Raw genomic sequence first — 57671 nt, 5'->3', positions numbered from 1 at the left:
CCTTCGCTGTTTTTTCTTGTGCCAGCTTTGATAGTTTCACCTGACTTAGGATCTACTAAAGCCACATTACTGGCATGAATAGGAGCTTCTTTTTTGGTTATACCACCTTGTGGATTTTGAGCACTAGGCTTTGTATGTTTGGTAACCAGATTTAAACCCTCAACTGTTACTCTTTGTTTTTCTATGTTAACAGCTGTAATGCGGCCTGTCTTACCGCGCTCGTCACCGGCTAGAACTTTAACTGTATCGCCAGTTTTAACATGAAGCTTTTTCTTATTCATCTTGATCTGAATTAGTGATTATAGAACTTCAGGCGCTAACGAAACAATTTTCATGAATTGTTTTTCACGAAGTTCACGTGCAACCGGTCCGAAAATACGCGTTCCTCGAGGCTCATTATTTGCATTAAGAAGAACAGCAGCGTTATCATCAAAACGGATGTATGACCCGTCTTTTCTTCTAACTTCTTTCTTTGTTCTTACAACAACAGCCTTAGAAACAGTTCCCTTTTTGATATTTCCTGAAGAAAGGGCAGACTTAACAGTTACTACAATTCTATCGCCAATAGAAGCATACTTTTTACCAGTACCACCAAGTACACGGATACAAAGCACTTCTTTAGCACCGCTGTTATCAGCTACAGTTAATCTTGATTCCTGCTGTATCATCTTACTTCGCCCTTTCTATTATTTCTACTAAACGCCAGTTTTTATTTTTGCTAAGCGGACGTGTTTCCTGAATACGCACCATATCTCCAATGTTGCATTCATTTTTTTCGTCGTGAGCCATGAATTTTGTGGACTTGTTAACGAACTTCCCGTACATAGGGTGCTTCATTTTACTTTCCACTAACACAGTGATAGATTTGTTCATTTTATTGCTAACAACCTTACCACTTCTTTCTTTTCTAAGATTTCTCTCTTCCATGATTTTTAATTAAGTATTAAGAGTTAGCTTCAATTTCACGGCGACGAATCTCAGTATTCAAACGAGCTATTGTTTTTCTCGTCTGGCGAATTTTCATCGGATTCTCCAAAGGAGATATAGCATGAGCAAACTGCAGGCTCTGCATACCTGACTGCTCACTTGAAAGCCTCTCTTTCAACTCTTCTAAAGACAAAGCCTTTATCTCTGAATTTTTCATATCCTATTTTTCAACGTAATCTCTACGTACTACAAATTTTGTTTTAACAGGAAGTTTCTGAGCTGCTAATCTAAGTGACTCTTTTGCTACTTCCAGTGGTACACCGTCAGATTCAAACATGATAGTACCAGGCTTTACAACTGCTACCCAATACTCAGGGGAACCTTTACCTTTACCCATACGAACTTCCGCAGGCTTTTTAGTAATAGGCTTATCAGGGAAGATACGGATCCAAACTTGACCCTCACGCTTCATAGCTCTTGTCATTGCGATACGAGCGGCCTCAATCTGGCGGCTTGTAATCCATGTGGCTTCAAGCGATTTGATTCCAAAAGACCCAAATGAAATGGTACTGCCTCTATGAGCCAGACCTTTCACACGGCCTTTTTGCATTTTTCTATATTTAGTCCTTTTAGGCTGTAACATTTTCTAAAACTTAATAATGTTATCAAACAATTATTGACGACGCTTGCGCTTAGGGGCTCCCTCTTTTTTATTGCGGTTGCCACCTCTTCTGTCATTACCGCCAGATGCACCAGGCCCCTTGCTTTCTAAACCAGCATTAGGAGTAAGATCTTTCTTGCCATAAACTTCGCCTTTAAAGATCCATACTTTGATACCTAGTTTACCATATACAGTCTGAGCTTCTGATAAAGCATAGTCTATATCGGCACGCAACGTATGAAGAGGAGTTCTACCTTCTTTGTAGTGCTCAGTTCTAGCCATCTCAGCACCACCAAGACGACCTGAAACCTGTACCTTGATACCTTCAGCACCTACACGAAGAGCAGAAGCGATAGCCTGCTTCATAGCACGACGGAAAGAGATACGAGCCTGTAACTGCTGCGCAATTGACTCACCAACAAGCTTAGCATCTAACTCAGGACGCTTGATCTCAAAAATATTGATCTGGACGTCTTTGTTAGTAAGCTTTTTAAGCTCTTCCTTGATTTTATCAACTTCCTGACCACCTTTACCAATAACAACTCCAGGACGGGCTGTATTGATAGTAATAGTAATACGCTTCAGCGTTCTTTCAATAATTATTCTAGAAATACCGCCTTTAGGGATACGTGCTAAAATATATTTTCTGATTTTCTCGTCTTCAACCAGTTTATCTGCGAAATCCTTACCGCCATACCAGTTAGAATCCCAACCTTTTATAACTCCTAGTCGAAAACCGATTGGATTTACTTTCTGTCCCATAATTCTTACTTGCTGGCTTTTTTAGATTTCGTTGATTGTTGCTCTAGTTGTTCCTCAGTAAGACTGTCAATTATAACAGTCACATGGTTCGATCTTTTTCTGATACGGTGCCCACGGCCCTGAGGAGCAGGACGAAGACGCTTCAGCATTTTACCTTCGTTAACAAAGATCTCTTTGATGTAAAGGTTTGCATCCTCAATTCTAGCGTCTTCATTTTTTTGCTGCCAGTTTGCTAAGGCAGAAAGAACAAGCTTTTCAATTTTAGCCGCGCCAGAATTAGCTTCAAACTTTAATAAACCCAAGGCTTTTGATACGCTCTTACCACGTACCAAACCAGCTACTAATCTCATTTTGCGAGGAGAAGTAGGCACATTATTTAATCTTGCTACTGCTTCCATCTTAACGCTTGCCTTTATCTTTTTTAGCAATATGACCTCTAAAGTTTCTGGTTGGAGCAAATTCACCTAACTTGTGTCCTACCATGTTTTCAGTAACATAAACCGGAATAAATTTATTCCCGTTATGTACTGCAAAAGTATGTCCAACGAAATCCGGAGATATCATGGATCTGCGTGACCATGTTTTGATAACTGACTTTTTGCCAGACTCGTTCAACACGTCAACTTTTTTCTCGAGCCTATAGTCAATATAAGGCCCTTTTTTTAATGATCTAGCCATTTACTTCTTCTTTCCTCTATTAACTATAAGCTTCTCAGAATACTTATTCTTGTTGCGGGTCTTAAGACCTTTTGCATATAAGCCTTTACGTGAACGTGGGTGACCTCCGGAAGACTTACCTTCACCACCACCCATAGGGTGATCAACCGGGTTCATAGCAACACCACGAACTCGAGGTCTCTTACCTAACCATCTGTTACGTCCTGCTTTACCCAGGTTAACGTTCATATGGTCTGAGTTAGAAACTGTACCTACAGTTGCATAGCAGTTTACAAGTACCATGCGAAGTTCGCCAGAAGGAAGCTTGATAGTTGCATATCTACCTTCACGTGCTACCAACTGAGCATAAGAACCAGCGCTACGAGCAAGAGCACCACCATTTCCTGGCTGTAGCTCAATGTTGTGAATAATAGTACCTAGAGGAATATCTGACAGAGGCAAGGAGTTTCCTACTTCCGGAGCAATACCAGGTCCAGAAACTACTTCTGTTCCTACTTGCAAGCCTGCAGGAGCAATGATATATGCTTTCTCGCCATCTGCATAAAACAACAAGGCGATACGAGCTGTTCTGTTTGGATCGTACTCAATAGTCTTCACGGTAGCAGGAACACCATGCTTCGTTCTCTTGAAGTCTATTACTCTGTACTTCTTCTTATGACCACCGCCTAAATAGCGCATAGTCATTTTTCCTGAATTGTTACGTCCACCAGATTTTTTGATAGGTGCCAACAAAGATTTCTCTGGAGTAGTAGCAGTGATTTCGTCAAAAGCTGGTGCTACCCGGAATCTTTGACCTGGTGTTATTGGTCTTAGTTTTTTTAAAGCCATTTTATATTAACTTATATACCGCTATAAAAGTCGATTTCTTCACCCTCTTTGAGAGTTACTATTGCTTTTTTGATCAAGGAAGTACGACCAGTAACTGCACCAGACTTAGTGTATTTACTTTTCACCTTTCCAACAGATCTCATGGTTGCCACAGACTTAACTGTAACACCATATAGTTTTTCAACTGCCTTTTTGATCTCTACTTTATTGGCTTTTTTATCAACCTCAAAAGTATATTTACCAACCTCATTCATGGCAGCGTACTTTTCTGTTACAAGCGGTCTTTTTAGAACGTTCATTATTTTGCGCTAAAGAGGTTTTCAAAAACATTTACAGATTCTTCTAAAAGAAGAAGTTTCTCGGTGTTCAGCAGATCATAAGTGTTTACATCGTTTACAGTTGCAACTTTAACACCTTTAATATTTCTGCTCGAAAGAACAACATTTTTATCTACTGAAGGCAAAACAATAAGGGTTTTGCCGTTAGACTGAAGGTTGCTTAAAATACCTTTAAACTCTTTTGTCTTTGGTGTATCAATAGTAAAAGACTCTACTAAAGAAACTCTGTTATCACGTGCTAACAAGGATAGAGCAGAAAGACGAGCAAGGCTCTTCAGTTTCTTATTCAGTTTAAAGCTATAGTTTCTTGGTTTAGGACCAAAAACTCTACCACCACCGATAAAAACAGGAGATTTAATACTTCCGGCACGAGCACCACCAGTACCTTTTTGTTTTTTGATCTTTTTAGTAGATCCAGCAACTTCATTGCGCTCTTTAGATTTATGAGTACCTTGCCTTTGGTTAGCCAGGTACTGCTTCACGTCAAGATACATTGCATGCTCATTTGGCTCTACACCAAACACAGCATCAGAAAGTGTTACCTTTCTGCCCGTATCTTCACCTTTGATATTCAATACAGAAAGCTCCATTTTATTTCTCAATTAACACGTAAGAATTTTTGGCACCTGGTACAGAGCCACTAACAACTAAAAGGTTTTTATCTGCGATAACGCGCAACACAGTTAAGTTCTCTATTTTAACTCTGTTACCACCAGTTCTACCCGCCATGCGCATACCTTTAAATACTCTTGAAGGCCATGATGCAGCACCTATTGAACCTGGGTGCCTTGCCCTGTTGTGCTGACCGTGTGTTTGGCCACCAACACCAGCGAAGTTATAGCGTTTAACTACACCCTGGAAACCTTTACCTTTGGATGTACCAACTACGTCAATAAATTCTCCTTCTATAAAAAGGTTAACATCAACAATGTCACCAAGAGCTGGCACTTCACCTTCAATGGTGAATTCTGCAACCTTTTTACTTGGAGCCGTATTAGCTTTCTTGTAATGTCCAGCTTCAGCCTTAGTTACTCTTTTAAGTTTCTTTTCGCCGTAGCCAAGCTGTACAGCTTCATAGCCATCAGTCTCGACTGTCTTCACCTGAGTAACTACACATGGGCCAGCTTGGATAATTGTAACTGGTGTGTATTTACCATCTGCTGTGAAGAGGCTTGTCATTCCGATTTTTTTACCGATAATTCCAGGCATTCAACTTGTTTTTAAAAAGATGGATACTATTTTTTCACCCCTCATTTTTCGTAAGGGAGTGCAAAGTTAAAAAATATATTTTCTATTAACAATAGTTCTTTAAAAAAATATTGTCATTCAGGTAGTTAACAAAAAAGGAGGACCTGGTATGGATCCTCCTTTTTTGTTAATCTCTATTGTTCATCAAACTTTTATCTCAACATCAACTCCACTCGGAAGTTCAAGCTTCATAAGAGCATCTACAGTTTTAGAGCTAGTAGAATAAATATCTACTAATCTTTTATAGGTACAAAGCTGAAACTGCTCACGAGACTTTTTGTTTACGTGTGGAGAACGTAGCACAGTAAATTTATCCTTTTCTGTAGGAAGAGGAATTGGACCGCTTACGATGGCACCAGTAGCTTTTACCGCTTTCACAATCTTTTCAGATGATTTATCTACAAGATTGTGATCGTAAGACTTAAGCTTTATTCTTATTTTCTGATTCATTATTTATACTAACTATTTAGCTACAGTTCCTTTTATTTTCGCAATGATGCCATCTGCTAAGTTCTGTGGTACCTGCTCATAATGAGAGAAAGTAAGAGAAGCAGTAGCTCTACCTGATGTGATAGTACGAAGGTCAGTTACATACCCGAACAATTCGGAAAGAGGAACACTAGCTCTGATAACAGAGGCCATTCCTTTTGTATCCATTCCTTTCATGATACCTCTTCTTCTGTTCAGGTCACCTGTTACAGGTCCAGTATATTCATCTGGCGTAACCACATCAACTGCCATGATTGGCTCTAGTAGCTTAGGAGCACATTGCTTACCAGCTTCTTTGAAACCTTGTCGGGCAGCAAGTTCGAAAGATAGTGAGTCTGAGTCAACGTCGTGGAATGAACCATGGAAAAGACGTACTTTCATGGAGTCAACAGGGAAACCAGCAAGAATACCGTTCTTCATTGACTCCTCAAAACCTTTTTGTACAGCAGGAATAAATTCTCTAGGAATTACACCACCAACAATAGCATTTTCAAACTCAAGCCCCTGCTTCCCATCCTCACGTGGCCCCATTGTAAACACGATATCGGCAAACTTACCACGACCACCAGACTGCTTCTTGAACACTTCTCTATGCTCAACAGATTTAGTGATAGTTTCTTTATAAGCCACCTGAGGAGCACCTTGATTTAACTCAACCTTAAACTCTCGTTTCATTCTGTCGATGATAATCTCCAGGTGTAGCTCTCCCATACCTCTTAAGATAGTCTGACCAGTTTCCTCGTCAGTGTTTACCTGAAGTGTTGGATCCTCCTCAACAAGTTTGGCAATTGCCATACCCATCTTATCAGAGTCAGCCTGAGTTTTAGGCTCAATAGCATAACCAATTACCGGCTCAGGGAACTCCATTGACTCCAGAACGATCTTAGCACTCTGATCACACAGCGTATCACCTGTTTTGATGTCTTTGAAACCTACTACCGCAGCGATGTCACCAGCAGCCAGTCTTTCGATCTGATTCTGCTTGTTGGCATGCATTTGAAAAATTCTTGAAATACGTTCTTTGTTTCCAGAACGTGTATTGAAGATATACGAGCCTGACTCAAGTACTCCTGAGTAAGCACGCACGAAGCAAAGACGACCTACATAAGGGTCAGTAGCGATTTTGAACGCAAGACCAGCAAAAGGCTCTTCTTCACTTGGTTTACGTCCTACTTCTTCACCTGTATCAGGATTTATACCTTTGATTTTTTCTCTATCAAGCGGAGAAGGGCAAAGTGCCATTACATAATCCAACATTGTCTGTACTCCTTTGTTTTTGAAAGAAGAACCACAAAGCATTGGAACTATGGCCATATCAATAGTGGCAGCACGAAGTGCAGCGATAATCTCATCTTCAGAAATTGACTCCGGATCTTCGAAGTATTTCTCCATCAATGTCTCATCGTACTCTGCAACTGCTTCCAGAAGTTTTTCTCTGTACTCAGCTGCTTCTTCTACCATATCATCAGGAATAGGAACTTCAGTAAAGGTCATACCTTTGTCCTCTTCATTCCAGATGATACCACGGTTATTCACTAAGTCAACTACTCCTCTGAAGTTATCTTCTGAACCAATAGGTAACTGTAAAGCTACAGCGTTGCTACCTAACATTTCCTTTACCTGCTTACATACAGCAAGGAAATCAGCTCCAGAACGGTCCATTTTGTTAACGAAACCGATACGGGCTACTTTATAGTTATCTGCTAATCGCCAGTTAGTTTCAGATTGAGGCTCAACGCCATCAACTGCGCTAAAAAGGAATACCAGACCATCCAACACACGCAGTGAGCGGTTTACCTCTACCGTAAAGTCAACGTGACCTGGAGTATCGATAATGTTGATATGATAATTGTTGCCTCTGTACGGCCAGCTTACTGTTGTAGCAGCAGAAGTAATAGTAATACCTCTTTCTTGCTCCTGCTCCATCCAGTCCATTGTAGCGGCACCATCATGTACCTCTCCAATTTTGTGGCTTACACCAGCATAGTACAGAATTCGCTCAGTCGTTGTTGTTTTACCAGCATCGATGTGCGCAGCTATACCAATATTTCTTGTAAACTTTAAATCTCTTGTTGCCATGATTAGAATCTGAAATGTGAGAATGCTTTATTCGCTTCTGCCATTCTATGCGTATCATCTTTCTTCTTAACAGCAGCACCTTCACCCTTTGCAGCAGCGATGATTTCACCAGCTAATTTATCTTTCATGGTTTTCTCTCCTCTCTTGCGAGCAAAAGAAATCATCCATTTAATACCCAGAGATACTCTGCGATCCGGACGGACCTCAGTCGGCACTTGGAATGTAGCACCCCCTACCCTACGGCTTTTAACTTCGACGCTAGGCATAACATTGTTCAATGCCTTCTTCCAAGTCTCAAGACCGTTTTCTTTAGTTCTTTGCTCTACTAAATCTACAGCATCATAGAAGATACCATAAGCAACACTTTTCTTTCCGTCTTCCATCATATAGTTAACGAAACGTGTTACTAATGTCTCTTTGTATTTAGGATCAGGAAGGAGGATTCTACTTTTCGGCTTTGCTTTTCTCATTGTATTACTACGCTATTTATTATCTTTTCTTACCTTTTCCTGCAGCAGCTGGAGCCTGACCTGGTTTTGGTCTCTTAGCACCATACTTAGAACGGCTTTGCAGACGTCCGCTTACACCTGCAGTATCCAGTGCACCACGTACAATGTGGTAACGCACTCCTGGAAGATCTTTCACTCTACCTCCACGGATCAACACAATAGAGTGTTCCTGTAGGTTATGGCCTTCACCTGGGATATAGGCGTTTACTTCTTTACCATTTGTTAATCTTACCCTTGCAACTTTACGCATTGCAGAATTTGGCTTCTTAGGCGTAGTTGTATATACTCTCGTACACACTCCACGGCGCTGTGGGCAAGAATCTAAGGCAGGAGACTTTGATTTTGATGTCAGTTTCTCTCTTCCTTTTCTTACTAATTGCTGTATAGTAGGCATTTACAATCTGTTAATTATAGATTTCTTTCACTCTAAATTTTGAGTTTGCAAAGGTATAAAAATTGACTTGCAAATTCAAATTATTAATTCATTAATTATTAGCACCTTATGCTTCTCCTACTGTTCCACCAAAGTTCATCGGAAAGGAAGGAGTTTCTTGTGCCTGCTTTATTTCCCCAAAGCTATCCTCAAACTTGCGGATGTTATCCGCCAGAGCAGCCGCCAATCTTTTGGCGTGCTCTGGCGTAATAACTATCCTTGATTTTACTTTAGCTTTAGGAACGCCTGGCATCAATCTTATAAAATCAATTACAAATTCGCTGCTAGAATGTGCAATCATAGCAAGGTTTGCGTACTCCCCTTCTGCTACTTCTTCCGTTAGCTCAATGTTTATTTGATTTTGCTTTTGCAGATCCTCCGCCATGCCTTTAATTATTTACTTTGTAACTCTTGTTGTCTTGATCTGCTGCTGGTCTTTTTAGACTCAACCAACGAATCGTACTCCTCTTGATTTCCTACGATCAGTTTCTGGTACTCTCTCAGACCTGTACCTGCAGGAATCAGGTGACCTACAATTACATTTTCTTTCAGACCTAGCAGTTCATCTGCTTTACCTCTGATAGCAGCTTCGCTCAGTACTTTTGTTGTTTCCTGGAATGAAGCAGCTGAAATAAAGCTTTGTGTACCCAAGGATGCTTGTGTAATACCTTGTAAGGTTGGTCTGGAAACAGCTGGTGATGCATCACGCACTGTTACTAACTTCAAGTCGCGGCGCTTCAAGCTTGAATTTTCATCACGCAATCTGCGGGCCGTTACTATCTGACCTGGCTTCAGGCTTGTTGAGTCTCCAGCTTCTTCAACAACTTTCATGTCGATGATTCTGTCGTTCTCTTCCATAAAGCTTACCTTATCTACCACTTGGTTTTCCAGGAAGCTTGTATCACCTGCATCCACAACCACAACTTTCTGCATCATTTGGCGCACTACCACCTCAATGTGCTTATCATTGATTTTTACACCCTGCAAACGGTATACTTCCTGAATCTCATTTACCAAGTACTCTTGTACAGCACCAGGACCCTGAATGTTAAGTATGTCAGTTGGTGTAATAGCACCATCAGACAATGGCATACCTGCACGGATGAAGTCGTTGTCCTGTACAAGGATGTGCTTAGAAAGCGGCACCATGTATTTCTTCTTCACACCGTCTTTTGACTCAATGAAGATCTCACGGTTACCACGCTTCACGCTACCATAAGTGACAACACCATCAATTTCAGAAACTACAGCTGGATTTGACGGGTTACGGGCCTCAAACAACTCAGTAACACGTGGCAGACCACCTGTAATGTCGCGTGTTTTACCTATTGCGCGAGGAATCTTCACAAGGATCTGACCAGCTTTGATTTTCTCACCGTCTTCTACTGTCAAGTGAGCACCAACAGGGATGTTATATCCTTTTGGTTCCCCGTTTGTAGGGTTAACAACTATTGCAGGGTTTTGTGTTTTATCTTTTGTATCAACAATTACTTTTTCACGGTAACCTGTCTGCTCATCAGACTCTTCACGATAAGTAACCCCTTCAATAATTGACTCATAACCAATAACTCCATCAAATTCAGAAAGAATAACAGCGTTATATGGGTCCCAGCTACACATTGGCTGTCCTTTTTCAACTTGCTGTCCTTCGTCCACAGTAAGGAATGAACCGTAAGGCACGTGATTACTGATAAATACTTTACCAGTAGCCGGGTCAACAATCTTAACCTCTCCAGATCTACCCATTACTACTTTAACAGGCTCTCCTTCGTTGTTAACCGTATTGATTGTACGAACATCTTCAAACTCTACGGTACCACTGAACTTCGCGAAGATGGTTGCATCTACCGCAATGTTAGAAGCAGTACCACCTACGTGGAATGTACGAAGTGTTAACTGTGTACCTGGCTCACCGATAGACTGTGCTGCAATAACACCAACTGCTTCGCCTTTCTGCACCATAAAGCCACTAGCAAGGTTACGGCCATAGCATTTTGCACAGATTCCACGCTTAGACTCACAAGTTAACACGGATCGGATTTCAACAGTTTCAATAGCTGTGTTTTCTATGACACGCGCTACTTCTTCTGTTATCTCTGAACCTGCTGCTACTATAAGCTCATTAGAAACCGGATTGTATACATCGTGTACAGTTACACGACCAAGAATACGCTCAGACAGTGACTCTACTATATCCTCATTATCTTTTAGTGCACTTACTTCCAGACCTCTTAATGTACCGCAGTCTTCTTCATTCACGATTACGTCCTGCGACACATCTACCAAACGACGAGTCAGGTAACCAGCATCCGCCGTTTTAAGGGCTGTATCAGCAAGGCCTTTACGGGCACCGTGTGTAGAAATAAAGTACTCGATTACATCCAGACCTTCCTTGAAGTTAGAAAGGATCGGGTTTTCAATAATTTCACCTACAGAACCTTGTAACGATTTCTGAGGCTTAGCCATCAGACCTCTCATACCTCCTAACTGACGAATCTGCTCTCTTGAACCACGGGCACCAGAGTGCATCATCATAAAGATGGAGTTAAAGCCTTGATCATCGTTCTCCAGACGGCGCATCAACGTTTCTGTAATCTGGTTGTTGATACGAGTCCAGATGTCAATTACCTGGTTATAACGCTCATTATCTGTGATCAGACCCATTGAGTAGTTTTGCCATACAGCATCTACATCTTTCTTAGCCTGAGCAACTAATATATCTTTCTCCGCTGGAATCGAGATATCACCAAGCCCCATTGACAGACCACCTTTGTAAGCAGACTGGAATCCAAGAGTTTTAATATCATCCAGGAAATGAGCAGTACGCGCCATACCTGTTTCTTTGAACACTCTTGAAATGATCTGCTGAAGCTTCTTCTTCGTTAACAGCTCATCAATATATCCAACTTCTTCAGGTACAAACTGGTTGAACAGAACTCTACCAGCTACTGTTTCTATTAATTTATTTTCTAGCTCGCCCTGCTCATTCTTAACTTTCGTTCTTACTTTGATATAAGCGTGCTTCGAAATTCTGCCTTCGTTAATAGCAATGATTACTTCTTCGGCAGAATAGAATTTCATGCCTTCACCTGCTATTTTTTCGTTTTCAGTGCTACGCTTTCCTTTAGATACATAGTATAAACCAAGTACCATGTCCTGAGAAGGCACTGCAATTGGAGCACCATTAGCAGGGTTAAGGATGTTGTGCGAAGCAAGCATCAGCATAGAAGCTTCCAGTACAGCCGCAGGTCCTAGTGGAACGTGCACCGCCATCTGGTCACCGTCAAAGTCGGCGTTGAACGCTGTACACACAAGCGGGTGCAGCTGAATTGCCTTTCCTTCGATCAGTTTTGGCTGGAATGCCTGAATACCTAATCTGTGTAGCGTAGGGGCACGGTTCAGGAGTACCGGGTGGCCTTTCAGCACATTCTCCAGGATATCCCATACAACAGGGTCCTTACGGTCAACTATTTTTTTTGCAGACTTTACAGTCTTAACAATACCTCGTTCAATCAGCTTGCGGATGATGAACGGCTTGAAAAGCTCAGCTGCCATGTTCTTAGGCAGACCACACTCATGCAGCTTCAGTTCAGGACCAACCACAATCACTGATCGGCCAGAGTAGTCGACACGCTTACCAAGCAAGTTCTGACGGAAACGCCCTTGCTTACCTTTCAGCATGTCAGAAAGCGATTTCAAGGCTCGATTACCTTCTGCACGAACAGCGTTCACTTTACGTGAGTTGTCGAACAGGGAATCTACCGCTTCTTGCAGCATTCGCTTCTCATTTCGAAGAATTACCTCAGGAGCTTTGATTTCTATCAGACGCTTTAGGCGGTTGTTTCGGATAATAACTCGTCTGTAAAGGTCGTTCAGGTCAGAAGTAGCAAAACGGCCACCATCCAAAGGAACCAGCGGACGAAGCTCTGGTGGAATAACAGGAACCATGCGAATTACCATCCACTCTGGTCTGTTTTCTATTCTTGTTGTAGCATCACGGAATGCTTCCACAACTCGCAGACGCTTTAACGCTTCTGCCTTACGCTGCTGAGAAGTTTCATGTGCAGCTGCGTGACGCAATTCATATGAAAGATCGTCTAGGTTAGTACGCTCCAGTAACATTTGCAGCGCTTCTGCCCCCATTTTCGCGATAAACTTGTTTGGATCATTATTATCCAACATTTGGTTTTCACGAGGGAGCTTATCAACCATATCCAGGTATTCATCCTCAGTAAGGAAGTCCAGTGTTGTTACACCGTCCTCTGCCAGAATACCTGGTTGAATAACTACATATCTTTCATAGTAGATAATCTGGTCAAGCTTTTTAGTTGGTAAGCCTAACAGATAACCTATTTTATTCGGAAGAGATTTAAAGTACCAGATATGTGCCACCGGAACAACAAGTTCAATATGGCCCATGCGCTCACGACGCACCTTCTTCTCTGTCACCTCTACACCGCAACGGTCGCAGATGATGCCTTTGTATCTGATTCTTTTATACTTTCCGCAGTGGCATTCCCAGTCCTTTACAGGTCCGAATATTCTTTCGCAGAATAAACCACCCATTTCAGGCTTATAGGTTCTATAATTTATTGTCTCAGGCTTTGTAACCTCTCCATTAGAACGCTCCAGAATCGACTCTGGAGAAGCTAAGCTTATCGTTACTTTAGAGAAGTCCTGAGTTAGCTTTTTATTTTTTGCAAATGCCATATTATTATAATAATGTCGATACAATGATATGCTCTACAGCCAAACCTTATAAAGTGCGCTAAGCGCCCTAGTCTTTTACCTCAGGCGCTTAGCTTAACTTTATTATTCTAATGTGATTTCCAGAGCTAAACCTCTCAGTTCATGAATCAATACATTGAATGATTCAGGAATATTAGGCTTAGGCAGTACGTCACCTTTAACAATTGACTCGTAGGCTTTCGCACGACCAATCACATCGTCTGATTTAACTGTAAGTATTTCCTGCAGTACGTTTGAAGCACCGAATGCTTCCAACGCCCACACCTCCATTTCACCGAAACGCTGACCACCAAACTGGGCTTTACCACCCAATGGCTGCTGCGTAATAAGTGAGTATGGTCCGATAGAACGAGCGTGCATCTTATCGTCCACCAAGTGACCTAGTTTCAGCATGTAGATCACACCAACGGTTACAGGCTGATCGAAGCGATCTCCTGAAAGACCATCATACAGATAAGTACGGCCAAAGCTTGGTAAACCAGCCTCTGCTAATTCCGCCTGCACCTGATCTTCAGTAGCACCATCGAAAATCGGAGTAGCATATTTCCTTCCAAGCTTCAAACCTGCCCATCCAAGTACAGTCTCATAGATCTGACCAATGTTCATCCTCGAAGGCACACCAAGTGGGTTCAATACAATATCCACAGGAGTTCCGTCTTCCAAGAATGGCATATCTTCTTCACGAACGATACGAGCCACAACCCCTTTGTTACCGTGACGACCAGCCATCTTATCACCTACTTTCAGCTTGCGCTTCTTAGCAATGTAAACTTTGGCTAGCTGCACAATACCTGCTGGCAACTCATCTCCTACTTCCAGAGTGAATCGCTCACGCTTGAAGTGTGCAGAGATAATGTTACGGCGCTTGTTATAGTTCTTAACAAGTTCCACCAACATGCTGTTAGTTTTCTCATCTTCGGTCCAGTTTTCCAGAATAAGATCCTTGAACATGTTTACCTCTTCCGGAACCGCATAATTACTTTCGTCTTTGTACGGGTTCTTTTCCGGGAACAATGCTTCAATGATATTCTTTCTGCTGAACTTAGAGCCTTTTGTTAGTATCTCATCTCCAAACTTATGTTTGATACCATTTGTAGTTTTGCCTTCAAGCAAATCAACCAGTTTATCAACCATTACATTCTTGATACTGATCAGCTCTTTTGAGTACTTAACCTTAAGCTCTTCAACCTCTTTCTTAGACTTAGCACGAAGGTTTTTGTCTTTCTTAGGTCGAGAGAAAAGTTTAGTATCAATAACCACGCCATTTAATGATGGAGGAGCTTTCATGGAAGCATCCTTCACATCTCCAGCTTTATCACCAAAGATGGCACGAAGCAGCTTTTCTTCAGGGGTCGGATCAGTTTCACCTTTAGGGGTGATCTTACCAATCATGATGTCTCCTTCTTTTACTTCAGCACCGATTCTGATGACACCATTCTCGTCAAGGTTCTTAACAGCTTCCTCACTTACGTTTGGAATTTCAGAAGTTAATTCTTCCTCACCACGTTTAGTCTCACGAACTTCAAGCTCGAATTCTTCAATATGGATAGAAGTAAATACATCATCACGTACAACTTTCTCAGAGATTACAATCGCATCCTCAAAATTGTAACCTTGCCAAGGCATGAACGCCACCTGCATGTTTCTACCAATAGCAAGCTCGCCATTGTTTGTAGCATACCCTTCGCATAAAGGCTCACCTTTTGTTACACGTTGGCCTTTCCTTACAATCGGAGACAGGTTGATACAAGTGTCCTGGTTAGTTCTTCTGAACTTGATCATTTCGTATGTAACATACTCAGCGTCAAAAGAAACTAACTTTTCTTCATCAGTCAGGTCGTATCTTACTACAATCTTAGTAGCATCAACAAAGTCAATTACGCCATCTCCTTCAGCAATAACCAATGCTCTTGAGTCAATAGCAGCTCTTCTTTCCAAACCAGTACCAACAATAGGAGCCTCAGGCTTCAACAATGGAACAGCCTGACGCTGCATGTTTGATCCCATCAGAGCACGGTTTGCATCATCATGCTCAAGGAAAGGAATAAGTGAAGCCGCAACCGATACAATCTGGTTTGGAGCAACGTCCATGTAAGAGTATGTATTCGGTTCTTCAACAGGGAAGTCTCCCTCGAATCTACCTTTAACTCTATCATTCACAAACTTACCTACTTCGTCAAGCGGAGCATTAGCCTGAGCAATGTGGTGAGTATCTTCTTCTTCTGCTGTTAAGTATTCAACAGTACCATCAATTTGTACTTTACCCTCAACAACTCTTCGATATGGGGTTTCAATGAAGCCCATGCTGTTTACACGAGCATGCACGCAAAGTGAAGAAATCAATCCAATGTTTGGTCCTTCCGGTGTTTCAATTGTACAAAGGCGGCCGTAGTGAGTGTAGTGAACGTCACGAACCTCGAAACCAGCACGCTCTCTTGACAGACCACCGGGCCCTAATGCTGATACACGACGCTTGTGCGTCACTTCAGCCAGCGGGTTCGTCTGGTCCATAAACTGAGAAAGCTGATTTGTTCCGAAGAACGAATTTATCACAGAAGACAAAGTTCGTGCGTTGATCAGATCAACAGGTTTGAAGTCTTCATTATCGCGTACGTTCATACGTTCTTTGATGGTTCTGGCCATACGAGCCAAACCTACACCAAACTGCGCATAAAGCTGCTCACCAACTGTTCTTACACGACGGTTGCTCAAATGGTCAATATCATCCACAACAGCCTTAGAATTAATCAAACCGATCAGGTACTTCACGATCAGAACTATATCTTCGTTCGTAAGTACTTTAGCATCCCAGTTGGTATCTAACCCCAGCTTCTTATTGATTCTGTATCGCCCAACTTCACCTAAGTCATAGCGCTTATCAGAGAAGAACAGCTTTTGGATAATATCTCGTGCTGTTTCAACATCTGGAGCCTCTGTATTTCTTAACTGACGGTAGATTTGTTCTACTGCTTCCTGTTCAGAGTTTGAATTATCTTTCTGAAGCGTATTATAAATAATAGCGTAGTCAGCGATATTAACATTCTCGCGGTGCAGGATAACTGATTGTACTCCTGAGTCAACAATTATATCAATATCTTCTTGTGTAATCTCAGAATCACGTTCAAGAAGGACCTCGTTTCTATCAATGGAAACAACTTCACCAGTATCTTCATCAACAAAATCTTCTGTCCATGTTCTCAGAACACGTGCCGCAAGTCTTCTGCCTGCTACATCTTTAAGAGCTGCTTTAGTCGCAGGTATTTCCTCAGATAAGCCGAACAGGTCTAATATATCTTTATCGGTACCATAACCAATAGCACGCAACAAAGTTGTAACCGGAAACTTCTTTTTACGGTCGATGTAAGCATACATCACGTTGTTTACGTCTGTAGCAAACTCAACCCATGATCCTTTAAAAGGAATAATTCTGGCAGAATATAATTTTGTACCGTTTGTATGTTTGCTTTGCGCAAAGAAAACACCCGGTGATCTGTGTAATTGAGATACAATAACACGCTCGGCTCCATTAATAACAAAAGAGCCTTTTTCTGTCATGTATGGGATATTACCCAGGAATACTTCCTGCTCAATTGTCTCGAAGTCTTCATTGTCTTCATCATTACAGATAAGACGCAGCTTTGCCTTCAGCGGAACAGAATATGTAAGTCCTCTGTCGATACTTTCATCAACAGAATATTTTGGAGGATCTATATGATAGTCGATAAACTCCAGTACGAAGTTTTCTCGTGAATCTGAAATAGGGAAGTTCTCAGCAAACACTTTAAACAACCCCTCCTGAGCCCTATTTTCAGCTGGAGTCTCCAACTGAAAGAAATCCTGGAATGACTGTAACTGAACATCTAAAAAGTCAGGATAGTCAATCACGGGATTAATAGAGGCAAAATTGATTCGCTCTGTCGTTTTATTCTTAGCCAAGGCCTTGGAATTTTACGTTAATAATCATTTTATAAGCACACAGAGTCCAAAACAGCTGTGGGCAAAAAAAAGATCCAATTTTTATTTGAATCTATATACAAACAGGAAAAGACCTGACGATAATGCCAGGTCTACCTGTTCTCGGTATGTTGATAAAGTGAGATTATTTAACCTCCACTTCAGCACCAGCTTCTTCCAAAGATTTTTTCAGTGAATCTGCTTCGTCTTTAGCTACACCTTCTTTTAGAGGCTTAGGAGCACCATCAACTAGTTCTTTAGCTTCTTTCAAGCCAAGACCAGTAAGTTCTTTAACTAGTTTAACAACTGCTAGTTTAGAGGCACCTGCTGACTTAAGGATTACGTCAAAAGAAGTTTTTTCTTCTGCAGCAGCTCCTCCTTCAGCACCTGCGCCACCAGCAACCATAACTGGAGCTGCAGCAGCTGGCTCGATACCGTACTCATCCTTAAGAATAGTAGCTAGTTCATTAACTTCTTTTACTGTTAAATTAACTAACTGCTCAGCGAATGCTTTCAAATCTGCCATTTTTATTGAAATTAAAAGTTACTTATTGATTACGTTTTTAAAATTATTCTTTTTCAGACAATGTTTTCAAGATACCTGCAAGCTTACCGCCGCTGCTCTGAAGAGCAGAAACAACGTTCTTAGCTGGAGACTGAAGTAAACCAATGATATCTCCGATAAGTTCATCTTTGGACTTGATGCTAGTCAGTGTATCCAATTGGTTATCGCCAATATAAACACCTGCATCAATAAAGGCACCCTTTAAAAGTGGAAGCGTGTTACCTTTTTTTCTGAAGTCTTTGATTAACTTAGCTGGTGCGTTACCTGCCTCAGCAGAAAACACGATACCAGAAGAACCTTTCAGCACATCCTCTAGCGCAGAAGTATCCGCGTCTAAAGTATCTAATGCCTTTTTGATTAATGTATTTTTGAATACTTTGTACTCAAGACCTCGGTCGAAGGCCATTCTCCTGAACTGGTTGATGCTAGCTACTGACATAGTAGAGGCATCTGTGATATAGAAGTAGTTAGTATTCGCTAACTTTTCGCTCAGGTCCTTTACAATTATCTCTTTTTCTTCCCTGGTCATTTTCTTAGATTGCTGAATTCTTGTCAACGATTACGGCCGGGCTCATTGTGCTAGACAATGTTATACTTCTGATGTAAGTACCCTTTGCAGATGAAGGTTTCAATCTATTTAGTGTCTGAATAACCTCATTTGCGTTTGCAGCTAATTGCTCAGCTGAAAAAGAAGCTTTTCCAACGCTTGTGTGAATAATACCGAATTTATCAACTTTAAAGTCAATTTTACCGGCTTTTACTTCTTTTACTGCTTTTGCTACATCTTGTGTAACTGTACCTGACTTAGGATTTGGCATCAGGTTACGAGGACCTAATATCCTACCTAAACGGCCAACTTTAGCCATAACAGCAGGCATAGTGATGATAACATCTACATCAGTCCAGCCTTTTTCAATTTTCTGAATGTAATCATCAAGGCCTACGAAGTCAGCACCTGCATCTTTTGCTTCCTGCTCTTTATCAGGAGTAACAAGGGCAAGAACTCTCACTGCTTTACCTGTACCATGTGGAAGGGTAACAATACCCCGAACCATTTGGTCAGCTTTACGAGGGTCGACTCCTAAACGTACGTCAATATCAACAGAGGCATCAAATTTAGTGAAGGTGATTTCCTTTACAACCGAAGCGGCATCTGCTAAAGAATATTCTTTTGTAAGGTCAGCTTTTTCTAAAGCAGCTTTCCTCTTTTTTGAAATCTTTGCCATTTCCTTAAACTTTAATTATTCGTTCCACGGAGCATCTCCAGACACTGTAATACCCATACTTCTAGCTGTACCAGCTACCATTTTCATAGCAGCTTCTAACTTGAAAGCATTTAAGTCAGGCATTTTAGTTTCTGCGATTTCCTTAACCTGATCCCATGTAACTGAACCTACTTTGTTACGATTTGGCTCTTTAGAACCTACCTTAATCTTAGCAGCATCCATTAGCAATATTGGAGCAGGCGGAGTTTTAATTACAAAGTCGAAGGACTTGTCCGCATAGATTGTAACCAATACTGGTAACACCTGACCAGGCTTATCCTGAGTTCTAGCATTAAACTGCTTACAGAACTCCATGATATTAAGCCCTTTAGAGCCAAGTGCAGGTCCAATCGGTGGCGATGGGTTCGCAGCACCTCCCTTTACCTGAAGTTTCAGATAACCTTTTATTTCCTTTGCCATTATATAAATTTACTACGATTCTTTCTCTACTTGCATATAGTTCAGCTCAACCGGTGTGTTTCTACCAAAGATTTTCACCATAACGTTAAGCTTCTTGCGCTCTTCAAACACCTCTTCTACTGTTCCTGAGAAACCACTAAATGGACCATCCATCACTTTGATTGTTTCTCCAACAATGTATGGAGTGTCCAGCACTTCAGTTTGTTCCTCAGCTTCATCAACTGTACCAAGTATTCTGTTCACTTCAGACTGACGAAGAGGAACCGGTTTTTTATCAGCAGCACCTTCATTTGAGCCTAAGAAACCAATAACTCCAGGAGTGCTTATGATTATATGCTCAGCCTCGCCATGAGACAAATCAGCATTAACCAATACATATCCCGGAAAGAAATTACGTTCTCGGATCCTTTTCTTTCCGTTGCGCATTTCGTATACCTTTTCAGCAGGTATAAGAACTTGCGGAACATACTCTTCCAGATGCTGTCTTACAATCTCGTTCTCAAGATAAGCTTTCGCTTTTTTCTCTTGCCCACTTACCGCACGAACTACATACCACTTTAAATCAGCCATAGACTCTTTTTAAAACTGGTTGTAAAACCATGTAAGCGTAGAATCAAAAACAAAATCCATCGCACCAACAACGAGTGCAAAAATCAGCGAACCAACCAGCACTAAAACAGAACTACTTTGTAATTCAGAATATGTTGGCCATGAGACTTTATGCCTCATCTCCTCTACCGTCTCGTTAATATAGTTTGTAATCTTGCTCATTACTTCGCTTACAGTAAGTTTAATTGCACGGGTGGAGAGACTCGAACTCCCAGCCAATGGTTTTGGAGACCACTACTCTACCAATTGAGCTACACCCGTAAAAAAATGCACGCCATTTTTTCTAATGGAGTGCAAATTTATATAAAATTTTAATGAAAACAAACCCGTTTCTAAAAAAACTTATCAGAAACGGGTTTGTTACATTATTTAGTCAAGAATTTCAGTTACCTGACCGGCACCTACTGTTCTACCACCCTCACGGATAGCGAAACGCAGACCTTTCTCCATGGCTACTTTGTTGATCAACTTCACAGTGATTGTGATGTTATCACCTGGCATAACCATTTCAACGCCTTCAGGAAGAAGAATTTCACCAGTTACGTCTGTAGTTCTTAAGTAGAACTGTGGACGGTATCTGTTAAAGAATGGAGTGTGACGTCCACCTTCTTCTTTAGAAAGAACATAAACCTCAGCTTTGAACTCTTGGTGAGGCTTAACAGAACCTGGCTTACAGATAACCATACCACGACGGATATCAGTTTTCTCAACACCACGAAGCAATAGACCTACGTTATCACCAGCTTCACCTCTGTCAAGGATCTTACGGAACATTTCCACACCAGTAACAGTAGACTTCATGTTCTCAGCACCCATACCCAGGATATCCACAGGATCACCAGTGTTGATTACACCACGTTCAATACGGCCAGTAGCAACAGTACCACGACCAGTGATAGAGAACACGTCTTCAACTGGCATTAAGAATGGAAGGTCAACCAGACGCTCAGGAAGCGGAATCCAGTTATCAACTGCATCCATCAATTCTTCAATAGTAGCAACCCACTTAGCATCGCCATTAAGACCACCAAGAGCAGAACCTTGAATAACTGGAATGTTATCTCCGTCGAATTCATAGAAAGAAAGCAATTCACGGATTTCCATCTCCACAAGCTCAAGAAGCTCTGGGTCATCTACCATGTCTACTTTGTTCATGAATACAACAAGCTGAGGAACACCTACCTGACGAGCAAGAAGGATGTGCTCACGAGTTTGTGGCATTGGACCGTCAGTAGCAGCAACAACAAGGATAGCACCGTCCATCTGGGCAGCACCAGTAACCATGTTTTTCACATAGTCAGCGTGACCAGGGCAGTCAACGTGTGCATAGTGACGGTTAGCTGTTGCATATTCTACGTGAGAAGTATTGATTGTAATACCTCTTTCTTTTTCTTCCGGAGCGTTATCAATTGAAGAGAAATCGCGTAATGTAGCAAGACCTTTATTAGCCAACACTGTGGTAATAGCCGCAGTAAGAGTCGTTTTACCATGGTCAACGTGACCAATAGTACCGATATTTACGTGCGGTTTGGAACGGTCAAATGTTTCTTTAGCCATTGTATGATATTAAATTAAGGTTAAAACGTTTAAGTTTAAGTTGCGCATTATAAATACACGTAACGAACTCTGAGCCAATGACGGGATTTGAACCCGTGACCCCTTCCTTACCAAGGAAGTACTCTACCCCTGAGCTACACCGGCACTAGAAAAAATATTACAAACCGCTTTTACAGAGAAAAGGAAATCCATTCTCATGAAGTTCCTTTCCAACTTAGTTACCCATAAGTTTTTTTAGCGATTCGCCTCTAAAAAAATAGAGAGCGGGAGACGAGGGTCGAACTCGCGGCCTATAGCTTGGAAGGCTATCGCTCTACCAACTGAGCTACTCCCGCCTAGAATTCCCGATTAATTTTTGAATTAAAAAAAGTGGGGAGAGAAGGATTCGAACCTTCGAAGTCGTAAGACAACGGAGTTACAGTCCGTCCCATTTGGCCGCTCTGGAATCTCCCCAAACGTTAATCCAATACATAATCAACAGAACTCTTTCCCTTTAACTACCAGGCTTTAACCGCGCTGTTTGTTTAAGGTGATGCAAAATTAAGCGCTTTTTTATTAGAGTCAAACATTCACGTAAAAAAAAGTTAAAAAAATTCATCTTTTTTCATTTCTAAAGCTGTTCATACATCTCTATCAGGCGTTTATCTTTTTCATTATTTTTAACTTTCTCTAAAATTTCTTTTACTTCAGGCCTCTCCGACATTACCATTAATGCCTGAAATGCAGCAAGCCTTACATAATAGAGATTATTATTTTGCGCAATATCTGACAGCAGCGCAATGGCTTCTGGCGTATTTGTTTCGCTGTAGCTTGCCAGGTAAGCTCCATAGCTCTGCAACAGGTAGTATAAATTGCTCCCCTTACTTTGTTTTATTTTTTCCATAAACCAATCCTGCTTCTCCACTCCTCCCTGTAATGCATAATAACTTGATAGTGCTAAAGCAATGTCTTCATTTCCTGTATCATCAAATTGAGCCAGTTTAGCTCCTACATCCGTAGCACCTGTACTGGAATAGGCCAGAATACCTGCAGCGGCTACCTGGTAAGAGCTATCGTTCATCACTTTTTCATACAAGTTGCTGTACTTGTTACCATACCATCCTGCCAAAGCAAGTATAGCATCTGCTCTCACAGAACCTTTTTTATCATTTTGCGCTATCTGCCTGATTTGCTCTTCCACTACAGCAGCTTTTTCTTTTTCTAAGCTGCTAAGCACATTAATGGCAGTGCTTCTTACATACCAGAAGTTATCTCTCAAGGCTTGTTGCATTATGCTCATCACTTCTGGGTTGGCAAGCTTTTCGTCTAAGGTTGTCAAGGCTTCCAGCTTTGGCGCCAACTGATCTACATTCCTGAACTGATAAACTAACTCTTCATCGGTTTTATCATGCTCTACGACACCTAATAGTTGCTGCTCTGCATCGAACAGCACTAGTTGCGGTGCTGTAGTTACCGGAAAAGTAAATGTTTGGTCTGCCTTGTTGATCACAATCGGGTACTCTGTTCGTTTTCCGTTTACCCAAACCGCCACTTTCAACGGTAAACGATATACTGGCACGTAAGCTGTATCTTGCTGCTGCACGACATGCAGACTTAGTTGTCCATTCTGATAACTATCCTCTACCAACAGCTCCGGATGACCTGGCTTCATAAACCACTGGTCAAAGAACCACATTAAGTCTTCCCCTGTAACGTCCTCAAATGCCATGCGTAATTCAGCAATCTCTACAGGAGAGAATTTGTTTTGCGTCAGGTAACGGTTAAGAGAAGCCCACCAGGCATCGTCGCCGACATACTTGCGCAACATGTGCAGCACCCTGCCTCCCTTGGCATAAGAATGGCTGTCAAACATGTCTTCCCGGTCTTTATAATAATAACGAATCAGAGGTTCTCTCTTAGTTTCTGCCTCCTGCAGATACTGCTCCTTTTCGTCCAGTTGCAGATAGGTAGCCTCTTCGGCACCGAATTTATGCTCTGCCCATAGGTATTCTGAGTAATTTGCAAAGCTTTCGTTCAATGGCAGATTCGCCCAAGATTCGGTTGTAACATAGTCTCCAAACCACTGATGAAACAACTCATGCGCAATAATACCATCCCAACTCTTATCCAGCAGCTCGCGCTCATTTAGCTGTACATCTTCCATAAAGGTAGAAGCTGATGTATTTTCCATTGCCCCTGACACAAAATCATGCACTACTACCTGTGAGTACTTTGCCCATGGATAAGGCACACCTAATTTTTGTGAGAAGAATTCCATCATTTCCGGTGTGTTTCCAAAAATCTTCTTCGCAGTGCCTTTGTAAGCTGGGTCTACATAGTAATTCACCTCTTTATCACGCCACTTATCATTTACAACAGCAAAATCTCCGATTGCCATCATCGTAAGGTAAGGCGCATGGGGTAGCTCCTGTTTCCAGTAATCGGTTTTAGTGCCATCGGCGTTTTGGCGGGAGTAAACAAAGGAGCCGTTGGAAAGGGTGGTAAATTTTGGATCAACTGTAATACACACCTCCTGCGTCATGCGCTCATTGGGTGTATCAATAGTAGGAAACCAGGCAGAATTAGCTTCTGTTTCTCCCTGAGTCCAGATCTGGCGCGGTTTGCCAGGGTCATCACCTAAAGGATTGATAAAATACAAGCCCTTGTCTTCAGTGATAGCATCGCTGCCCCCTGATGGAAGTTCGTTTGGTTTGGCTGTGTATTCAACCTCTATTACATATTCCTGATCTCTGGTATAGGTCTTACCTAAGTTGATGATAAGTTGCAGGCTGTCGTAGCTGTACTCCAGCGGTGTGGCATCATAGTCGTTCATCAGGTTTACGCTGTGAATATCCATGCCTTTGGCATCTAACACCAGACTATTCTGCGGATAGAAGTACGGCTTTAGAGTAAGTTCAGCAATACCGTTCAAATATTGCTTCTCCCAATCGAAACTAACACGAAGCTTCGTGTGAAGCAGGTCGTGCTGTTTGGTACGGGAAGGATTAAAGCTATCCTTTTTAGGTGCCCAAACGGGTATTGAGTCAGCTACTGCTTCCGTTGTATCTGGCGCTACCTTTGCAACTGCACTTATTTCCTGTTCTACATCTGCCACTGGCTTGTTGGCGCTGCAACCAGCCGTAAAAGCCATTGTAACCGCTAAGCCTACTACACTTAGAAACCTATGATTCATGTTAGTTTGTTTTAATTTTGTGGTCAAGTTCTAAATTTACTCTGAGAAATCCATTATCTTTAAAGTCGAAACCACCTTTGATAAGATGCTCCAGATTAAAACCGCTAACGAAAAAACATGGCAGGTTGATATTCAGAAAGAAGCTATATTTCTCAATGGTACCCCTTTCGACTGGGATATTTCTCCTATCGGCCCTGGCACTTTTCATATTATAAAAGACATCAAATCATATACCGCTGAACTGCTACAGGCTGATTATCAAGCTAAGGCTTTCACCTTCAGAATTAACGGAGTGCCTGTAACGGTAAGTGCCAAAGACCGCTTCGACCTGCTACTGGACAAATTAGGCATGAGCGATGCCAACACACAAAAAGTAAATGACGTAAAGGCCCCAATGCCCGGCCTTATACTAGAAATAAAAGTGCAACCTGGCCAGGAGGTAAAAACAGGCGACGCTATCATGATTCTGGAAGCAATGAAGATGGAGAACATAATTAAGTCTCCGGGTGATGGCGTAGTAAAGGAGGTAAAAGTGCAGGTAAGGCAGAACGTAGAAAAGAACCAGGTGCTAATACAATTTTAAACTATTTAATGTTGCTGATCGGGCTACATCAACGCCTAGCTGTAACAAGACTAACCGTAACCATAAACCTTTAAAGTATATATTGTGAAATATAAAAGAATATTACTCAAGTTAAGCGGCGAAGCGCTGATGGGTGAACAGCAATATGGCATAGACTCAAACAGACTTTTGCAATATGCACAAGAGATTAAAGAAGTAGCCGGGCTTGGCATAGAAGTAGCAGTGGTTATTGGCGGAGGTAACATTTTTAGAGGAGTGCAGGCAGAGCAGGTAGGCCTAGATCGTGTGCAGGGTGATTATATGGGTATGCTGGCGACTGTTATAAACAGCATGGCCTTACAAAGTGCTTTAGAGAAAAGTGGTGTTTATACCCGCCTTCTTTCCGGTATAAATATTCAGCAGGTGTGTGAACCTTATATTCGCCGCCGCGCAGTTCGCCATTTAGAGAAAGGTCGTGTGGTTATTTTTGGAGCTGGCACTGGTAACCCTTACTTTACAACAGACTCTGCGGCATCGTTGCGTGCCATAGAAATTGAGGCTGATGTTGTGTTAAAAGGGACCCGCGTTGATGGTATTTATTCAGCTGACCCGGAAAAAGACCCTAATGCTATATTTTATTCTAATATTTCTTTCAAAGATGTGTTTGAGAAGAACCTGAACGTAATGGATATGACAGCCTTTACGCTTTGTAAAGAAAATGGCCTGCCAATAATTGTGTTTGACATGAACACCAAGGGCAACCTAAGAAAGCTGGTGCAGGGCGAGCAAATCGGCACACTTGTAAGCATGGAAGAAATTACCGAGACACTTAAAAAGAGTCTATAAATAGCCTCCAGGAGAACAGAAGCTCAAAATAGTTCTGATAAAAATTAGTACTTTTGCAAAAATTGCAAGTATAATTTACTGAACCTTATTAGTTACAATTGATATGACGGAAGAAATTCAGTTTTACCTCAGCGAAGCCGAGGAGTCGATGCAAAAGGCTGTACAGCATACCAATAGCGAATTAACAAAAATTCGTGCCGGCAAGGCTTCTCCAGCTATGGTAGAAGATTTACGTGTAGATTACTATGGCACTCCTACTCCTATTTCCCAGGTTGCCAACGTTGCTGTGCCAGACGCACGTACTTTACTAATCAAGCCTTGGGAAAAAAACATGCTTGGCGAAATTAATAAAGCCATCAAAAACAGCGACCTGAACCTTAACCCACAGCAAGAGGCTGATGCTATCCGACTAAACATTCCTCCATTAACAGAAGAGCGTCGTCGTGATCTTGTAAAGCAAGTGAAAAACGAAACGGAAAATGGTAAGATCAGCATCCGCAACATCCGTAAAGATGTAAACGACTCATTGAAAAAGCTACAGAAAGAGGGCACTGCTGAAGACGCCGTTCGCGACGCAGAAGCCAAAGTTCAAAAGCTGACTGACTCGTACATTGTAAAAGTTGATGAACTGCTTTCTAAAAAAGAAGCAGAAATTATGACTGTTTAATTCCTTTCTTTGTAGAAGATAAAAGATTTTTCCTGGTCTATAAAACAGAAGAGCCCTGTGCTATAGCACAGGGCTCTTCTGTTTTATAGACCAGGAAAAATCAGCGTTTAAGTCAGTAAAAGGCTATTGATACAGCTTATGCACCTGAATATACTCTGCTACCTCATCCGGCACTAAGTATTTGATCGATTTCTCTTCTTTGATACACTTCCTAATAAAAGTGGCAGAAATATCGAGTATAGGTGCTTTTATAAAAGTGATATTAGGCATTTCTGGAATTTCTGTTGTAACAGAGCCCGAACGGGGATAGACATACACTCTATGGTATTCCAGTATCTGCTCATGGTTCTTCCACTTCGGAAACAGAGGCAGGTTATCTTCTCCCATTAATAACACAAACTCGTAACTCGGATACTTTTCCTGCAGATAAGTAAGGGTATCGATGGTATAGCTGGGCTTAGGCATACTAAACTCAATGTTCGATACACCAAGGCTGCGATTGTCAGCTATCGCCAAAGAAACCATATGCAACCTGTCAAACTCGTGCAGCAACGTACTACTGGGCTTAAAAGGATTCTGTGGCGACACAACCAGCCACACCGTGTCTAAATCGGTGTTAGTAGCCATGTAGTTTGCCAGAATCAGGTGCCCAACGTGTATCGGATTAAAAGAGCCGAACAGCAGCCCTACTTTCATACTGTGGCTGTTTCTTTGCTGATGAATTCGTTTACCAGCTGTTCTGCTTTAGCGAAAGCTTCTTGCAGGTTATCATTTACAATTACTTTATCAAACTGGTCTTCGAAGCTAAGTTCAAACTTGGCTTTAAACACTCGGCTGGATATGCTGGATGATGAATCGGTATTACGGGCTGTTAAGCGTTTAGCCAGCTCATCTACAGAAGGAGGCTTTACAAACACAGCCAGAGCTCGTTCTTTGTAAAAATGCTTTATACTTAATCCTCCTTTAACATCCACATCCAGGATAACATGTTTGCCGCTATCCCAGATACGCTGTATTTCTGATTTCAGTGTACCGTAAAAGGCGCCCTCATAGACCTCCTCCCACTCTACAAATTCATCATTCTCAATTTTTTCTTTAAAATCCTCTGGCGTGATAAAGTAATAATCTTTACCATTTTCTTCTGTCCGGCCACGTTTATCTCGCGTACATGCCGATATAGAGAAGCTTAGCTTAGGATTCACCTGCAACAGGTGCTTAACAATAGTGGTTTTACCGGCACCTGAAGGGGCCGAAAAGATGATGATTTTACCTTGCATCAGAGGTTACGCAGTGTAGTTATTGGATTCTTGCTTTGATAGCTAGTACCAGACTTTCCGGTACTATAACGCGCTTGAGATGCCCACTTACCAATCCTTTCAGAAGCTTTTGTTTCTGATGGCTTTCAAAACAACTTACACACTCTTCAATGTGGCTGTTAAAAAATGTTTGCTCTTCGGCAGAGGCCTCGTCATCTACCATTGAATTTAAAAGTTTGGCCACCTTTTCACAGTCGGTTTCTTTCCCCTCTTCGGCCACTTTCTGATATGCTTCTGTAAATTTTGCTTCCATCTTAACTAAAACTCTTAAAATTCCTAACTATTATAACCCATGTTTTTAGCGTATTTCTCCAACTTCTCTTTCAAAGAGTTTCGGGCGCGGTGCAACCTGGAACGTACGGTACCAATGGGGATATCCAGAATTTTGGCCATTTCCTCATATGTGAACCCTTCCAGGTCACAAAGAATAATTACCGTCCTGAAATCAACAGGGAGTGCGTTCAATGCACTGGCTACCTCATCACCGATCAGATCCTGCACACTTTCAGTGCGCATGTCGGTAGTTGTAGCAACGCCACTCTCTCCCTCCACATCTTCGGAGTTATAATACCCCTCTACTTCGCTGTAGTCTACCTTAGCAGGCTGCTTGCTCTTTTTTCGAAACTCATTAATGAACGAGTTCTTCAGGATTCGGAACAGCCATGCTTTCGCATTAGTTCCTTGCTCGAAGTAGTCAAAAAAGCGGTAAGCCTTCAGATACGTTTCCTGCACCAGGTCATTCGCGTCGTCTTCGTCTAAGGTGAGCCTATAGGCAAAGTTGTACAGAGGGTCCAGCACAGGCAAAAGTTCTGCTTCGAACCGTGCGTCCTTTTCCTCTTTACTCAATTGTTTACCTGTTTGCTCGCTCATCTAACTGGATTTAGTACTTTAATGAAGCTCTCAATTGCGTATTTACGCAAATATAGAAATTTTACTTACATACCTTACTAACTGCATAAGGGTTGCAATATGCAGTACCGGAGTCATATGTTCTTAAAAGTTCTATTTCTTACATACTTATACTTATTTAAGTAAATATAGATATGCCTTTCCATCACAGCAGATGCTGCTTAAACTACAGCTAACCTAATTTAACAAATTAATTCTTAATATGTTACTATTATATCACTTATCTATAGAAAGAAAAGCGAATGATGGGTAAGATTAAAATAAAAATATCAGAAATAAATTCTTTGGTTATTTGGAGCGATTTCGCCTATAGTACATATAAGGCTTCGCATATTTGATAAAAACAGAATAAGAAGACAGTACTGCTATAAAAAAACCTTCAAACCCGTCTAAAAAGCCCAGCTTTATAAAATATGTCTTGAAGAACCTGAACGGAGGCTTTACTAAAAGAGCAAATATTGAGATCTTTTTTCCTTTCTGTACGCTTTCATTCTGAAAAACGTCAGTATACCTGTTTATTTGGTCTAAGTGCTCCTTTACATTATAACTGAAATAATGCAACACATCACCTGATAGTCTCTTAATTTTAGCTTCCGGCACAGGAACAACTCTATCGTGGGGATTTTGCCCACCCCACCCAGCTTTTGTTTTATCAAATAACCTTACTTTTTTATCAGGGTACCACCCAGAATGATGTATCCATTTACCGGCATAATTAGTAAGACGGTTCACCACATAAGCATCAGCTGCCCAGTTCTTTTTTACTGCCAGAACAGATTCTTTTAGTTCATCTGTCAGAGCCTCATCGGCATCAAGCCACATTACATGCTCGTATTTTGTCTGGCTCAACGCAAAACTTTTCTGCTGTATCCATCCTTGGAATGGATTTTCCATAAATCTTGTTCCATAGGCCAGGCAGATATCTTTGGTTCTGTCAGTAGAAAATGAATCGACAACAACTATGTCGTCAGCAATGTTTTCTATTGATTTAAGACAACGTTCAATGTTACTCTCTTCGTTATAGGTGATGATTGCAACTGATAGTTTAACTTCCATACGTGAACTGCTCCGATAAGGCAAAATGCTTTATCATACAAATGTAGTATTTTTATAGCTTTAAGTCTCAAGCCTCAATTTAGCTAACTGGCCTAACAATGCAGCACTCTTTTTTTAAAACCCTTATATGCCCTGGTTTAATTTTCTGGCTATACTGTTGGTTGTCTCCTGCTCCCGTATCTGCTCAACAATACAACTTCCGTAGCTGGACACTGGAGCAAGGTTTACCTCAGTCTCAGATAAATGACATCTTACAAGACAACAAACGACAATTATGGCTGGCAACACGAGGAGGGTTAAGCCGCTTTAATGGCAGTACTTTTCAAACCTACACGAAACAGCAGGGCCTCAGCAGCAATAACATAGCCTGTCTTTACCAAGATAGCCGACGCCATATCTGGATAGGCACATCAGACAGAGGCCTTATAGAGTATGACAACGATGAGTTTAAAATCTTCAATACAAAAAATGGCTTGCCCAGAGGCGGAGTCTCAGATATAGTTGAAGACGAGAAGGGCCACCTGTGGGTAACAACAGCCCGGGGAGTTTATTATTCCTCTTCTAAAGGGCAATTTGTCAAATACAACGCATTACCTGAGCATAATTACACAACTCTTGCCTTCTCACCTACTGGTCAGCTATGGGTAGGCAGCAAGGAAAATGGCCTCTATAAAATAGAAGATGATAAAGTTGTTAATATTACTACCCGTAACAGCGACTTACCTATAGATGAAATACTAACCATTTCACATGATGCTAAAGGTACGCTGTGGATAGGCACGACCGATGGAGTAGCGACAGTAAAGCAACAGCAGTTAACAGAGTTTAAATTACCTTATACCCATTTCTCACCCCGGGTTACCAACTTTACACACGATAACTATGGCAACACCTGGATAGCTCTGTACCAGCATGGCCTGCTGCAGTATAATGGGAAAGAGTTTACACTGCTTACAAGGTTAAACGGTTTACGCACCAATCGTATTTCCACACTTACCACAGACAAAGAAGGTAACATCTGGATTGGTACTGACGGCTACGGCTTACAACAGTACAAGGCACCATGGTTTGTTCATTATTTTGACTTCGGAACAGTTAGCGAGCCACGTGTATCAGCCCTAGCTCAGGGCAATAACGGAAAGGTTTGGCTAGGTACTGATGATGGCCATGCCGCTCACTTAGTAGATGGGCAGTTACAATGGATGCAGAAAAGGCCCTGGCCTGAAGGCACAACCTTAAACGATATGTGGGTAAAAAGCGAGAAGGTTATGTGGGTGTGTACCAACCGGGGCGTTTGGTATATATCACCGGACTCTGTCAGGCATTACAATCAGCAGAGTGGCCTGGCTTCAAATGAAGTGTATCAGTGCTCGCCTGACTCTGCAGGCAATGTGTGGTTTGCCACAGCCAATGGGGCCTCACGTTTCTCTAAAGGAAAGTTTACGAATATGGCTGTAACAGAGGATTCTTCCCCTAAACGTGTATACTGTATTTTTAACGACAGCCATAATAAGTTGTGGTTTGGTTTAGAGAATGGAGTGTATCAGGTGAATAACAGTAAGCTTGAACCAGTACTAGAGTTACAGCATTTTAATATTGATGAAGTAACTTCTATTGCTGAAGATGAGAAAGGGGTAATGTACTTTGGAGGCTTCAACTATGGCCTTGTTGTTTTAAATAAAGCATGGCAACGGCCTAAACTGTTTACTGCCGCTAATGGTTTACCTAACGAAGATATTAAAAGCCTGTTTGTAGATAAAACCAATAACCTGTGGGTGGGAACCACAAGAAACGTTATAAAAGTTGAACTGGAGTATCTTTTAAAGACAGGGGGTATCAACTCTCAGGTTTACACCAGCCAGAATGGGTTTAGTGGCATGGAAGTGTCTTCTAACACTATTACGCAAACACCAGATGGTTATGTGTGGTTCGGCACTGCGAAGGGCTTAACAAAGTATATCCCGAAGCTGGATAGGCGCAATAAAGTTTATCCACAATTGATGCTTAATAACATCCTGCTTTTTCTAAAGCCTACAAACTGGCAAAGCCTAGGTTATAACGTGAACAAAGAAACTGGCTTACCCAGAGATCTGAAACTTACCCATAGCCAAAACCATGTTACCTTCGATTTTTTTGGCATCAATCTGTCTGACCCGGAAAGGGTAAGGTATAAATACAGGTTAAAAGGATACGACGAACAATGGTCGCATGCTACCGACAAAACTTTAGCTACTTATGCCAGACTATCTCCAGGTATTTATACGTTTGAGTTATTGGCACAGAACAATGATGGTTACTGGACTCCCAAACCGCTCACCTATACTTTCTCTATTGTACCACCTATTTGGCGAAGGGAGTGGTTTATAGGAGTGCTGCTTTTAATTGTAGGCGGCTCTGTTATAAGTGTGGTACGTTTGCGGGAGAGAAGCCTGGTAAAACTAAATTCGCTTTTAGAAATGAGAGTACAACACCGTACCCGTTTGCTGGAGCGGAAGAATCGTGAAAAAGAAATGCTGTTGCAGGAGATTCACCACCGGGTAAAGAACAACTTGCAGATTGTAATAAGTATGCTTAACCTGCAAGCTCGCCACGTGCACGACCAGGAGGCCTTGGAAGTAATGCGCTCCGTCCGTAGCCGGGTTCGCTCCATGGCTGTGCTGCACGAGCGCCTGTACCAACATGATGATCTTGCACATATAGACCTGGAAGATTACTTCAGAGTTATTTGTGAGGGCCTGTATGCTGCATACGGTGTAACAGAAGAAAACATAAAACTGGAATTAGAAGTACCAACCATAAAAGTTGACATAGATTCGGCTATAACTTTAGGCTTAATTGTAAACGAACTTGTGTCTAATACGTTAAAGTATGCGTTTCAAACGAAACAGAATGGAATACTGCGCATTATGCTGGAAGAACAAGGTTACAATACCTATTCTTTAACTGTTAGCGACAACGGAAAAGGCATACCTGAAGGAATTAATCTGGAGAATAGCCAATCATTCGGTTTGAAACTCGTCACTTCACTTAGTAAGAAGCTAAGTGGGCGTATTGCTTTCAACAATCATTATGGCACAAAATCAACATTGCATTTTGTTTTGCCATCATAATGCTTAATTTCACGTATGAACCAAACAATATGACAAAACCCAAAATCCTTATATCTGAAGATGAAGTTATAATTGCTGAGGATCTTGCTGCCAGTCTGGAAGAATTAGGTTACGAAACCTGTGCTATTGATTCTGGGGAAGATACAATCAATAAGATTCGAGAGGAGCACCCTAATCTGGTTATACTCGACATCAACCTTGGGGGAGGTGCTGATGGAGTAGAGATTGGCTCACGCATCCGACAGGAATTTAATATACCTTTTATCTACCTGACAGCTTATGCTGACAGCGCAACAGTTGACAGAGCAAAAAAAACAGAGCCTGATGGTTTTCTGGTAAAGCCTTTTGATGAAAAGAGCCTTCGATCTGCCATTGAAATTGCCCTTTATAAACACGATAATAAAGAAGAGAAAGAAACTGACGGCGTACCACAGAGCCCTAAAGAGCCTGAAATAGCCGCTGATTATATTTTCGTAAAAGTTAAGCATCGTATTATAAAGGTGCAGTATAATGAGATTCTCTGGGTTGAGGCTTATGATAATTATTCTTTTATTGTTACAGCAGAACAGAAATACCTGGTAAGCTCAACGCTAAAGGATATGGAACAGAAACTTCCTACCCAGAATTTCGTGCGTGTTCACCGCTCTTATATTGCTAACCTTGATAAAATTGAAGCGCTGGAAGAGAACTCTGTCGTGTTCTCTAAAGGTGATGTTCCGATAGGAAAGTCTTATAAGAAGACATTAATGTCACGCTTTAACATTATTTAAAAGTATAGCTACTGCACGTAAGAATAGATAATAATGCCTCCTTGGCAGTCTATTTAAACTTATAAGTACAGCAGCTAGTTATAAACTTAAACAGCCTGGCTTTTTAAGAACAAATTTATTAAAAGGCTTTTCTATCTACCAGTCTCCTATTGAAGCTTAAGCCCGATGCAAATCCGGCTTCACAGGCATAATGTGTCTGCTTCTTTTATAGTAGAACTAGCATAGCTCTTTCCTGAGCTTTCTTAAAAGGCTAGGCTATTTTATTTTTGCTGTCCCCTACTGACAGTAACCTCTCTCCTTTTTTTTATCCATAAGAGCCTTTTTCCGACTCCTCTGCTTGGTAAGGTAAACCTGCGAATTCTATCTAAGCAAAGTAGCTTTTTCATTTAATTTGATCTTACCGCTGTTACTTTTGTGCAAAAGCTATGAATCCTATTGTAGTTTTAGATAACACTTTGCACTAATTAAGACTTGCCCCTAAACAGGAGTTCCGGTACCTGAGGCCTTAATTATTCGGACATAAACAAGTAGGCCATTAAGTCAGGGGCCGCTCCTTTTATGACTATCTCCCACAGTTTTTTATGGCACCATAACTTAGCTAATCCAACAAAACAAAATAATAACACTATATTACTATATTGCATCACAAAAATATAACAGCCTGAAAATAAACTTTACAGCCTCATGAAAAACTATCTCCTATTCTTAGTTAGCTGCTTTTTTTCCATTCATGTTTTTGCGAAACCTGTTATTCAGTCTTTTAACCCTGGTTCAGGCCCCGTTGGCACAACTATTCTCATAAAAGGGACAGGCTTTAGTATAATTCCAGCCAGCAACTTTGTTTATTTTGGTACAGTAAGAGCAACTATTCTAGCCGCAACTGAGACAACGCTTCAAGTCATTGTTCCCGTTGGTGCAACTTATCAACCCATTAGTGTTACTACCAATAACCTTACAGGGTATTCAAACCACCCGTTTCTGGTAACCTTTGCAGATGGTAATGCTCCATTCAGCACAACCTCCTTTCATCCTGAAATAGGCCTTACAGCAGGGAGGTATCCGCACAGTATTTCACTTGCTGATTTTAACCTAGACGGAATGAGCGACCTTTTGGTGTCCAGAGGGAGTTCTAATACTGTTTCGGTGTTCCCTAATACCAGTTCAGACACTGATCTCTCTTTTGGAGCAAAGCTCGATTTTGAAGCAACAGGCAGTGATCACGCAGGATCTGCCACGGGTGATTTAGACGGTGATGGCAAACTGGACTTTGTTCTAACAAATAATATAGGATTACATTCTATTTCTATTTTTAGAAATACAAGTACTACCAGCACTATCTCCTTTGCATCAAAACTAGACTTCCCAGCGGATAATGCACCATATTCAGTAGCTATAGGAGACCTGAATGGAGATGGGAAACCTGACTTGGCAGTAGGTAACAATGGTTCAAACAAGGTTAGCCTTTATAAAAATACAAGTATGCCCGGAAGTATCTCCTTTGAGGAAAAAGTTGATCTCGTTGTAGGCTCTAATGTTTATGGTGTAGCCATTAGTGATCTGGATGGTGATGCTAAGCCTGACTTGACCATTACAAGCCAGGGTAGCAAGTCAGGAATCTACATCATGAGGAATATTTCCACTGACGGTTTTTTATTTGATGCCCCTGTTAATTACGTAACTGCAACCGGTTTATTCACTATTTCAACTGGAGATTTGGATGGAGATAGTAAGCCTGAAGTGATAGCTGCAAGTGCTCCATCAAATAGTCTGATCGTGTTAAAGAATATCAGCACAGAAGGAAGCATTTCCTTTCATCCTCAGCAGAGTTTTACAACAGGTAGTTATACTGTTTGTGCTTCTATTGCTGATCTTAATGGCGATGGGAAACCTGATCTCGTCTCTTCAGACAGAATGTCAAATCAGGTTTCAGCTTTAAGAAACACCAGTACAGTTGGCAACTTATCATTTGACGCTCCTATACATTATGGAGTAGGTGATGTCCCTGTTTATGTAAGTACCGGCGATTTAAATGGCGACAGCCGACCTGATATAATTGCTGCCAATTCGTCTGCCGCTACCGTTTCAGTTCTGATAAATCAGATTGGCACCAATGTAGCACCTTCTATCAGCTCATTTACTCCAACATCAGGCACCAATGGAACCACAGTAACCATTACTGGCTCGAACTTCACTGGCGCTACAGAGGTGTACTTTGGAGATGTGGCGGCATCGTCCTTTATAGTTAATTCAGCCACTAGCATCTCAGCCATTGTGGGCGCAGGAGCTAGTGGTAGCATAAGTGTAACAGGTAAAAATGGTACGGCCACTCTAGCCGGATTTAGTTTTGGAGTCCCAACAATCAACTCCTTTACACCTGCTTCAGGGCCTGCGGAATCTTTAGTAACTATAAGCGGCACAAACTTTAACCCAATTGCTTCAGAAAATATTGTTTTCTTTGGCGCAGTAAAAGCAGCGGTGCGTTCTGCCAGTGCCACACAACTGGATGTAATTGTTCCTGCCGGAGCCACATACCAGCCTATCAGTGTTACTACAAACAACCTAACGGCCTATTCATCACAGCCATTCATGCAGACCTTCTCCACTGACAATACCACTATAACGAATAGCTCATTTTCTGTGGCCGCTAATTATGGGGTGGGAACTTACCCTACTGCTGTTTCCATAGCTGACATAAATGATGATGGCAAAGCCGACATAATTACTGTAAATGGTGTAGGGAATACTATTTCGGTGCTGAAAAATAACAGTAGTTCAGGAGCAATCGCTTTCAATTCAAGACTTGACTTTAATACAGGCCCAGACCCACGAAAGCTAGCCATTGGCGACCTTGACGGGGACGGAAAGCCAGATATAGTCGTTAATAATATTAATTCAGGCAACGAAAGCACTATTTCTGTCTTCAGAAACACAAGTACCAGCGGAACAATTTCGTTTGCATCCAAAACTGACTACAATACAGGTAATGGTTCCATAGGAGTTGCTATAGCTGATATGAACAAGGATGGGAAACCTGACATTATCGTGTCAAGTGGTAATTCAGGAATGTTCTCTATCTTTAAAAACACCACCGTTTCACCGGGGGCTATTTCCATGGCGCCAAAACAGGACTTCCCCTTACTAACGCATCCTGATAACCTCACCACAGCTGACTTGGACAAAGATGGTAAGCCCGATCTGATAATCTCTAATTTCAGCAATGAAAGTATTTCAATATTTAGAAATACAAGCGCAGGCGGAAATATTTCCCTCGCCCCAAGAATAGATTACGCTACCGTAGCACACCCTACGCATGTGATTACGGGCGATCTGGATGGTGACAGTAAAGTAGATGTAATAGTTTCAAGTAGTAGTGATTCAAATACTATTTCGTTCTTTAAAAACATCAGTAACAGTGATCTTGTTTCATTAGGGGTAAGGCAAGATTATAGTTTAACAGCCCTGAATATTTCCCTTGCTGATCTTAACGGCGACGGTAAACTAGACCTATACACAGGAAGAGGACTTACAGGCTTGGTCTCTGTTCTAGAAAATACTTTTCCGGGAAGCGGGGACATCTCCTTTGCTGGCAACATAGATTTCACCACCAGCACCTATGATACCAATGTTGCGACTGGTGATCTGAATGGTGACGGCAAGCCGGAGCTAGTAGCTGCCAATACAATTAAAAACAATGTTTCCGTCTTAGAAAATAATTTCGCCGAACCTGTAGTTACAGGCATTACTGATCCAGGCAGTAGCCAACTCATTAAACTGTTTCCTAATCCTGTAAAAGACAAATTGTTTCTTACATGGAATAGTAATAGAGTCTCTTTACTTAATATCGAGGTAGTAGATTTACAAGGCAGGCAGCTGGTCATCAGCAAAGACATGCACTCCGGTGTGGCAACAGATATATCACTGCTTCCTCAAGGCATATATGTTGTAAAAGTTTATAACAATGGCAAGCTGATTGATACTATGAAAATAATGAAGATTTAAATTTTAGATCAACTTTCAGTAAGATGAACAGGTATCGAAAAAACTTCTTTCATAGAACAAAATTGATTTGAATAACTTAAATGATAGTTATAGATAATTTTATAAAAGGCTTCTCACAAATCTTTCCCGGCCAAACAGCTTTACAGCCCTGGGACATCACCAATAGCCTTAAAGAGATCTTGAATAAAACGATTTCATCTCTTTCTGAGGATTATAATATCAACGATGGTATTGCTGTGCATAAAACAGCAATAGTTGAGGAAGGAGTCATCATGAAGCGTCCGGTAATAGTTAGTAAGAACTGCTATGTTGGAGCACATGCATATTTCAGAGAAGGTGTTTATCTTGATAGTGCTGTAAAGATTGGCCCTGGTTGTGAAATTAAAAGTAGTGTTATTTGTTCAGAAACTGCCGTTGCGCATTTCAACTACATAGGGAATAGTATTATTGGGAAGAATATAAATTTTGAAGCTGGGTCTATAGCAGCTAACCATTATAACGAAAGAGCCTCGAAGGAAATCTCTGTTTTGTATGAATCAAAAATAATTGAAACAGGAACAGAAAAATTTGGTTCTTTAGTTGGCGATAATTCAAGAATAGGTGCGAATGCAGTTTTGTCTCCCGGCACTATATTAGAAAAGAATTCTATTGTAAAAAGGCTTGAGCTAATAGAACAGCACAAAGTAAAATAAGAAAAGCCAACAGGCTTAAAAGAAGAAAAGCACCTTACAAGAAATACACTAATGGTTAAAGGCATTTCTGTTGTAATACCAAATTATAATGGTGTTCACCTGTTTCAAGACACGCTCCCGACAGTTGAGGCGGCGTTGCAAAACATAGATAAACCTTCTGAAATTATTGTAGTAGATGACTGTTCCACAGATAACTCTGTAGAGTACCTTCAGAAGAATTATCCAACTATCAAAGTAATGGTCAATAGACAAAACAGTGGGTTTTCCATTACATCTAATAATGGCATTAAAGCAGCCTCTTATGATAAGGTACTCCTGTTAAATAGTGATGTAAAACTGACACCAAGCTATTTTGCGCACCAATTCAGGTACTTTGATAAACCAGACACTTTTGGTGTGATGGGCAGAATTATTGGTTGGAACGATGACAAAATACAGGATGGTGCTAAACTTCCCTCCTTTCATGGAACAAAAATAAAAACTTCGAGTAATTACCTGCTTCAAGATGAAAGCGCCATGAAAGATGGCCTGTATTCTATGTACCTTTCAGGAGCCAATGCTTTTATTGACAAAGAAAAGTTTTTGCACTTGAAAGGGTTCAACGAGCTGTTTTCTCCTTTTTATGTAGAAGATGTTGAGCTTTCACTCAGAGCCTGGCGTTTAGGTTTTAAATGCTATTACGACTATAGCAGTGTCTGTCAGCACCAGGTATCTACTTCTATCAAATCAAAGAGCAAAAAGAAGTATGTCAGCACTATTTACGACCGTAACAAAATGTTCCTGCATGCACTACACCTGGAGGGAGTACAAAAGCTTCTATGGTACCTACAGCTAATTCCTGAAGCCATTATCAGACTAGTTACTTTCAGATGGTACTATCTCTCATCTCTCAGAATGTTTTTGAGCTCAGCTGAGAAAATAAAAGAATCGCAAAAGGAATTTAAAACAGTTTCGAAAGAGCTGAAGACTCGTAAAACGGTGAGAGAAGTAACCTCCTTTATTTTAGGTAGTATCAAAGGCGAAAAGGTTATTCTATAATAACAACAAAAGCCGATGCAGTGGGCATCGGCTTTTGTTGTATATACACCTTCTCCGAGAAGGAACAAGCTTAGTATCTGTAATACTCTGGCTTGTACGGGCCTTCTACTTCTACCCCTATATAACTTGCCTGGCCTGGTGTTAGCTCATCCAGCTCTGCACCAATTTTACCTAAGTGCAGTCGAGCTACTTTCTCATCCAGATGCTTTGGCAGCGTATACACTTTATTCTCGTAGGCATCGGTGTTTGTCCAAAGCTCTAGCTGCGCCAATGTTTGGTTAGAGAAAGAGTTAGACATTACAAAAGATGGGTGACCTGTCGCGCAACCAAGGTTTACCAGACGGCCTTCAGCCAGTACAATGATATCTTTACCTTCGATGTTGTAAAGGTCTACCTGTGGCTTAATAACGTCTTTTGTATGACCGTAATTGGTGTTTAACCAAGCCATGTCAATTTCGTTATCGAAGTGGCCAATGTTACATACAATGGTTTTGTCTTTCATGGCCCGGAAGTGCTGCTCAGATATAATATCGCGGTTACCAGTAGCTGTTACCACTATATCAGCCTCTTTTATAGCATCGGTCATTCTTTTAACGGCAAACCCATCCATAGCTGCCTGAAGCGCACAGATTGGGTCTATTTCTGTAACAATAACACGAGCGCCAGCTCCACGCAAAGAAGCAGCAGAACCCTTACCTACATCACCATAACCAGCCACAACGGCTACTTTACCAGCCATCATTACGTCAGTAGCACGACGGATAGCATCCACTAAAGACTCTTTACAGCCATACTTGTTATCAAACTTAGACTTTGTTACAGAGTCGTTTACGTTAATAGCAGGCATTGGCAGGGTGCCATTACGCATACGCTCGTACAGGCGGTGAACACCAGTTGTTGTCTCTTCAGAAAGCCCTTTAATGCCCGAAGCCAGTTCCGGATATTTGTCTAACACCATGTTAGTCAGGTCACCACCATCATCCAAAATCATGTTCAGCGGCTTGCGGTCTTCACCAAAGAAAAGTGTTTGCTCAATACACCAGTCAAATTCTTCCGCTGTCATACCTTTCCAGGCATAAACAGATATACCGGCAGCAGCAATAGCAGCAGCAGCATGATCTTGTGTAGAGAAGATATTACAAGATGACCAGGTAACTTCAGCACCTAACTCAACCAGTGTCTCAATAAGAACTGCTGTTTGGATTGTCATGTGCAGACAGCCTGCAATTCTTGCACCAGCCAATGGCTTGCTTGGGCCAAACTCCTCACGTATAGCCATCAGCCCCGGCATTTCTGCCTCTGCCAATCTTATTTCTTTGCGGCCCCAGTCAGCCAGCGAAATGTCTTTTACTTTGTATTTTAACTGTGTATCGATCATACAATTGCTTTTTTCAGATAAAACACAAAATTACATATTTTGTTGCGCAACTTCAATTTTACGAAGAATATAACAGGACATTTAGCCCTGTAAAAAGCAAAAGAGTCAGCCGGGAGAGAGCAGAGTCTTTTGCTTTACTTATATAACAGCATCGTCATAATCGTCGCAGCTTATCAAAGTGGCAGTAAGCAGCACAATAAGAAACAAGAATCGTATCCAGTCTTTCATTGTAAATGGGGTTATCTGGTTAAACAATTAATTTATAAGGTATTAACCAGCCATATACAAAATTATTTAACAACGAAGCAATACATTAAACAAAATGCATAATAAACGTTTTCCCTCTTCTGAAGCACCTTTGCATTTATACTTATCTTTGTACCTCCAGCAGGCGTAAACACAAAACTTTAACCTCCGAATTTATGCGTGTCTTCTCTTCAAAAGAAAAGCAATTTATACTAGACCACCAACGGCAAGACCCGGCAAGCTTAATGTTGCAGACTAATCGCTACCCCGACCTGCCTATGGTGGAACTAGTTCAGCAGATACAGGCACGGCAAAAAGCAGCAGCCAAACTTCCCACTTTTGTTCAGAACCCTGACGTAATTTTTCCTGTTTCGCTTTCAGTAGAACAAAGCTCATCTGAAACTACGGCAGCTTATAAAGCCTCACTTATCGAGGGAGAAATGCTGATAGACCTGACCGGTGGTTTTGGAATAGATACATTCCATTTTGCCAGGCATTTTGCACAAGTGGTACACGTGGAACAAAATGAAGCTTTGTCTGAAATAGCTACTTATAACTTCAAGTTGCTCCAGGCTTCTAATATAAAGACAGTAAATACGTCAGCAGAAGAGTTTCTTGAACTGTTTACAGGTAAAGCCGATGTCATTTACCTGGACCCGGCCCGCCGGGGCAACCATGATGAAAAACTGCATTTGCTCAAAGACTGCCAACCAGATGTGTTAGGCCTGCTGCCAATACTGTTATCCAAAGCAAATGCAGTGCTTCTTAAAACATCGCCAATGTTGGATATTGACCTCGCACTAGAGCAGTTAGGAAGTGTTGTAAAACTTTGGGTGCTGGCTGTACAGAATGAAGTAAAAGAGGTGCTTTACTTGCTGCGATCTAACGCTCCGACTCCTGATCAGGTAGAGCAAGTGGCGGTAAATTTACTACCAGGCAAAGAGCAGGTGTTGGAGTTTACCCGTGCAGCAGAAGAACTGGCAAAACCTTTTTTTACTGACCCGCAGCAGTTTATATATGAGCCTAACGCAGCTATACTTAAAGCAGGAGCCTATAAATACCTTGGTCAGCACTTGGGTATAAATAAACTGCACCCAAACAGCCACCTGTATACTTTAGAACAGGAGTTGCAGGATTTTCCCGGCAGAGCTTTTCGTTGTATGAGTACAAGTCGCTACAACAAAAAAGAGCTACTCCGATTACTACCTCAAAAAAAGGCTAACATTACTGTGCGAAACTTCCCAGATTCTGTAGCAGACATAAGAAAGAAAACCGGAATCAAAGAAGGAGGTGATTACTACCTTTTCTTTACTACTGATATGCACCAGAAGCCTGTTGTGCTACACTGTCAGAAAATATAGCTGATTAACCATAGCTTCAAATCCCGTTAAAACTTAGACTTCCACTGTTGGCTTTCACTGTATTTATCACTCTAAATCTTTTATCTGCTTAACTGCACAGCATACACTTCGTAAGTAAAGAGTAGTTCAGGTTTATAAAGAGACTATGTTCCTAATTAAATGAAGAAAGCGATGAATACAGATAAAGAGCAAAATCAAACTCAGGGGCAGCAGAGTACTGCCGACACCAATGCTTCTTATAACAGAGATGCATCATCTATAAAAGGAAGTTCTACAACCTCCCAAAACAGTACCACATCTTCTAACAATGTAGGTGTAGGCGGTGTACCTCGGCAGGAGGACAACAACGATAATGAGAACAGACCTGATGCAAATGCAGACAGCTTAAAAGGAGCTGGTAACAGGTAGTTATCGTTAAAAAGCTGCAGTTCCTGTTTTTACACAGAATAGGACATATGACTGTAAACAAACTAGGTGCTGAAAGGCAACGTATGAAGAATAAGAGGTTTATGTATTTACCTCATGATGTTCCACTATAATCTATGAAAGCAAATGGAAGAGGATAAAGATATAAGACAGCAACACCACGAATCAATGAGTAACCCAGAAAAATCATTTGAGGCGGGTAAAAAAGGTGGAAAACCATCTACAGAAACATCAAATCAGTCATCTAACGTAGTAAACAGCCCTAAGACAAGCGGTAGTTCTACTTCTTCAGGTGACAATCACTCCCGTGTCGACCCTCAGAACAGACCTACACAGGGCGCAGGTTGGCAGAGCGATAGAAATAGTACAGATCCTACTGGTAAGAAATCCTAATAAGTGATTTTGTACGTATAGTAAAGTGTAACCTTAAAATTGAAAACAATGAGCAACGAAGAAAAAGATAAAAAACAGCAGTCAAACTTAACAGACACTAGCAAAGCAGACAAAAAAGATATTACAAACAGTTTAGAACGCGATGCTGTGGGTAACTTTGAGTCTGACAGACAAACCCCACAAAACAGAACTGATAATGAGCAAGACGAAGAGCGTAAGCAATAAATAGTCTTTCTTTTACATTACCAAAAATGCCACAGCAGTTTTGCTGTGGCATTTTTGTTTTAAACACAGGGATTAAACCTCAGAAAGCACTCATAGTTTTCCACATGAAACATCTCATCATTTGATCATTCCTGCCAATCCTGCTTTCTGCTGTAAGGCTTCTATGGCACCAACCAGGTAAACAAGAGGAGCATTCCAGTTGATGGCAATTTCATTAGAGGCATAAGAACAGTCATCATCAGTGTACATCTCATCCGCAAACTCAGAGGTATAGGTAGCACAGTTATCCTGGCGGTTGGCCTGCGCATTTGTGCCACCGGAAAGCAAACCTGGCACAGGCTCCTTTATACCGTCTGCCACAGAGGGGCGGTGGTGTGGGTTCATAGTAGATTTCTCACCGTAACCAGTTACAAAAGAATACCCGGTAGCATTGCGCCCTAACAGATAATCTAAGTTATTAAGAGCCGCCTGTACATATTTTTTATCAGATGTTAACCTGTACGCCTGCAGCAGGGCAATGCCTTGGTTGGCAGCCACAGAACTACTTCCCCATATGTAGTCACTTTCTGATTTACCCATTACTGTCCTGTACGATCTATCAGAAGCACCCTCCATTAGGTTGTCAGCAAAAGCAACAAGTCGCTTTTGTAATTTCGGAAAGTCCTTTTTAGCGACAGGTGAGAGTTTATCCTGATGGCGAGCCAATGTGTAATATCCTAGCAGTCTTACATTCCCCCAGGACGGCAACGGCATTTTTTCATCAGGAAACATGTTTACAGCAGTATAGTAGCTGTCCTTGTTTGTGGTGACATATAACTCAGCTGCAGCCCAAGTAAACTCATCACTAAAGTCATTGTCACCATAGGCGCCTGTTGTTATGTCTGGGTCGAACTGCTTATTCATGGCATCCTGATCATAGACTACATCAGGGTTCTTCTGCGCCCACTCCCAAGCTTTTGTAGCAGCCATCAAGCATGAATCGGCTAAGCCAGGAAACTTTTTGTTGTAGTTTTTGTACACCCGGCTTGCCTGTGCCATTACAGCAGCAAAGTCTAATGTGGCTCCTGTGCCCTTCTGTACAACATAACGTGTATTTTTTGCCTCCGCCGGCATAACCATACCATCAAAAGCCGGATTAGTTAGCTTATGATATACACCGCCATCGCTTGGGTCCTGCATTGTCAGCATCCAGCGCAGGTTCCACAGTACCTCATCTAGCAAGTCAGGTACAGGATTCCCGCTTTCAGGAATGTTTAACTCCAATGTCTTGTAATAGCCTGGAAAATCTTCGTAAGCTGATAATAAGGTACCCATTGTAATACCACTATTTACAATGTACTTGTTGTAGTCACCGGCATCGTACCAGCCACGTGGAGCTGAAAGTACTGTTCCGGCAGGGCGTTGCGCTGTTGCGGCAGAAGTATGCACAAGCACATGGTTATCCTCCTTTTCGTGTCCAGCCTTACGGTGCCACTTACCTGCATACTCTTCCGGCAAATCAGTTGATACTCGCTGATAGTAGAACCCTTTGATAGCGGCAGCGGCTACATCGTGATGCACATTTTCTTCTATAACAAAGGGATAAGAATGTCCAACCCCAGGTACCTCTATTACATAAGCACCTGCTTTATTAAACTCGCTGAAATCTGCAACACGTGTCGGCCTTTTTGAAAACTCACCAGCTTTTGTTTCTGCTAGCTTTCCGGTGAACACAGTTTCATTTAGATCAGGAGTTTTCAGGTAAAACGCCCCTCCTTCCTGCTCTCCTACCACTACAGCTACCTTAGGTGCATTTGGGTAGAAGCCAACCTGGTTCAGGCGAATATTTTCTGACAGCTCTGTTACATTACTATCTGATTCCTGTTGCACATTAGAACAGGAAACCAGGCTACTGCAAAGGAGCATGCCACACAGTGCTTTGTAAAATGTTTGCATGTTTTGTAAAATTATATCTTGTAAATAAAATGTGAATTCGGAAATGAAAGCGCAGTTTACCCTTAGCTATCGTAGCTACATCCAGCGACTCATTAACCTACTGTTGTACAGTTTTTGTTGGTGTGCTCCAAATCCGCGAGGACTCATTTCCCGTTCGGCACTGCTTTCTTTACTCATATTGATTTCTTAGTTCACGTTCGTAAATAAGAAAGTAGCCCTGTGCGTTTACATAAGAGCCACAAGCTTAGCTTTCAGATTGCATTAATATTTGATGATTTTAAATGCCTTTACTTTGCCCATATAACTAATAGTAAGCAAATAGATTCCTGGTTGTAAACTGGCACCAATTGTTACTTCGCCCTTACTTTTCCCTTCCATTATTTTAGCTCCAATAAGGGTAGCAATACTATACTCAAAAGAGAAAGCAGCTTTTAAATGTATAGCAACAGAAAATGGGTTAGGTGCATAACTAAACTCAAAGTCCTGCTCGTCATCAATGCCTGTTACAGCGCAAGGCACATTACCTGTTTCGCCTCCTACACATTGGCTACAGTCATCTATGTAAGCTGTACCGTCTAACACACCACTACAGTCTAACCTCGAGTCGCCGTACACAATACCTCTGCCAGCTGTGGCAACATAAAGCCGCCCGTACACACGCGGGTCTCCGGTTATGTCGTTTACACCTCCGAACTGGTGCTGCTCATCGTTGATTCTAGTCCAGGTAGCCCCTGCATCATCTGACCTGAAAAAGCCAGGCTCATTATTAACTTTTCCTGCTATATATACAGCAGGATAGGCTTTACCGGCAGCAGCTTTCCCAAAGCCAACTTTAACAGCTTCCTGCACATTAGTCAGCTTCGTAAAGTTTGCACCAGAATCAGTGGTTCGATAGAGCCCACTGTTAGGATTCGTAAGCCACAGATCACCTTCTACACCAAAAACAGGAGAGATAGAGGCAGCCCACGCCTGCCAGTCTGGTACTGAGACTAAACCAGAAGCGACAGGAGTAAAAGTTCTTCCTCCGTCAGTACTCAAAAGTACACTTCCGGCCTCTTCATCATATACATAAAACTTTTTAGAGTTTACTCTGTCTGCAACAGGCTTTAAGCCTGCTCTTGTTACTCCGCTTGCAGCGCTCCAGGTACTGCCTTTATTGGTTGAGTAGTATATGCCTGCTACTCCGCCGGGAGCCCATAAAAAGGTATTGCCATCTGCTGAAACAGTGATATTGCCACCACCTGTGGCACCAGCTGGATAGCTGGTAAAACTTGTCCAGGTATCACCTCCATCTGTAGAATAAGAACCATAATTACCGTTAGCATCATAGTAAGTTCTTGCCACGATTGAAGGTTGCTTTTCAGCAAAAGTAATACTGGTATTGGTGCCATAGTTAGGAGACAAGCGGCCTGCCATTGGCGAGATATCCAGGTCATCATGCTTAAAACCATCTATATCGCCTAAAGCACTAAGTAAATGTGCTCCATCTGGTGGGCTAATTAATTTCAAGGGCACCGTTTCTTCCAGTCCCTGATTCTGAAATGTCCACTCAATAGCTGTACCCTGATCTGCTGCAGTAAGGTTAGTCGTATTGTACACGCCATACCCAGTTACAAACCAGGCATTATCAGAGTCGAAAGGATCAATGGCAACATCACCTATCCAGTGCGGATTTGAACTGGCAGCATAAGGTGCAAGCGAGTGGTTCCAAGTTGCATCATTAAGCAGCACCTGCCATGTTTCTCCACCGTCTGTACTGCGAAACACTTCATCACCAGGCCACCACCTGTTAAGGGTAGATACCAGCAAGGTTTCAGGATTTTGCCTATCCAGAGAAACTCCGGCATAGCCCCCCTGACCAGCTGGAGGATCAATGTTAGTCCATTGGTTGGAGCCTGTGTTTAGTTTCCATACTGCTCCGGCAGTAACACCATTGGGACCAGGACCATCGGCATAAGTTATGTAAAGTATTCCGTCTGTGGCCAAAGCTGCCTGTTGAGGCATGTAATTGGTTGGCTGATTGGGTACAGCTTGCCAAGTACTCCCGGCATCTGTGCTCCTGTAAAGATTATTACTCTCTTTTTGAAGAACTCCAACATAAATGGTTGGTGTAGCGCTACCTGTTGTTCCGCTGCTTTTGTCAAACACTACAAACGACAAGCCCCCTGACCCTGCGGGAGAAGATGCCACTGGGAAGGTATTTACTTTGCTCCAGGTGGCGCCATAGTCTATACTTCGCCAAAGGCCATCAGTACTGGAACCAAGATATAATATATTACCTGAATTTGGATCAACCTGTAGCCGCTCTCCTGCTGAACGACCATCTTCGTTTCCGCCTAGTTTAATAGGCAGTTCTGTTCGTGTCCAGGTGCCCCCTTTATCTATAGATGCTAATATGGCGCCTGTGCCTGCCCAAGACTGGGTATAGAGACCGGCAGCAATGTATACTCTTTTTGGCTCTGACGGATCAGTAGCCAAACTTAAAACACCTGTATAGTTTTGCTCACTCCTACCCAGATGATCTGTAATTGGAACCCAATTATTGTTAGTGGCATTCCAGCGATAGGCGCCTCCAACATCGGTGCGGGCGTAGACTAAATCTTTTTCAGTAGGGCTATAGATAACACCTGTTACAAAACCTCCACCCTGAATCTGTACATTCTTCCATTGATAAGGTTCTGTTGTTTGTGCCCACCCTTTCAGATAAGAAGATTGGAGAGAGAACAGGCAAAGCAAAACCAATAGCCATCGTTTATGCCCCTGCACCAGAACATGTAGCTTTTTAAAGCTAAACACCTTCTTAAGAAGCAACTGTTGTATAATTAAAAATGGGTACAGCTTCATCATAATTTTCCTCCCTAAATAGCATTTCATATAAGATTTATCAACTGCGATAACAAAAAAGCCTATACTTAATTAACAGTTGTAAGGCAAATATAGCTATGAATAGCCGCAGAGAAGGGTATCAAATGTTTCTAACTTGTAGCTTGGCTGTTAACGTTATAGATTATAATAGCTTTTCAATTAGCAGGAGATCAGTACACAAAGGGTTATTACTTTATGTTAGCATAGGTATAAAAAAGTTGAAGCGGCAGAATATGCCGCTTCAACTGAAAAGGTATCAACAAAGAGATTGTCTTTGCTACGTCTTGCTAAAAGCAGATAATGTCACAAAAGTCAGCTACTAAGGGTGGTCTATTTCTTCTTGCCTTTAGTAGCACTTTTGATCGCCTTGGAATATTTGGCAACCACCTTTATGGTAGTGTCCTTATCAAAGACTGAGTTTAGCCCCTGCTCCTCCTGCGGCGGATCTCCCATTAAATCGTCACCATTTTGCCAGAATTCCCGGTCTGGGTTTGGACGGGCTGTTCCACCAAAAGCCCAGAAGTTACAACCAGCCAATGTTCCGCCTTCTTTCGCACTCTGCAACACTCTGCTAAACACATACTGATAGTACTTGTCTCTGTTAGTGGTTTTATCATCCAGTGAATAGGTGTGGTTATCACGCGGAAGACCAAACTCCTCCATTACGATTGGCTTGTTTAACTCACGGGCAACCGCTATGTGATCGTTCATGTACTGTTTAGTTTCGGCAATCGCATTATCAATGGTGCCGCTTATGTTCTCTGAATCTAACCACCCCCAGTTCTTAGGCCAGATGTGCATGTTCAGGTAATCAATATTAGGGTCAGCATGAATCCGTTTATAAACCTCCATTGACTCTTCTGTACCATGCTGCCCTTCTGAACCCGTCGATACCAAGTGGTTTTTGTCTACAGATTTGATTAAGGCAGCCGTGTTGCTGATCCACTCTTCAAAGGCAGGGAGATTTTCCTTAGAAAAAGCACGAGGCTCATTGGCTATCTGCCAAGCCATAATAGTAGAGTCGTCTGTGTATTTTTTATTGGTGAACTGGTTCGTGCGGCTTAGCAGAAACTTTATATACTCCCCAAACTGCTCTTTGCAAGGTTCGCAGTTATGGAATTGCCCTGCATAGCGCATAAACCCTGCCCAGTCGTTGTTATTTGCAAGGGCATAAGGTATTTCGCCGTAGCCATTCCAGTTTAGGTACTGCGAAAAGCCACCAGACCACTCCCAGCTATTGTTAAGGTACAAGACAGCTTTCATATCTCGCTTGCCCATTTCTGCAAGTAAGAAATCCAGACCGGCCAGAATGGTATCGTTATAAACACCTGGCGACATTTGCAAACCCGGTGTAGCTCTGTAAGGCTGGTTATTTGGTCCTTCGGCTCCTGCCAGAATCCTGAGGTTGGTTATGCCATTTTTCTTCATGAAATCCAGCTCTTTTACCAGTCTTTCACGGTCGCCTCCTTCCCCTGTAGAGGCAAGAATAGAACCGTACCAGTAGTTGGTGCCTACATAATAATATGGTTTCCCTTTTAGGGTAAGCTGCTCACCATCTCTCTTAACAAAGTCAGATGGTATCTGAGCCTGCAGCTTTGTAAAAAGCAACAAAGCCAGCAGAACTAATATGTTTCTCTTGATCATGTATGAAAGTTCTATTGATAAAGCACATGTATCAGAATGTTGTTGGTACCTGTGTCTTTAATTAGGTTTATATAAATGTAAGGTTATTGAACTTTCCAATCGTCTGTGCGGAAGCTGGAGGCTGGCAAACCTGCTGTGTTAAACAAGTTAGGATCTACGGCATTGCTCCACTCGAACCGAACAGCCACGGGGTTCTTCACAGACTTAGCCTGCACTACTACTGTGTTACCATCGATTTTTGCATTTGCTTTTACAAATTTCTGATCAGGACCAGCAATTTCGAAGCCTGTAAGTTCTTTTCCTTTTGTTACCAAGCCTTTGCCTATATGGTCAAAAAATATTCGAATCTTTTTTCCCTCCACTTTCATGTCACGATAGAGCGGACCAGAAAATACGATATCCTTTTTGCCATAGGTCTTGTTTAAGGCCCAGTTTGCCAAACGAACACCTACATCAATTTTGTTAGTTGGATGGATATTATCGTTATTACCGATGTCGCTTACCACCACCATGCCCGTATTGGGTACACGCAAGCTTCTACGTTGCGCATCTCTTAACAAAACTCCTTGCTGCGGCGCATAGTCTTTCCAGGGAGCAATCTGAACAAAGTAAAATGGGAACTTACTGTTCCACTCGCTTCTCCAGTTTCTGATTAGTGCAGGAAGCAACTGCGCATATTCTTCCGGGTTTCCAGTATTCGCTTCGCCCTGGTACCAGAGCGCACCTGCAATTTTGAAAGGAATAAGTGGCGCAATCATGGCATTGTATGCTTTGCCAGGTTGCACTGGTCCCCACTCTACTTCTTTTAGCTCCGCAGCAGCTTCGGCCAGTTCTTTGTCTGCAGCTATGGTATCTGCGTTCATCCATATCTCGGCAGGCGTACCTCCCCAGCTACTGTTAATCAGTCCTACCGGAACATTCAGGTTTTGATATAGCTCCCGACCAAAGAAGTAACCAACGGCGCTAAAGTCTATCATCGTTTTAGGTGTACATACCACCCATTCCCCATTAAGATCCAGCTGCGGTGCATCAGCAGTTCTGTGCTGTACACTAAAGAAGCGTATGGATGGGTAATTTGCTTTGGGTACTTCCTCGGCTGCATGGTCTATTCCTGCTCTGGCTGTCCACTCCATATTAGACTGGCCGGAACATAGCCACACTTCCCCTATCAGCACATCTTCTATTTCAATAGTATTGTAGCCCTGCACTTTTATAGTATAAGGACCACCTCCTGCAGCTGGTGTTTGCAGCTTTACCTGCCATTTAGCAAGATTATCTGCTTTTACTTTGATGGGGGTGTTATTCCAGCTTGGAATAACTGTAACTTCTTCACCAGTCTTAGCCCAGCCCCACACGGTTACTTCTGAATTTTGCTGTAGTACCATATGATTACTAAACACAGCAGGTAATTGAACGTTTCCTCTTACATCATGCACCATGAACAGGAAAAGGACTGGAAGCAGAAGCGTTATTAAAAATGAACTCTTCGACATAGTTTAACAATTTAATTAGCAATAATATAGAAGCAAAAGCAGCTACTTAAACCGATAGCTGCCTTTCACTTTTGTCACTGTTAATTTTTTTTTAGACAGACTTACTTAGAAGACAACAATAGCATTACCACATCATGGGCAGGCACTTCAGCTTTGAAAGCTTTCTTTGTGTTGCCCACATCCTTTTTAGTCCACAGGTTACGCAGCTTATAAGTTGTTTTTGACGCATTCAGCTCTCTCTTAGAAAGCTCATCTGTAACAGGCGTATTTTTCCAATCGAACTCAACCTTTTGCGGTTGTTTACTACGGTTTAAGAAAACTACTGCCCACTTGCCACCATCTAATGGCTTAAACCATGTTTCCAGGCTGTCTTTGCTGGCGTATTTAAACCCTTGTATACCCAGCTTGTCCTGATTTACTGCAATTACTTCTTTATTGGTAAGAATGTCAGTAGTTTCCTTGCTCATGCTACGCAAGTCGTTGCCGGCAATAAGCGGGGCAGCAATCATGCTCCACATTGTAAAGTGTGCACGATCTTCGTTTGCAGGCATTCCGTTACCTACTTCCAGCATGTCCGGGTCGTTCCAGTGTCCTGGGCCTGCATATTGGCGCAATCCTTCCTGCTTGTCCAGAATCTGCATTACACCCCAAGACTGCCATGTTCCATGGTCTTCAATGCAGTCGAAGCAGTTGTAAATGTCTCCGGTAGTTCTCCACAAGTGTCCTACTGTCTGGCCCCACTCCCAAGGCTTATCATTTCCCCACTCGCAGATGCTTAACACGACTGGTCTGCCTGCTTTTTGCAAAGCTGCGGTCATGGTTTTATAAGCCCCTTCAGCTTTCAATCCTTCAGTGTTACACCAGTCATACTTCAGATAGTCTACACCCCAGCTGGCGTACATCTGCGCATCCTGAAACTCATAACCACGGCTACCTGGCCTTCCGCCACAGGTCTGAGAACCTGCATCAGAATAAATGCCAAACTTCAATCCTTTCGCATGAATATAGTCAGCAAGCGCTTTCATACCCGATGGAAAACGCTTTGGATCTGGATGAATAAATCCTAAGCTATCGCGCTCACCATGCCAGCAGTCGTCTATGTTGATGTAAGTATAACCTGCATCTTTCATACCTGAAGCTACCATGGCATCAGCTACTTCTTTAATTAAGTTTTCGTCTACGTTACAAGCAAATTTATTCCAACTGTTCCAACCCATGGGAGGGGTTAAAGCCAAACCTTCGTACTTTTTGTAATTCTGTTCATAGTTATTTCCCTGACTAAAGGCTGTAACTGAACAAGTTAGTAGTATTAGTAATGAAAGGAGTTTTTTCATTGAGTTTTAACTATTGAAATTAATTATAAAGAATAATTTTACTGCTATAGTTTTACTGAAAAAGAGGACTTGATCAAGTATGGTTTCAGCATAAACAAACAGGAGACTGCCCCTGAATTGAAGCAGCCTCCTGTTTGTAGATTGGTTGTTAATATCCTGGGTTTTGAGTTATTCCCCAAGCCTGGGCTTCGTTAATTGGAATAGGTAATACTGGCATTGGGTTAACTGAACCAGAAATGCTACGTTCTTCAGCTTCTACGCGAACTTCATCTGAATACTTTTCTTCTAAAGCATCAAAATATCTACCTGTTCTTACCAAGTCATAGTATCTAAGAGACTCCATACCTAACTCTACCCTTCTTTCGTGCCAGATGGCTTCCAATAAATCCTGGCCAGAAGCAGTAATATCTGGTAGCACTCCCGATAAGTTCTCGTACGGCACATAGCCTGTTGCTCCTTCTGCGGTTGATCCTTTTGGTCTTGTGCTATTTCTGGCTCGCTGACGTACCTGGTTTACCAAACTCTGGGCTTCAGATTCGTTTCCTAAGTGATAAGCCGCTTCTGCCTGCATCAATAACACATCAGCATAACGGAACTTGATAATGTTTTTAGGACTGTTTTGCGTATCGCTTGGCCTGGCGCTTGGTTCAACAAAAGCTTTTCTGTTTAAGTACCCGGTTTCATTTTGCCCCGGATAGTCTATTACCTGAAGCTCCCCTGCCACAATATCTCCATCTGAGTAAACTGTTACTGGCAAACGTGGATCTCTGCCTTCAAACTCGCTTACTAAATCCTGAGTTGGGTTGTTGAAGCCCCAGCCCCAGGTAGAACGGTTGTTTTGAATTACGTTGTTCACCGTTCCTGTTTTAGGAGGGCCCCAACCTGTGGCAACATCTGAAAATTGAATCTCAAAGATAGACTCTACATTATTTTCATTCTCAATTTCAAACAACCCAGCGTAGTTAGAGAACAGAGAGTACTGCCCTGAAGTAATAATAGCATTTGTCTGATCATATACATCCTGCCATGTTACCCCATTAGCATTATCTGTACCAAGCTGATACATGTAAGCTCTGGCTAAATAAGCTCTTGCTGCACCCTGTGTTGCACGTCCTAAGTCACTGCCAGCATATTCACCTCTTTGCGGAAGCATTTCTATAGCCTGCTGCAAATCATTCTGAATGAAAGCATATGTATCAGCTATTGAAGCTCTTTCAAGCTGGCCCCATTCTGAAATTGGAAGAGGCTCTTCCATAAGAGGTAAACCTCCAAATTTGGTAACTAAATTAAAGTAGCTGTATCCTCTCAGGAAGTAAGCTTCACCTAAAAGCCTTGTTTTCAGCTCTTCGTTTATGGACGATGCAGGAAGGTAAGAAAGTACCTGATTTGCTCTGTAAATTGCTGTAAACATGTTGTTCCAGGTACTAGAGGTTATAGGAGAGTTTGTTAAAGTTCCCCATCTTTCCATCTGCTTTATCTCAATAAAGTCGCCGGTAGTACTCCCTTTTTTAGCATCATCAGAAAGTACGTCACCGTACATCCATTCAAAAGTGTTGCTGGAACCAGTCACGCCACCTGCATCCCAACTGATGGCATCATAAATACCATTAACCGCTAGTACTGCGTTCTCTGGGTCTTCGTAAAAAGTTCTGTCAGTTTCCACCCCAAGCGGCTCCTTATCTAGGAAGTCCTCACACGCCTGGCTCGCAAAAGCTAAGGCCAAGATGGGTACAATATGTTTTATAAATTTCATTTTAAAATTCATTACTAAAATTTTCAAATTAGAAAGTAACGTTTAGTCCTCCAATAAATGTCCTGGCTTGTGGATAAGTAGCCATATCTACACCATAGTAGTAAGGGTTATCCCACAGGTCTCCAACTTCAGGCTCATAACCTTTATAATTTGTGAGGGTGAACAGGTTATCGGCAGAAACATAAACTCTCAATGCTTTAACTCCGATTTTGCTTGTCAAGCCTTCTGGCAGTGTATAGCCAAGTTGTATGTTTCTAAGGCGTATATAACTACCATCCTCTACATATCTGTCTGAAAATGCAATATTTATATTCTCGTCAGAAACAGTCATTCTTGGCTCATTTGTATTCGGATTATCAGGTGTCCATCTATCCAAGCGAGATTCATAAGAGTTCCAGATACCTGTAGAGTTTGCCGTAAATACAGACATGGCATTTACTGTTTCATTACCATACACGCCCTGGAAGAAGATTTTAAGGTCAAAGTTTTTATACTCCAAAAATGCATTGAAACCATAGGTGAAGTCTGGCATCGCACTTCCTAGCTTCGTTCTATCTTCATCATTGATAACACCATCATTATTCAGGTCAACAAACTTCACATCGCCTGGCTGTGCATTAGGTTGTATAAGGTTTGTTGCGCCTGTTTCCGGATTAGTGTAAACATAAGAGCTTACTTCCTCCTGGCTGTTGAAGATTCCGTCTGTCTGTCTTCCATAGAAATAGGCAAATACTTCGCCTTCTTCCATTCTGGTGACGTTACCTAGCCTATGCACATCGGCACTAGTAAAGGCCTCTCCACCACCAAGGCTCAAGACTTTGTTTCTGATGAAAGATGCATTAACTCCTAAATCGTATCTAAAATCGCCTTCGCTTTGTCTGTAGTTAACAGCTGCTTCAAAACCTCTGTTTAACATGTCTCCGGCATTTGCAGCAGGAGCAAGTGCACCTATATAAGCTGGTATTGGCGCCTGAACTATTAGGTCTCGCGTTCTCTTATCAAAATACTCCAGAGTTAAGTTCAGTTTATTATTCAGGAAACCGGCATCTATACCCACATTCGTCATTGCGGATGTTTCCCACTTAAGGTCTGTATTTCGGATAGTAGTGTTTGCTCTACCTTCGACAACTTCTCCACCAAAAACATAGCGTTGCTGTGGTTGTACCACATAGCTGGTTGATGTAGTACTTACAATACCCTGATTACCTACTTCACCATAACCTGCTCTTATTTTTAAGTTAGATAACCAGCTTATGTCCTGCATAAAAGGCTCCTCCATTACATTCCACCCCAAAGAGAATGACGGGAAGTAACCAACTCTGTTGTCTGGTGTAAATCTTGAAGAAGCATCTCGTCGAACGGTAGCTGTAAGCAGATACTTGCCCATGTAGCTATAGTTTAAACGGCCAAATACTGAAAACAAGCTACTCTCCTCTGCAAAACTGCCAGCTTGATAGGTTGTGCTTTTTGCAGCACCTACATAAAACTGTGTAGGGTCGTTCAGAATATTATAACCAGTTATATTTACATTATCAGCATGTTGTGTCTGCGCTTCCTGACCAAGCATTGCATTGATACTGTGGTTCCCAAACTCTTTGTTGTAATTAAACACGTTTGACCAAGTCCACTGCCAGCCGTTTTGTCTTTCATCATACAACTCGCTCTGCGATCTAACTTCATTTGGAGATATTTCAAACTGCGGCAAATATTCTCTGATTTTATTGAAGCTCATGTCTCCACCAAAGGTAGAGCGGAACGTTAAGCCATCTATTATTTCTGCTTCACCATACACAGTACTTACTATTCTATTCTGCTGTGTAGTTAAGTTTTGTGTTTCGTTTGCAATTCGAAGTGGGTTATTACCTGTACTAAATTGCGTAGCCTGCCCATAATTGTTTGTTGCAGAGTCCCAGGCTGGCGTAAGCGGAGACGTTACTGCAGCTGTAGTTAGAACACCTGCATACTGATCTATCTGATAATTGTTAAACCTGGCATTAACATAGTTCAGGCTCCAGCCACCTCTGAACCTGGAGTTAAATGTATAGTCGTTGTTAGCTCTTATCAGGAACTTTTTCATGCCGGTATTTATGATAGTACCGTCCTGATTGAAGTAAGTAGCTGACACGCTGTACTTAGACTTTTCTCCACCTCCATTCACAGAGAAGTTATAGTTCTGAATTGGAGCATTTTGATGAATAACCTCTTCCTGCCAATCAGTACCTTCTAAGTTATTATCAATGGCGTTACGCATGATAGCATAATTAGTGGCATTGAACTGATTAGGATCAGTCACATCAATGCCATCATTTGTATATGCCTCCAAGTATAATCTTGAATATTCTGCAGCATTAGTCAGATCCAGCGTGCGCCATGGATTCTGAATACCTGCATACATATTAAAGTTAAAAGT

52 protein-coding genes and 4 tRNA genes (2 of these 56 cut by a window edge) are annotated in these 57671 nt (G+C 41.8%); 12 read left to right on the top strand and 44 right to left on the bottom strand.

Annotated elements, in window-relative coordinates:
* The 31 genes from rplX to LN995_RS14415 all read right to left on the bottom strand — a co-directional run.
* Nucleotides 1-281, bottom strand: the 5' portion of a protein-coding gene (gene rplX, locus LN995_RS14565; protein WP_229961814.1) for a 50S ribosomal protein L24. The gene continues 43 nt to the left of window position 1, outside the view; only the first 281 of its 324 coding nucleotides appear in the window; its start codon is at nt 279-281; its stop codon lies beyond the left edge, outside the window.
* Nucleotides 282-299: 18 nt separating this feature from the next.
* Nucleotides 300-668 (bottom strand): 50S ribosomal protein L14, encoded by a 369-nt coding sequence (gene rplN, locus LN995_RS14560; RefSeq protein ID WP_229961813.1) that lies wholly within the window; start codon nt 666-668, stop codon nt 300-302.
* 1 nt (nt 669) lies between these two features.
* Entirely contained in the window at nt 670-927 is a 258-nt protein-coding gene (gene rpsQ / locus LN995_RS14555; RefSeq protein WP_229961812.1) for a 30S ribosomal protein S17, read from the bottom strand.
* A gap of 16 nt (nt 928-943) precedes the next feature.
* Complete coding sequence (gene rpmC / locus LN995_RS14550; RefSeq protein ID WP_229961811.1) at nt 944-1144, bottom strand: 50S ribosomal protein L29; 201 nt, start codon at nt 1142-1144, stop codon at nt 944-946.
* Nucleotides 1145-1147: 3 nt separating this feature from the next.
* Nucleotides 1148-1570: a 50S ribosomal protein L16 gene (rplP, locus tag LN995_RS14545; protein ID WP_229961810.1), complete on the bottom strand. Its 423-nt coding sequence runs from the start codon at nt 1568-1570 to the stop codon at nt 1148-1150.
* A gap of 30 nt (nt 1571-1600) precedes the next feature.
* A complete protein-coding gene (gene rpsC, locus LN995_RS14540) occupies nt 1601-2350 on the bottom strand; it encodes a 30S ribosomal protein S3 (RefSeq protein ID WP_229961809.1) in 750 nt (249 codons plus the stop codon).
* A gap of 5 nt (nt 2351-2355) precedes the next feature.
* Complete coding sequence (gene rplV / locus LN995_RS14535; RefSeq protein ID WP_229961808.1) at nt 2356-2748, bottom strand: 50S ribosomal protein L22; 393 nt, start codon at nt 2746-2748, stop codon at nt 2356-2358.
* Between the two features lies 1 nt (nt 2749).
* Nucleotides 2750-3028, bottom strand: a complete 279-nt coding sequence (gene rpsS / locus LN995_RS14530) for a 30S ribosomal protein S19 (protein WP_229961807.1) — start codon at nt 3026-3028, stop codon at nt 2750-2752.
* A complete protein-coding gene (rplB, locus tag LN995_RS14525) occupies nt 3029-3856 on the bottom strand; it encodes a 50S ribosomal protein L2 (RefSeq protein WP_229961806.1) in 828 nt (275 codons plus the stop codon). It lies immediately after the preceding gene.
* Between the two features lie 11 nt (nt 3857-3867).
* Nucleotides 3868-4155 (bottom strand): 50S ribosomal protein L23, encoded by a 288-nt coding sequence (rplW, locus tag LN995_RS14520; RefSeq protein ID WP_229961805.1) that lies wholly within the window; start codon nt 4153-4155, stop codon nt 3868-3870.
* On the bottom strand, nt 4155-4784 hold the full coding sequence (gene rplD, locus LN995_RS14515; RefSeq protein ID WP_229961804.1) for a 50S ribosomal protein L4: 630 nt from the start codon (nt 4782-4784) through the stop codon (nt 4155-4157). Before rplD ends, rplW begins: the two co-directional genes overlap by 1 nt.
* Nucleotide 4785: 1 nt before the next feature.
* The gene (rplC, locus tag LN995_RS14510; RefSeq protein WP_229961803.1) at nt 4786-5403 is read right to left on the bottom strand and encodes a 50S ribosomal protein L3; all 618 of its coding nucleotides are present in this window, start codon (nt 5401-5403) and stop codon (nt 4786-4788) included.
* 183 nt (nt 5404-5586) lie between these two features.
* Nucleotides 5587-5892, bottom strand: a complete 306-nt coding sequence (gene rpsJ / locus LN995_RS14505; protein ID WP_007654312.1) for a 30S ribosomal protein S10 — start codon at nt 5890-5892, stop codon at nt 5587-5589.
* A 12-nt stretch (nt 5893-5904) separates the two neighbouring features.
* Nucleotides 5905-8010, bottom strand: a complete 2106-nt coding sequence (gene fusA / locus LN995_RS14500) for an elongation factor G (RefSeq protein WP_229961802.1) — start codon at nt 8008-8010, stop codon at nt 5905-5907.
* 2 nt (nt 8011-8012) lie between these two features.
* Nucleotides 8013-8480: a 30S ribosomal protein S7 gene (gene rpsG, locus LN995_RS14495; RefSeq protein WP_229961801.1), complete on the bottom strand. Its 468-nt coding sequence runs from the start codon at nt 8478-8480 to the stop codon at nt 8013-8015.
* A gap of 19 nt (nt 8481-8499) precedes the next feature.
* Nucleotides 8500-8913 (bottom strand): 30S ribosomal protein S12, encoded by a 414-nt coding sequence (rpsL, locus tag LN995_RS14490; protein ID WP_229961800.1) that lies wholly within the window; start codon nt 8911-8913, stop codon nt 8500-8502.
* Between the two features lie 106 nt (nt 8914-9019).
* Nucleotides 9020-9337 (bottom strand): DUF3467 domain-containing protein, encoded by a 318-nt coding sequence (locus tag LN995_RS14485; RefSeq protein ID WP_229961799.1) that lies wholly within the window; start codon nt 9335-9337, stop codon nt 9020-9022.
* 8 nt (nt 9338-9345) lie between these two features.
* Complete coding sequence (rpoC, locus tag LN995_RS14480) at nt 9346-13662, bottom strand: DNA-directed RNA polymerase subunit beta' (protein WP_229961798.1); 4317 nt, start codon at nt 13660-13662, stop codon at nt 9346-9348.
* Nucleotides 13663-13764: 102 nt separating this feature from the next.
* Nucleotides 13765-17637 carry a DNA-directed RNA polymerase subunit beta gene (rpoB, locus tag LN995_RS14475; RefSeq protein ID WP_229961797.1) on the bottom strand — a complete coding sequence of 1291 codons (3873 nt, stop codon included), beginning with the start codon at nt 17635-17637 and terminating at the stop codon, nt 13765-13767.
* Between the two features lie 163 nt (nt 17638-17800).
* Nucleotides 17801-18181, bottom strand: coding sequence for a 50S ribosomal protein L7/L12 (gene rplL, locus LN995_RS14470; protein ID WP_229961796.1), 381 nt, complete (start codon nt 18179-18181; stop codon nt 17801-17803).
* A gap of 43 nt (nt 18182-18224) precedes the next feature.
* A complete protein-coding gene (gene rplJ / locus LN995_RS14465) occupies nt 18225-18749 on the bottom strand; it encodes a 50S ribosomal protein L10 (RefSeq protein WP_229961795.1) in 525 nt (174 codons plus the stop codon).
* Between the two features lie 4 nt (nt 18750-18753).
* Nucleotides 18754-19446: a 50S ribosomal protein L1 gene (gene rplA / locus LN995_RS14460; RefSeq protein ID WP_229961794.1), complete on the bottom strand. Its 693-nt coding sequence runs from the start codon at nt 19444-19446 to the stop codon at nt 18754-18756.
* Nucleotides 19447-19461: 15 nt separating this feature from the next.
* Nucleotides 19462-19905, bottom strand: a complete 444-nt coding sequence (gene rplK, locus LN995_RS14455; RefSeq protein ID WP_229961793.1) for a 50S ribosomal protein L11 — start codon at nt 19903-19905, stop codon at nt 19462-19464.
* A gap of 12 nt (nt 19906-19917) precedes the next feature.
* Nucleotides 19918-20475: a transcription termination/antitermination protein NusG gene (gene nusG, locus LN995_RS14450; protein ID WP_229961792.1), complete on the bottom strand. Its 558-nt coding sequence runs from the start codon at nt 20473-20475 to the stop codon at nt 19918-19920.
* 9 nt (nt 20476-20484) lie between these two features.
* Nucleotides 20485-20676: a preprotein translocase subunit SecE gene (secE, locus tag LN995_RS14445; protein WP_229961841.1), complete on the bottom strand. Its 192-nt coding sequence runs from the start codon at nt 20674-20676 to the stop codon at nt 20485-20487.
* 26 nt (nt 20677-20702) lie between these two features.
* Nucleotides 20703-20775, bottom strand: a tRNA-Trp gene (locus LN995_RS14440).
* 108 nt (nt 20776-20883) lie between these two features.
* Nucleotides 20884-22071, bottom strand: coding sequence for an elongation factor Tu (tuf, locus tag LN995_RS14435; RefSeq protein ID WP_229961791.1), 1188 nt, complete (start codon nt 22069-22071; stop codon nt 20884-20886).
* Nucleotides 22072-22143: 72 nt separating this feature from the next.
* Nucleotides 22144-22215 (bottom strand) — tRNA-Thr (locus LN995_RS14430).
* A gap of 118 nt (nt 22216-22333) precedes the next feature.
* Nucleotides 22334-22406 (bottom strand) — tRNA-Gly (locus LN995_RS14425).
* A gap of 35 nt (nt 22407-22441) precedes the next feature.
* Nucleotides 22442-22524, bottom strand: a tRNA-Tyr gene (locus LN995_RS14420).
* Nucleotides 22525-22681: 157 nt separating this feature from the next.
* A complete protein-coding gene (locus LN995_RS14415) occupies nt 22682-25243 on the bottom strand; it encodes a M1 family metallopeptidase (protein WP_229961790.1) in 2562 nt (853 codons plus the stop codon).
* An 85-nt stretch (nt 25244-25328) separates the two neighbouring features.
* Here LN995_RS14415 and LN995_RS14410 point away from each other — a divergent pair, with 85 nt between their 5' ends.
* From LN995_RS14410 to frr, 3 genes are all read left to right on the top strand, one after another.
* Nucleotides 25329-25826 (top strand): biotin/lipoyl-containing protein, encoded by a 498-nt coding sequence (locus tag LN995_RS14410; RefSeq protein ID WP_229961789.1) that lies wholly within the window; start codon nt 25329-25331, stop codon nt 25824-25826.
* Nucleotides 25827-25910: 84 nt separating this feature from the next.
* A complete protein-coding gene (gene pyrH, locus LN995_RS14405) occupies nt 25911-26651 on the top strand; it encodes a UMP kinase (protein WP_229961788.1) in 741 nt (246 codons plus the stop codon).
* A 103-nt stretch (nt 26652-26754) separates the two neighbouring features.
* Nucleotides 26755-27318, top strand: coding sequence for a ribosome recycling factor (frr, locus tag LN995_RS14400; RefSeq protein ID WP_229961787.1), 564 nt, complete (start codon nt 26755-26757; stop codon nt 27316-27318).
* A gap of 123 nt (nt 27319-27441) precedes the next feature.
* On the opposite strand, the gene nadD is transcribed toward frr, so the two are convergent.
* The 5 genes from nadD to LN995_RS14375 all read right to left on the bottom strand — a co-directional run bounded on the left by nadD (nt 27442) and on the right by LN995_RS14375 (nt 30599).
* Entirely contained in the window at nt 27442-28014 is a 573-nt protein-coding gene (gene nadD, locus LN995_RS14395) for a nicotinate (nicotinamide) nucleotide adenylyltransferase (RefSeq protein ID WP_229961786.1), read from the bottom strand.
* Nucleotides 28011-28595 carry a guanylate kinase gene (gmk, locus tag LN995_RS14390; RefSeq protein ID WP_229961785.1) on the bottom strand — a complete coding sequence of 195 codons (585 nt, stop codon included), beginning with the start codon at nt 28593-28595 and terminating at the stop codon, nt 28011-28013. Before gmk ends, nadD begins: the two co-directional genes overlap by 4 nt.
* Nucleotides 28596-28614: 19 nt before the next feature.
* On the bottom strand, nt 28615-28887 hold the full coding sequence (locus LN995_RS14385) for an anti-sigma factor family protein (protein ID WP_229961784.1): 273 nt from the start codon (nt 28885-28887) through the stop codon (nt 28615-28617).
* Between the two features lie 23 nt (nt 28888-28910).
* Complete coding sequence (locus LN995_RS14380; protein ID WP_229961783.1) at nt 28911-29504, bottom strand: sigma-70 family RNA polymerase sigma factor; 594 nt, start codon at nt 29502-29504, stop codon at nt 28911-28913.
* 327 nt (nt 29505-29831) lie between these two features.
* Nucleotides 29832-30599 carry a glycosyltransferase family 2 protein gene (locus tag LN995_RS14375; protein WP_229961782.1) on the bottom strand — a complete coding sequence of 256 codons (768 nt, stop codon included), beginning with the start codon at nt 30597-30599 and terminating at the stop codon, nt 29832-29834.
* 98 nt (nt 30600-30697) lie between these two features.
* Between LN995_RS14375 and LN995_RS14370 the strand changes: the two genes are divergently transcribed.
* The 5 genes from LN995_RS14370 (at nt 30698) to LN995_RS14350 (ending at nt 40208) form a co-directional block, all read left to right on the top strand.
* Nucleotides 30698-33709 carry a ligand-binding sensor domain-containing protein gene (locus LN995_RS14370; RefSeq protein ID WP_229961781.1) on the top strand — a complete coding sequence of 1004 codons (3012 nt, stop codon included), beginning with the start codon at nt 30698-30700 and terminating at the stop codon, nt 33707-33709.
* A gap of 29 nt (nt 33710-33738) precedes the next feature.
* The gene (locus LN995_RS14365; protein WP_229961780.1) at nt 33739-34479 is read left to right on the top strand and encodes a LytR/AlgR family response regulator transcription factor; all 741 of its coding nucleotides are present in this window, start codon (nt 33739-33741) and stop codon (nt 34477-34479) included.
* A 684-nt stretch (nt 34480-35163) separates the two neighbouring features.
* On the top strand, nt 35164-38478 hold the full coding sequence (locus LN995_RS14360) for an FG-GAP-like repeat-containing protein (protein WP_229961779.1): 3315 nt from the start codon (nt 35164-35166) through the stop codon (nt 38476-38478).
* Nucleotides 38479-38558: 80 nt separating this feature from the next.
* Nucleotides 38559-39170, top strand: a complete 612-nt coding sequence (locus LN995_RS14355) for a DapH/DapD/GlmU-related protein (protein WP_229961778.1) — start codon at nt 38559-38561, stop codon at nt 39168-39170.
* Between the two features lie 51 nt (nt 39171-39221).
* A complete protein-coding gene (locus tag LN995_RS14350) occupies nt 39222-40208 on the top strand; it encodes a glycosyltransferase family 2 protein (RefSeq protein ID WP_229961777.1) in 987 nt (328 codons plus the stop codon).
* Nucleotides 40209-40278: 70 nt separating this feature from the next.
* Here the strand turns inward: LN995_RS14350 and ahcY are convergent, their stop codons facing one another.
* Nucleotides 40279-41586, bottom strand: coding sequence for an adenosylhomocysteinase (gene ahcY / locus LN995_RS14345; protein ID WP_229961776.1), 1308 nt, complete (start codon nt 41584-41586; stop codon nt 40279-40281).
* A gap of 422 nt (nt 41587-42008) precedes the next feature.
* On the opposite strand from ahcY, the gene LN995_RS14340 reads away from it, so the two are divergent.
* The 4 genes from LN995_RS14340 (at nt 42009) to LN995_RS14325 (ending at nt 44237) form a co-directional block, all read left to right on the top strand.
* A complete protein-coding gene (locus tag LN995_RS14340; protein ID WP_229961775.1) occupies nt 42009-43193 on the top strand; it encodes a THUMP-like domain-containing protein in 1185 nt (394 codons plus the stop codon).
* A gap of 171 nt (nt 43194-43364) precedes the next feature.
* Nucleotides 43365-43601 (top strand): hypothetical protein, encoded by a 237-nt coding sequence (locus LN995_RS14335; RefSeq protein ID WP_229961774.1) that lies wholly within the window; start codon nt 43365-43367, stop codon nt 43599-43601.
* 144 nt (nt 43602-43745) lie between these two features.
* Complete coding sequence (locus LN995_RS14330; protein ID WP_229961773.1) at nt 43746-44012, top strand: hypothetical protein; 267 nt, start codon at nt 43746-43748, stop codon at nt 44010-44012.
* A gap of 48 nt (nt 44013-44060) precedes the next feature.
* Complete coding sequence (locus LN995_RS14325) at nt 44061-44237, top strand: hypothetical protein (RefSeq protein ID WP_229961772.1); 177 nt, start codon at nt 44061-44063, stop codon at nt 44235-44237.
* Nucleotides 44238-44354: 117 nt separating this feature from the next.
* Here the strand turns inward: LN995_RS14325 and LN995_RS14320 are convergent, their stop codons facing one another.
* The 7 genes from LN995_RS14320 to LN995_RS14290 all read right to left on the bottom strand — a co-directional run.
* The gene (locus tag LN995_RS14320) at nt 44355-46172 is read right to left on the bottom strand and encodes a glycoside hydrolase family 9 protein (RefSeq protein WP_229961771.1); all 1818 of its coding nucleotides are present in this window, start codon (nt 46170-46172) and stop codon (nt 44355-44357) included.
* Between the two features lie 261 nt (nt 46173-46433).
* Nucleotides 46434-49019: a xyloglucanase gene (locus LN995_RS14315; protein ID WP_229961770.1), complete on the bottom strand. Its 2586-nt coding sequence runs from the start codon at nt 49017-49019 to the stop codon at nt 46434-46436.
* A gap of 348 nt (nt 49020-49367) precedes the next feature.
* Nucleotides 49368-50681, bottom strand: coding sequence for a glycoside hydrolase 5 family protein (locus LN995_RS14310; RefSeq protein ID WP_229961769.1), 1314 nt, complete (start codon nt 50679-50681; stop codon nt 49368-49370).
* 83 nt (nt 50682-50764) lie between these two features.
* The gene (locus tag LN995_RS14305; protein ID WP_229961768.1) at nt 50765-52174 is read right to left on the bottom strand and encodes a sialate O-acetylesterase; all 1410 of its coding nucleotides are present in this window, start codon (nt 52172-52174) and stop codon (nt 50765-50767) included.
* Nucleotides 52175-52275: 101 nt separating this feature from the next.
* Nucleotides 52276-53508 carry a glycoside hydrolase family 27 protein gene (locus LN995_RS14300; protein ID WP_229961767.1) on the bottom strand — a complete coding sequence of 411 codons (1233 nt, stop codon included), beginning with the start codon at nt 53506-53508 and terminating at the stop codon, nt 52276-52278.
* Between the two features lie 148 nt (nt 53509-53656).
* Entirely contained in the window at nt 53657-55261 is a 1605-nt protein-coding gene (locus tag LN995_RS14295; protein ID WP_229961766.1) for a RagB/SusD family nutrient uptake outer membrane protein, read from the bottom strand.
* Nucleotides 55262-55289: 28 nt separating this feature from the next.
* On the bottom strand, nt 55290-57671 hold the 3' portion of the coding sequence (locus LN995_RS14290) for a SusC/RagA family TonB-linked outer membrane protein (RefSeq protein ID WP_229961765.1). It continues 831 nt past the right edge of the window; the window shows 2382 of its 3213 coding nt (coding positions 832-3213); the start codon falls outside the window, past its right edge; the stop codon is at nt 55290-55292.

Source organism: Pontibacter silvestris (assembly GCF_020907275.1).
Lineage (GTDB): Bacteria > Bacteroidota > Bacteroidia > Cytophagales > Hymenobacteraceae > Pontibacter > Pontibacter silvestris.
The sequence above is the reverse complement of the archived record's forward strand: the minus strand, read 5'-3'. Positions and strand labels throughout refer to the sequence as shown.

Bases quoted from the DNA above. Each gene is read 5' to 3' on its own strand.
- rplJ (WP_229961795.1), bottom strand. From the start codon at position 18,749: ATGACCAGGGAAGAAAAAGAGATAATTGTAAAGGACCTGAGCGAAAAG.
- rpsJ (WP_007654312.1), bottom strand. From the start codon at position 5,892: ATGAATCAGAAAATAAGAATAAAGCTTAAGTCTTACGATCACAATCTT.
- rplN (WP_229961813.1), bottom strand. From the start codon at position 668: ATGATACAGCAGGAATCAAGATTAACTGTAGCTGATAACAGCGGTGCT.
- gmk (WP_229961785.1), bottom strand. From the start codon at position 28,595: ATGCAAGGTAAAATCATCATCTTTTCGGCCCCTTCAGGTGCCGGTAAA.
- fusA (WP_229961802.1), bottom strand. From the start codon at position 8,010: ATGGCAACAAGAGATTTAAAGTTTACAAGAAATATTGGTATAGCTGCG.
- rplL (WP_229961796.1), bottom strand. From the start codon at position 18,181: ATGGCAGATTTGAAAGCATTCGCTGAGCAGTTAGTTAATTTAACAGTA.
- LN995_RS14360 (WP_229961779.1), top strand. From the start codon at position 35,164: ATGAAAAACTATCTCCTATTCTTAGTTAGCTGCTTTTTTTCCATTCAT.
- rplW (WP_229961805.1), bottom strand. From the start codon at position 4,155: ATGAACGTTCTAAAAAGACCGCTTGTAACAGAAAAGTACGCTGCCATG.
- nusG (WP_229961792.1), bottom strand. From the start codon at position 20,475: ATGGCTGATTTAAAGTGGTATGTAGTTCGTGCGGTAAGTGGGCAAGAG.
- rplP (WP_229961810.1), bottom strand. From the start codon at position 1,570: ATGTTACAGCCTAAAAGGACTAAATATAGAAAAATGCAAAAAGGCCGT.
- frr (WP_229961787.1), top strand. From the start codon at position 26,755: ATGACGGAAGAAATTCAGTTTTACCTCAGCGAAGCCGAGGAGTCGATG.
- LN995_RS14295 (WP_229961766.1), bottom strand. From the start codon at position 55,261: ATGAAATTTATAAAACATATTGTACCCATCTTGGCCTTAGCTTTTGCG.
- LN995_RS14320 (WP_229961771.1), bottom strand. From the start codon at position 46,172: ATGCAAACATTTTACAAAGCACTGTGTGGCATGCTCCTTTGCAGTAGC.
- rpsS (WP_229961807.1), bottom strand. From the start codon at position 3,028: ATGGCTAGATCATTAAAAAAAGGGCCTTATATTGACTATAGGCTCGAG.
- rpsQ (WP_229961812.1), bottom strand. From the start codon at position 927: ATGGAAGAGAGAAATCTTAGAAAAGAAAGAAGTGGTAAGGTTGTTAGC.
- rplK (WP_229961793.1), bottom strand. From the start codon at position 19,905: ATGGCAAAGGAAATAAAAGGTTATCTGAAACTTCAGGTAAAGGGAGGT.
- LN995_RS14310 (WP_229961769.1), bottom strand. From the start codon at position 50,681: ATGATCAAGAGAAACATATTAGTTCTGCTGGCTTTGTTGCTTTTTACA.
- LN995_RS14375 (WP_229961782.1), bottom strand. From the start codon at position 30,599: ATGGAAGTTAAACTATCAGTTGCAATCATCACCTATAACGAAGAGAGT.
- rplA (WP_229961794.1), bottom strand. From the start codon at position 19,446: ATGGCAAAGATTTCAAAAAAGAGGAAAGCTGCTTTAGAAAAAGCTGAC.
- LN995_RS14300 (WP_229961767.1), bottom strand. From the start codon at position 53,508: ATGAAAAAACTCCTTTCATTACTAATACTACTAACTTGTTCAGTTACA.
- rpsC (WP_229961809.1), bottom strand. From the start codon at position 2,350: ATGGGACAGAAAGTAAATCCAATCGGTTTTCGACTAGGAGTTATAAAA.
- secE (WP_229961841.1), bottom strand. From the start codon at position 20,676: ATGAGCAAGATTACAAACTATATTAACGAGACGGTAGAGGAGATGAGG.
- LN995_RS14335 (WP_229961774.1), top strand. From the start codon at position 43,365: ATGAATACAGATAAAGAGCAAAATCAAACTCAGGGGCAGCAGAGTACT.
- LN995_RS14410 (WP_229961789.1), top strand. From the start codon at position 25,329: ATGCTCCAGATTAAAACCGCTAACGAAAAAACATGGCAGGTTGATATT.
- rplD (WP_229961804.1), bottom strand. From the start codon at position 4,784: ATGGAGCTTTCTGTATTGAATATCAAAGGTGAAGATACGGGCAGAAAG.
- rpsG (WP_229961801.1), bottom strand. From the start codon at position 8,480: ATGAGAAAAGCAAAGCCGAAAAGTAGAATCCTCCTTCCTGATCCTAAA.
- LN995_RS14350 (WP_229961777.1), top strand. From the start codon at position 39,222: ATGGTTAAAGGCATTTCTGTTGTAATACCAAATTATAATGGTGTTCAC.
- LN995_RS14340 (WP_229961775.1), top strand. From the start codon at position 42,009: ATGCGTGTCTTCTCTTCAAAAGAAAAGCAATTTATACTAGACCACCAA.
- LN995_RS14485 (WP_229961799.1), bottom strand. From the start codon at position 9,337: ATGGCGGAGGATCTGCAAAAGCAAAATCAAATAAACATTGAGCTAACG.
- LN995_RS14330 (WP_229961773.1), top strand. From the start codon at position 43,746: ATGGAAGAGGATAAAGATATAAGACAGCAACACCACGAATCAATGAGT.
- LN995_RS14315 (WP_229961770.1), bottom strand. From the start codon at position 49,019: ATGATGAAGCTGTACCCATTTTTAATTATACAACAGTTGCTTCTTAAG.
- rpsL (WP_229961800.1), bottom strand. From the start codon at position 8,913: ATGCCTACTATACAGCAATTAGTAAGAAAAGGAAGAGAGAAACTGACA.
- LN995_RS14305 (WP_229961768.1), bottom strand. From the start codon at position 52,174: ATGTCGAAGAGTTCATTTTTAATAACGCTTCTGCTTCCAGTCCTTTTC.
- LN995_RS14415 (WP_229961790.1), bottom strand. From the start codon at position 25,243: ATGAATCATAGGTTTCTAAGTGTAGTAGGCTTAGCGGTTACAATGGCT.
- LN995_RS14385 (WP_229961784.1), bottom strand. From the start codon at position 28,887: ATGGAAGCAAAATTTACAGAAGCATATCAGAAAGTGGCCGAAGAGGGG.
- LN995_RS14370 (WP_229961781.1), top strand. From the start codon at position 30,698: ATGCAGCACTCTTTTTTTAAAACCCTTATATGCCCTGGTTTAATTTTC.
- LN995_RS14325 (WP_229961772.1), top strand. From the start codon at position 44,061: ATGAGCAACGAAGAAAAAGATAAAAAACAGCAGTCAAACTTAACAGAC.
- rpmC (WP_229961811.1), bottom strand. From the start codon at position 1,144: ATGAAAAATTCAGAGATAAAGGCTTTGTCTTTAGAAGAGTTGAAAGAG.
- tuf (WP_229961791.1), bottom strand. From the start codon at position 22,071: ATGGCTAAAGAAACATTTGACCGTTCCAAACCGCACGTAAATATCGGT.
- nadD (WP_229961786.1), bottom strand. From the start codon at position 28,014: ATGAAAGTAGGGCTGCTGTTCGGCTCTTTTAATCCGATACACGTTGGG.
- LN995_RS14380 (WP_229961783.1), bottom strand. From the start codon at position 29,504: ATGAGCGAGCAAACAGGTAAACAATTGAGTAAAGAGGAAAAGGACGCA.
- rplV (WP_229961808.1), bottom strand. From the start codon at position 2,748: ATGGAAGCAGTAGCAAGATTAAATAATGTGCCTACTTCTCCTCGCAAA.
- rplB (WP_229961806.1), bottom strand. From the start codon at position 3,856: ATGGCTTTAAAAAAACTAAGACCAATAACACCAGGTCAAAGATTCCGG.
- rplC (WP_229961803.1), bottom strand. From the start codon at position 5,403: ATGCCTGGAATTATCGGTAAAAAAATCGGAATGACAAGCCTCTTCACA.
- ahcY (WP_229961776.1), bottom strand. From the start codon at position 41,586: ATGATCGATACACAGTTAAAATACAAAGTAAAAGACATTTCGCTGGCT.
- LN995_RS14355 (WP_229961778.1), top strand. From the start codon at position 38,559: ATGATAGTTATAGATAATTTTATAAAAGGCTTCTCACAAATCTTTCCC.
- LN995_RS14365 (WP_229961780.1), top strand. From the start codon at position 33,739: ATGACAAAACCCAAAATCCTTATATCTGAAGATGAAGTTATAATTGCT.
- rpoC (WP_229961798.1), bottom strand. From the start codon at position 13,662: ATGGCATTTGCAAAAAATAAAAAGCTAACTCAGGACTTCTCTAAAGTA.